46 protein-coding genes and 1 pseudogene are annotated in these 50,347 nt (G+C 66.8%); 29 read left to right on the forward strand and 18 right to left on the reverse strand.

All coding sequences use genetic code 11. The features are described from left to right. Both AC1DIO_RS30095 and AC1DIO_RS30100 read left to right on the forward strand, forming a co-directional pair. Window positions 1–293, forward strand: a pseudogene (locus AC1DIO_RS30095) (outer membrane protein); the annotation flags it as partial. A gap of 260 nt (window positions 294–553) precedes the next feature. Continuing rightward, window positions 554–1,186, forward strand: a complete 633-nt coding sequence (locus AC1DIO_RS30100; protein ID WP_441492301.1) for an HAD-IA family hydrolase — start codon at window positions 554–556, stop codon at window positions 1,184–1,186. A 176-nt stretch (window positions 1,187–1,362) separates the two neighbouring features. On the opposite strand, the gene htpG is transcribed toward AC1DIO_RS30100, so the two are convergent. The 3 genes from htpG to AC1DIO_RS30115 form a co-directional block, all read right to left on the reverse strand. Then, window positions 1,363–3,243: a molecular chaperone HtpG gene (gene htpG, locus AC1DIO_RS30105; RefSeq protein WP_476854519.1), complete on the reverse strand. Its 1,881-nt coding sequence runs from the start codon at window positions 3,241–3,243 to the stop codon at window positions 1,363–1,365. A 201-nt stretch (window positions 3,244–3,444) separates the two neighbouring features. After that, complete coding sequence (gene katG / locus AC1DIO_RS30110; RefSeq protein ID WP_476854520.1) at window positions 3,445–5,622, reverse strand: catalase/peroxidase HPI; 2,178 nt, start codon at window positions 5,620–5,622, stop codon at window positions 3,445–3,447. A gap of 79 nt (window positions 5,623–5,701) precedes the next feature. Further along, on the reverse strand, window positions 5,702–5,836 hold the full coding sequence (locus AC1DIO_RS30115) for a hypothetical protein (RefSeq protein WP_441492304.1): 135 nt from the start codon (window positions 5,834–5,836) through the stop codon (window positions 5,702–5,704). Between the two features lie 91 nt (window positions 5,837–5,927). On the opposite strand from AC1DIO_RS30115, the gene AC1DIO_RS30120 reads away from it, so the two are divergent. The 7 genes from AC1DIO_RS30120 (at window position 5,928) to AC1DIO_RS30150 (ending at window position 13,435) form a co-directional block, all read left to right on the forward strand. Continuing rightward, window positions 5,928–6,833: a hydrogen peroxide-inducible genes activator gene (locus AC1DIO_RS30120; protein WP_441508301.1), complete on the forward strand. Its 906-nt coding sequence runs from the start codon at window positions 5,928–5,930 to the stop codon at window positions 6,831–6,833. 143 nt (window positions 6,834–6,976) lie between these two features. After that, window positions 6,977–7,984, forward strand: coding sequence for a LacI family DNA-binding transcriptional regulator (locus tag AC1DIO_RS30125; protein WP_441508302.1), 1,008 nt, complete (start codon window positions 6,977–6,979; stop codon window positions 7,982–7,984). A 79-nt stretch (window positions 7,985–8,063) separates the two neighbouring features. After that, window positions 8,064–9,347 (forward strand): extracellular solute-binding protein, encoded by a 1,284-nt coding sequence (locus tag AC1DIO_RS30130; protein ID WP_476769885.1) that lies wholly within the window; start codon window positions 8,064–8,066, stop codon window positions 9,345–9,347. Window positions 9,348–9,423: 76 nt separating this feature from the next. Next, on the forward strand, window positions 9,424–10,272 hold the full coding sequence (locus AC1DIO_RS30135) for a carbohydrate ABC transporter permease (protein ID WP_441508338.1): 849 nt from the start codon (window positions 9,424–9,426) through the stop codon (window positions 10,270–10,272). Further along, window positions 10,269–11,075: a carbohydrate ABC transporter permease gene (locus AC1DIO_RS30140; RefSeq protein ID WP_441508304.1), complete on the forward strand. Its 807-nt coding sequence runs from the start codon at window positions 10,269–10,271 to the stop codon at window positions 11,073–11,075. The genes AC1DIO_RS30135 and AC1DIO_RS30140 overlap by 4 nt, the downstream gene beginning before the upstream one ends. 11 nt (window positions 11,076–11,086) lie before the next feature. Beyond that, window positions 11,087–12,133, forward strand: coding sequence for an ABC transporter ATP-binding protein (locus AC1DIO_RS30145; RefSeq protein ID WP_441508305.1), 1,047 nt, complete (start codon window positions 11,087–11,089; stop codon window positions 12,131–12,133). 3 nt (window positions 12,134–12,136) lie between these two features. Continuing rightward, window positions 12,137–13,435, forward strand: a complete 1,299-nt coding sequence (locus tag AC1DIO_RS30150) for an MGH1-like glycoside hydrolase domain-containing protein (protein ID WP_441508306.1) — start codon at window positions 12,137–12,139, stop codon at window positions 13,433–13,435. Between the two features lie 125 nt (window positions 13,436–13,560). On the opposite strand, the gene minE is transcribed toward AC1DIO_RS30150, so the two are convergent. From minE to AC1DIO_RS30175, 5 genes are all read right to left on the reverse strand, one after another. Beyond that, a complete protein-coding gene (gene minE, locus AC1DIO_RS30155) occupies window positions 13,561–13,836 on the reverse strand; it encodes a cell division topological specificity factor MinE (RefSeq protein WP_441508307.1) in 276 nt (91 codons plus the stop codon). Further along, window positions 13,833–14,648, reverse strand: a complete 816-nt coding sequence (gene minD, locus AC1DIO_RS30160; RefSeq protein ID WP_113516688.1) for a septum site-determining protein MinD — start codon at window positions 14,646–14,648, stop codon at window positions 13,833–13,835. Before minD ends, minE begins: the two co-directional genes overlap by 4 nt. A gap of 35 nt (window positions 14,649–14,683) precedes the next feature. Beyond that, complete coding sequence (minC, locus tag AC1DIO_RS30165) at window positions 14,684–15,424, reverse strand: septum site-determining protein MinC (RefSeq protein WP_476854521.1); 741 nt, start codon at window positions 15,422–15,424, stop codon at window positions 14,684–14,686. A 665-nt stretch (window positions 15,425–16,089) separates the two neighbouring features. After that, on the reverse strand, window positions 16,090–17,112 hold the full coding sequence (locus tag AC1DIO_RS30170; protein ID WP_441508309.1) for an amino acid ABC transporter substrate-binding protein: 1,023 nt from the start codon (window positions 17,110–17,112) through the stop codon (window positions 16,090–16,092). A gap of 142 nt (window positions 17,113–17,254) precedes the next feature. Then, window positions 17,255–18,235: a glycosylasparaginase gene (locus AC1DIO_RS30175; protein WP_441508310.1), complete on the reverse strand. Its 981-nt coding sequence runs from the start codon at window positions 18,233–18,235 to the stop codon at window positions 17,255–17,257. Window positions 18,236–18,470: 235 nt separating this feature from the next. Between AC1DIO_RS30175 and AC1DIO_RS30180 the strand changes: the two genes are divergently transcribed. Next, a complete protein-coding gene (locus AC1DIO_RS30180; RefSeq protein WP_441508311.1) occupies window positions 18,471–19,166 on the forward strand; it encodes a GntR family transcriptional regulator in 696 nt (231 codons plus the stop codon). 98 nt (window positions 19,167–19,264) lie between these two features. On the opposite strand, the gene AC1DIO_RS30185 is transcribed toward AC1DIO_RS30180, so the two are convergent. Together AC1DIO_RS30185 and AC1DIO_RS30190 are read right to left on the reverse strand one after the other, a co-directional pair. Next, window positions 19,265–20,275 carry a hypothetical protein gene (locus tag AC1DIO_RS30185; RefSeq protein WP_441508312.1) on the reverse strand — a complete coding sequence of 337 codons (1,011 nt, stop codon included), beginning with the start codon at window positions 20,273–20,275 and terminating at the stop codon, window positions 19,265–19,267. Between the two features lie 45 nt (window positions 20,276–20,320). Next, complete coding sequence (locus AC1DIO_RS30190; protein ID WP_441508313.1) at window positions 20,321–21,307, reverse strand: extracellular solute-binding protein; 987 nt, start codon at window positions 21,305–21,307, stop codon at window positions 20,321–20,323. Window positions 21,308–21,422: 115 nt separating this feature from the next. Here AC1DIO_RS30190 and AC1DIO_RS30195 point away from each other — a divergent pair, with 115 nt between their 5' ends. Together AC1DIO_RS30195 and AC1DIO_RS30200 are read left to right on the forward strand one after the other, a co-directional pair. After that, entirely contained in the window at window positions 21,423–22,478 is a 1,056-nt protein-coding gene (locus tag AC1DIO_RS30195; RefSeq protein WP_441492320.1) for an ABC transporter ATP-binding protein, read from the forward strand. Next, on the forward strand, window positions 22,475–24,148 hold the full coding sequence (locus AC1DIO_RS30200) for an ABC transporter permease (RefSeq protein WP_441508314.1): 1,674 nt from the start codon (window positions 22,475–22,477) through the stop codon (window positions 24,146–24,148). The genes AC1DIO_RS30195 and AC1DIO_RS30200 overlap by 4 nt, the downstream gene beginning before the upstream one ends. Window positions 24,149–24,172: 24 nt before the next feature. Here AC1DIO_RS30200 and AC1DIO_RS30205 read toward each other — a convergent pair whose 3' ends face one another. Beyond that, entirely contained in the window at window positions 24,173–25,249 is a 1,077-nt protein-coding gene (locus tag AC1DIO_RS30205) for a CapA family protein (RefSeq protein ID WP_441508315.1), read from the reverse strand. Between the two features lie 232 nt (window positions 25,250–25,481). On the opposite strand from AC1DIO_RS30205, the gene AC1DIO_RS30210 reads away from it, so the two are divergent. From AC1DIO_RS30210 to AC1DIO_RS30220, 3 genes are all read left to right on the forward strand, one after another. Continuing rightward, window positions 25,482–26,810 carry an MFS transporter gene (locus AC1DIO_RS30210; protein ID WP_441508316.1) on the forward strand — a complete coding sequence of 443 codons (1,329 nt, stop codon included), beginning with the start codon at window positions 25,482–25,484 and terminating at the stop codon, window positions 26,808–26,810. Between the two features lie 89 nt (window positions 26,811–26,899). Continuing rightward, window positions 26,900–27,607 carry a GntR family transcriptional regulator gene (locus AC1DIO_RS30215; RefSeq protein ID WP_441508317.1) on the forward strand — a complete coding sequence of 236 codons (708 nt, stop codon included), beginning with the start codon at window positions 26,900–26,902 and terminating at the stop codon, window positions 27,605–27,607. Window positions 27,608–27,995: 388 nt separating this feature from the next. Then, entirely contained in the window at window positions 27,996–28,601 is a 606-nt protein-coding gene (locus AC1DIO_RS30220) for an RES family NAD+ phosphorylase (RefSeq protein ID WP_441508318.1), read from the forward strand. Window positions 28,602–28,757: 156 nt separating this feature from the next. Here the strand turns inward: AC1DIO_RS30220 and AC1DIO_RS30225 are convergent, their stop codons facing one another. From AC1DIO_RS30225 to AC1DIO_RS30240, 4 genes are all read right to left on the reverse strand, one after another. After that, window positions 28,758–28,958, reverse strand: a complete 201-nt coding sequence (locus AC1DIO_RS30225) for a nucleotidyl cyclase domain-containing protein (protein ID WP_441508319.1) — start codon at window positions 28,956–28,958, stop codon at window positions 28,758–28,760. Window positions 28,959–29,235: 277 nt separating this feature from the next. Continuing rightward, window positions 29,236–30,096, reverse strand: coding sequence for an alpha/beta hydrolase (locus AC1DIO_RS30230; RefSeq protein ID WP_441508320.1), 861 nt, complete (start codon window positions 30,094–30,096; stop codon window positions 29,236–29,238). 11 nt (window positions 30,097–30,107) lie between these two features. Next, a complete protein-coding gene (locus AC1DIO_RS30235; RefSeq protein WP_476854522.1) occupies window positions 30,108–31,799 on the reverse strand; it encodes an amidohydrolase in 1,692 nt (563 codons plus the stop codon). A gap of 101 nt (window positions 31,800–31,900) precedes the next feature. After that, window positions 31,901–32,719: a GntR family transcriptional regulator gene (locus AC1DIO_RS30240; protein WP_476854523.1), complete on the reverse strand. Its 819-nt coding sequence runs from the start codon at window positions 32,717–32,719 to the stop codon at window positions 31,901–31,903. A gap of 71 nt (window positions 32,720–32,790) precedes the next feature. On the opposite strand from AC1DIO_RS30240, the gene kynU reads away from it, so the two are divergent. The 4 genes from kynU (at window position 32,791) to AC1DIO_RS30260 (ending at window position 37,459) form a co-directional block, all read left to right on the forward strand. After that, the gene (gene kynU / locus AC1DIO_RS30245) at window positions 32,791–34,053 is read left to right on the forward strand and encodes a kynureninase (protein WP_476854524.1); all 1,263 of its coding nucleotides are present in this window, start codon (window positions 32,791–32,793) and stop codon (window positions 34,051–34,053) included. 124 nt (window positions 34,054–34,177) lie between these two features. Then, on the forward strand, window positions 34,178–35,239 hold the full coding sequence (locus AC1DIO_RS30250; protein WP_476854525.1) for an amino acid ABC transporter substrate-binding protein: 1,062 nt from the start codon (window positions 34,178–34,180) through the stop codon (window positions 35,237–35,239). A 1-nt stretch (window position 35,240) separates the two neighbouring features. Further along, window positions 35,241–36,416 carry an amino acid ABC transporter permease gene (locus AC1DIO_RS30255; protein WP_476854526.1) on the forward strand — a complete coding sequence of 392 codons (1,176 nt, stop codon included), beginning with the start codon at window positions 35,241–35,243 and terminating at the stop codon, window positions 36,414–36,416. Next, a complete protein-coding gene (locus AC1DIO_RS30260; RefSeq protein ID WP_441508326.1) occupies window positions 36,413–37,459 on the forward strand; it encodes an amino acid ABC transporter permease in 1,047 nt (348 codons plus the stop codon). Before AC1DIO_RS30255 ends, AC1DIO_RS30260 begins: the two co-directional genes overlap by 4 nt. A 150-nt stretch (window positions 37,460–37,609) precedes the next feature. Here AC1DIO_RS30260 and AC1DIO_RS30265 read toward each other — a convergent pair whose 3' ends face one another. Beyond that, window positions 37,610–38,776 carry a GGDEF domain-containing protein gene (locus tag AC1DIO_RS30265; RefSeq protein ID WP_441508327.1) on the reverse strand — a complete coding sequence of 389 codons (1,167 nt, stop codon included), beginning with the start codon at window positions 38,774–38,776 and terminating at the stop codon, window positions 37,610–37,612. A gap of 248 nt (window positions 38,777–39,024) precedes the next feature. Between AC1DIO_RS30265 and AC1DIO_RS30270 the strand changes: the two genes are divergently transcribed. From AC1DIO_RS30270 to AC1DIO_RS30300, 7 genes are all read left to right on the forward strand, one after another. Further along, window positions 39,025–39,522 carry an RNA polymerase sigma factor gene (locus tag AC1DIO_RS30270; protein ID WP_441508339.1) on the forward strand — a complete coding sequence of 166 codons (498 nt, stop codon included), beginning with the start codon at window positions 39,025–39,027 and terminating at the stop codon, window positions 39,520–39,522. A gap of 1 nt (window position 39,523) precedes the next feature. Beyond that, window positions 39,524–40,321: an anti-sigma factor family protein gene (locus tag AC1DIO_RS30275; protein WP_441508328.1), complete on the forward strand. Its 798-nt coding sequence runs from the start codon at window positions 39,524–39,526 to the stop codon at window positions 40,319–40,321. A gap of 101 nt (window positions 40,322–40,422) precedes the next feature. Next, on the forward strand, window positions 40,423–41,751 hold the full coding sequence (locus AC1DIO_RS30280; protein WP_476854527.1) for a sulfite oxidase: 1,329 nt from the start codon (window positions 40,423–40,425) through the stop codon (window positions 41,749–41,751). Window positions 41,752–41,753: 2 nt separating this feature from the next. Further along, entirely contained in the window at window positions 41,754–42,101 is a 348-nt protein-coding gene (locus AC1DIO_RS30285) for a hypothetical protein (RefSeq protein WP_441508330.1), read from the forward strand. A 12-nt stretch (window positions 42,102–42,113) separates the two neighbouring features. Continuing rightward, window positions 42,114–42,503: a c-type cytochrome gene (locus AC1DIO_RS30290; protein WP_441508331.1), complete on the forward strand. Its 390-nt coding sequence runs from the start codon at window positions 42,114–42,116 to the stop codon at window positions 42,501–42,503. Window positions 42,504–42,817: 314 nt separating this feature from the next. Continuing rightward, window positions 42,818–43,345: a 2'-5' RNA ligase family protein gene (locus AC1DIO_RS30295; protein WP_441508332.1), complete on the forward strand. Its 528-nt coding sequence runs from the start codon at window positions 42,818–42,820 to the stop codon at window positions 43,343–43,345. A gap of 168 nt (window positions 43,346–43,513) precedes the next feature. After that, the gene (locus AC1DIO_RS30300; RefSeq protein WP_441508333.1) at window positions 43,514–44,440 is read left to right on the forward strand and encodes a LysR family transcriptional regulator; all 927 of its coding nucleotides are present in this window, start codon (window positions 43,514–43,516) and stop codon (window positions 44,438–44,440) included. On the opposite strand, the gene AC1DIO_RS30305 is transcribed toward AC1DIO_RS30300, so the two are convergent. After that, complete coding sequence (locus AC1DIO_RS30305) at window positions 44,391–45,125, reverse strand: SDR family oxidoreductase (protein ID WP_476854528.1); 735 nt, start codon at window positions 45,123–45,125, stop codon at window positions 44,391–44,393. The two genes, AC1DIO_RS30300 and AC1DIO_RS30305, sit on opposite strands and share 50 nt — an antisense overlap. A 535-nt stretch (window positions 45,126–45,660) precedes the next feature. Between AC1DIO_RS30305 and AC1DIO_RS30310 the strand changes: the two genes are divergently transcribed. From AC1DIO_RS30310 to AC1DIO_RS30320, 3 genes are read left to right on the forward strand one after another with little or no spacing between them, the layout of a single operon-like run. Next, a complete protein-coding gene (locus AC1DIO_RS30310) occupies window positions 45,661–47,256 on the forward strand; it encodes a DUF4153 domain-containing protein (RefSeq protein ID WP_476854529.1) in 1,596 nt (531 codons plus the stop codon). 13 nt (window positions 47,257–47,269) lie between these two features. Continuing rightward, window positions 47,270–47,974, forward strand: coding sequence for a response regulator (locus tag AC1DIO_RS30315; protein WP_476768738.1), 705 nt, complete (start codon window positions 47,270–47,272; stop codon window positions 47,972–47,974). Then, window positions 47,971–50,025 carry a DUF2809 domain-containing protein gene (locus tag AC1DIO_RS30320; protein WP_476854530.1) on the forward strand — a complete coding sequence of 685 codons (2,055 nt, stop codon included), beginning with the start codon at window positions 47,971–47,973 and terminating at the stop codon, window positions 50,023–50,025. Before AC1DIO_RS30315 ends, AC1DIO_RS30320 begins: the two co-directional genes overlap by 4 nt. Here the strand turns inward: AC1DIO_RS30320 and ccoS are convergent. Continuing rightward, window positions 50,022–50,258 (reverse strand): cbb3-type cytochrome oxidase assembly protein CcoS, encoded by a 237-nt coding sequence (gene ccoS, locus AC1DIO_RS30325; protein WP_441508337.1) that lies wholly within the window; start codon window positions 50,256–50,258, stop codon window positions 50,022–50,024. The genes AC1DIO_RS30320 and ccoS overlap by 4 nt on opposite strands. Between the last annotated feature and the right edge of the window lie 89 nt (window positions 50,259–50,347).

A 50,347-nucleotide genomic window follows, 5' to 3' on the forward strand; every position in this document is an offset into this window, starting at 1 on the left:
TCGCGGGCAAGAGCAACCGCAGCGCGGTCAACGCGATGACGCTGCAGCCCTTCGTGAACTACAATTTCCACGGCGGCTGGTACCTGACCTCGTMCCCGATCATCACCGCCGACTGGGAGGCCGGCCATGGCGACCGCTGGACGGTGCCGGTCGGCGGCGGCTTCGGACGGGTGTTCAAGATCGGCCATCAGCCGGTCAACGCGCAGCTCGCAGCCTATTACAACGTCGCAAAGCCCAGCGGCGGCGCCGACTGGCAGCTCAGGGCCCAGCTCCAGTTCCTGTTCCCGAAATAGCCCGGCGCCAGAAAGCCACGTCTCGCCTCCCGCCGCCGCCGGTTCGCGGCGGAGAAGTGAGTTCGCTCCGCTCTGCCGCGGGGCTCCGGATCGGACCCGCAACAGCGATGGGCCATGCACAGAACCCGGACATTGCGATAATGCCTCTGTCATCCACGACCACGAAGCGATACCGGACAAGCGGCGTCTCATTCGAATGAATGTCCTCCGCCGCCGCAGTTCGGGTTATCCCCGCAAACCTCTCACACTCCACTCCGGCCATGCCTCGCTACGCGCTCGCCATCTTCGATTTCGACGGAACGCTGGCCGATAGCTTTCCATGGTTCTGTTCGGTGCTGAACGAGACCGCCCGGCGATTTGGCTTTCGCGAGGTCCTGGAGCAGGAGAGGGACGATCTGCGTGCGCTTGGTAGCCGCGAGATTGTGGCCCATCTCGGTGTTCCCCTGTGGAAGATCCCCGCGATCGCCGCGCATATGCGCCAACTCAATGCGCAGAGCCAGGGCGAGGTTCGCCTCTTCGACGGTGTCGAACAGGCGCTCGCAAACCTCGCCCGTCACGGCATCAGGATCGCCGTCGTCAGCTCCAATGCGGAGGAGACGATCCGGCGAACACTGGGCCGGGCTGCGGAGCATGTCAGCGCCTTCGACTGCGGCGCCTCGCTCTGGGGAAAGAGCGCCAAGTTCAAGGCTGTTGCGAAGCGGCTGGGCGTCCCGCGGGAGCGCGCAATTGCGATCGGCGATGAGCTTCGCGACATCGAGGCCGCCCGCAAGGCCGGAATGGCCTGCGGGGCGGTGACCTTCGGCTACAACGCCCCTGCCGCCTTGCTCGCCCAATGGCCGGATCTGGTGTTCACGGATTTCGCCGATCTGCAGGCGCAGCTCACCAGCGCCTGAGGCTCATGCCTCCCGTGAGAGGCAGGTCAATCCAGGCGATTCAAAGTCGCAGAATTCGCTAGCAACGCCTTGGTTTTGCGCCCAAAAATCGCCTGACGCGGAAGCGTCGCCGGCGCCTTTCGCCTGGAGCCGAGAGGGCGTGCGCGCCGAACCGGCACGCACGCTGCATCCGGTTCCTACGAGGCCGCAAGGCCAAGCGCGACCAGCCGGCTCAGGCGCTCGGAGAACGCCTTGGCATCGGTGGGGCGCTCGCCGTCGAGCACGCGGGCTGTATCGAGCAGGAGGTTTGCGACATCCCTGCGCACGGCCTCGTTCTGCACGCCGGCCAGTCCCTGGATCATCGCGTGCCGCGGATTGACCTCGAGGATCGGCTTGCTTGCGCGCTCGATGCGCCCGCCCGCGGTCAAGAGCCGCTCGAACTGGCGATCCGGCCCGTCTTCCGCCGCGACCAGGCAGACCGCGCTGTCGGTCAGCCGGTCGGAGGCCCTGACATCGGCGACCTCACCCGCGAGAACCTCCTTCATCGCCGCGAGCAAGGCCTGCACCGCCTCGCTCGTCTCGGCGGAGGGCGGCGTCGCATCGTCGAGCAGGGGGATCAGGCTGAGATCGGCTGCGCCCTGCGTCACCGACTTGAACGGCTTGCCCTCGAATTCCGGCGCTCCCGAGACCCAGAAGCTGTCAACGGGGTCGCTGAGCAGCAGCACCTCGATGCCGCGCGCCCTAAAACCTTCGAGCTGCGGGGAGTTCGCGATCCGGTCTGCGTCGTCGCCGGCGATATAGTAGATCGCCGTCTGGTTCTCCCTGAGCGCTGCGACATAGTCCTTCAGGCTGCGTCGGCCGTCGCTTGCGGCTGTCGTCTTGAAGCGGGCGAGGCCGAGCAATTGGGCGCGACGCTCGAAATCCTCGTAGATCCCCTCCTTGATGACCGCGCCGAAATTCTCCCAGATCTTGGCGAAGCTATCGCCGTCCTGTTCGGCGAGCTTCGACAACTCGGAGAGGACGCGGCTGGTCACGCCCTTCTTGATCGCGCTCAGCAGCGGGCTGTCCTGGATCATCTCGCGCGAGACGTTCAGCGGCAGATCGGCGGTGTCGACGATGCCGCGCACGAAGCGCAGATAGCGCGGCAGGAACTCCGCCTCGTCGGTGATGAAGACGCGCTTCACATAGAGCTTGATGCGGCCCTTGCGATCGGCGTCGAACAGGTCGAACGGACGCCCGCCCGGCACGAAGAGCAGCGCGGTGTATTCATGGCGGCCCTCGGCCCGGAAATGGACCGTCGTGGCGGGCTCGTCATATTGCGCGGCGGCGCTGCGATAGAAATCCGTGTAGTCCTGCGCGCTGATCTCGTTCTTGGGCTTGGCCCACAGCGCCGCGCCGTCGGCCAGCGTGGTTGCCTCCGCGCCCGGCTTCTCGATCAGCGAGATCGGCACCGGCACATGGCCGGATTGTTCCCTGACGATGCGCTCCAGCGTCCAGCGCTCCGCATAGGATTTGGCATCCTCCATCAGATGCAGCGTCACGCGCGTACCGCGCAGAGGGGCATCATCCAGCCCAACGGGGGCGACGGTGAACTCGCCCTTGCCGTCCGACGACCAGAGCCAGGCCTCGTCGCTGCGGGCGCGGCGGCTGACGACCTCGACCTTGTCGGCGACCATGAAGGCTGAGTAGAAACCGACGCCAAACTGGCCGATGAGCTGTGCGCCTTCCTTGCCCTCGGCGGTCGCGATGCGCTCCATGAAGCCGCGCGTGCCGGAGCGGGCGATGGTGCCGAGCGCCTCGATCATCTCGTTGCGGCTCATGCCGATGCCGTTATCGGCAATGACGAGCGTGCCGGCCTCGGGATCGGCCGCGATCGTGATCGCGAGCTTGAGGTCGTCGCCGAGAAGCTCCGGCCGGGCGATGGCCTCGTAGCGCAGCTTCTCGCTGGCGTCGGCGGCGTTGGAAATCAGCTCCCGCAGGAAGACGTCCCGGTCCGAATAGACCGAGTGCACCATCATATGGAGCAGGCGGGAGACATCGGCTTCGAAGCTTCGGCTTTCGGCGGTCTGGGTTGTCATGGCTGCATGCTGTCTGGCTGGGGAACGCGGCCCATCAGATGGCTGGAATAGCCGGATCTTGCAAGACGGGGCAGGGGCCATCGACGTCAGGGGCGCCGGGCTCTCACTGACCCCTGGCCCGAAGTCGAGCCTKGCTCACGGGCAAGGACAGAGCTTCAGCAGCCGCCCGGGAGCGGCCGCTGAAGGTATTATTCGTCTGGATCAGACCAGATCGAAGCGATCGAGGTTCGTCACCTTGGTCCAGGCCGCAACGAAGTCCTTCACGAACTTCGCCTGCGCGTCCGAGCTGGCATAGACCTCCGCCAGCGCACGCAGCACCGAGTTCGACCCGAACACGAGATCGACGCGGGTGCCGGTCCATTTCGGCGCGCCGCTCTTGCGGTCGGTGCCCTCGAACACGTCCTTGGAGTCAGGCTTCGCCTTCCACTGCGTGCCCATGTCCAGCAGGTTGACGAAGAAGTCGTTCGTCAGCGCGCCGGGACGGTCGGTCAGGACGCCGTGGCTCGTGCCATCGACATTGATGTTGATCGCGCGCAGTCCACCGACCAGCACGGTCATCTCGGGTGCGGTCAGCGTCAGCAGCTGCGCCTTGTCGATCAGGGCCACCTCGGCCGGCACCTTGAGCGCCGCCTTCTGGTAGTTGCGGAAGCCGTCCGCCTGCGGCTCCATGACGTTGAAGGCATGGATGTCCGTCTGTCCCTGCGAGGCATCGGTGCGGCCCGGAGCGAACGGGACGGTGACATTCTGGCCGGCAGCCTTCGCCGCCTGCTCGACGCCGGCATTGCCCGCCAGCACGATCAGATCGGCCAGCGAGACCTCCTTGCCGCCGGTCGCGGCCAGGTTGAACTCCGACTGGATGCCCTTGAGGACCTTGAGCACATTGGCGAGCTGCAGGGGCTGGTTGACCTCCCAGTCCTTCTGCGGCGCGAGGCGAACGCGCGCGCCGTTGGCGCCGCCGCGCTTGTCGCCGCCGCGGAAGGTGGAGGCCGAGGCCCAGGCGGTGCCGACGAGCTCGGAGACGCTCAGGCCCGAGGCCAGGACCTTGGCCTTCAGCGCAGCCGCATCCTCGTCATTGATCAGGGGATGCTCGACGGCCGGCACCGGATCCTGCCAGGTCAGCTCTTCCCGGGGCACTTCCGGTCCGAGATAGCGCGAACGCGGGCCGAGATCGCGATGGGTCAGCTTGAACCAGGCCCGGGCGAAGGCCTCCGCGAAGGCCTGCGGATTCTGCAGGAAGCGGCGCGATATCTTCTCGTAAGCGGGGTCGACGCGCAGCGACAGGTCGGTCGTCAGCATGGTCGGTTTGCGCTTCTTCGACGGATCATGGGCGTCGGGGATGACGTCCTCCGCGTCCTTCGCCTCCCACTGGATGGCGCCGCCGGGGCTGCGGGTCTGCACCCATTCGTATTTGAACAGGTTCTCGAAGAAGTGGTTGCTCCACTGCGCCGGCGTCTGCGTCCAGGTGACCTCGATGCCGCTGCCGACGGCATCCGCGCCAAAGCCGCTGCCATAATTGCTGGCCCAGCCCAGGCCCTGCGCCTCGAGGCCTGCGCCTTCGGGTTCCGGTCCCTTGTGGGATTCGGGCGCTGCGCCATGGGTCTTGCCGAAGGTATGGCCGCCGCCGATCAGCGCGACGGTCTCCTCGTCGTTCATCGCCATGCGGGCGAAGGTCTCACGGATGAAATGGKCCGCCGAGAGCGGGTCGCCATTGGCGCCGGGGCCTTCCGGGTTGACGTAGATCAGGCCCATTTCGGTGGCGCTGAGCGGAGCGTCGAACGCATCGAGCGGGCGATGCGTCAGCCAGGCGGTCTCGGCACCCCAGTTGACGTCGAGATCCGGCTCCCAGGTATCGGCGCGGCCGGCGGCGAAGCCGAAGGTGCGAAAGCCCATCGTCTCCAGCGCGACATTGCCGGTGAGGATCATCAGGTCGGCCCAGGAGATCCGCTGGCCGTATTTCTGCTTGATCGGCCAGAGCAGGCGGCGCGACTTGTCGATATTGACGTTGTCGGGCCAGCTGTTGAGCGGGGCGAAGCGCTGCTGGCCGCGGCCACCACCGCCACGGCCGTCACTCAGGCGATAGGTGCCGGCTGCGTGCCAGGACATGCGGACGAATTGCKGGCCGTAATGGCCGAAATCGGCCGGCCACCAGTCCTGCGAGTCGGTCATCAGCTTGCGCAGGTCGTTCTTCAGCTCTTCATAGTCGAGCTTGCTGAATTCCTGCCGGTAATCGAAGGCCTGGTCCAGCGGATCGGACTTGGACGAGTGCTGGTTCAGCAGGTCGACGCGCAGTTGGTTGGGCCACCAGTCGCGGCTCTGGGTGCCGCTGGTCCCGTGAGCGACCGGGCATTTCCCGGCTCCCCCCTCAGTCTTCGCATTCATGATTCTCTCCAATTCACGTTACGCTGATTGCGCGTTTCTCGATCACAGGCGGGTCGGTGCCGGGGCAGGCGATCCGCTTTCATGGCCTGCCTGGCAGGCCTGCCAGCCGGGCGGCTGGAAACAGGGACATCGACGGGTGCCGGCGGCTGGACTGGGCCAGGTCGGCCACGAGCGGAACGCCACCGGTCTTGATCATGCGGGGCGGTCTCGGCATTGCCTGCTCCTCATCGTCGCAAGGAGCCTCTTAGCAAAAGGGTTTCATTATATTAATTCCGATTTTCTGATTGCGTCGATAAGCTAAGATTATGACGAACCTGACACTGAAACAGCTGCGTTATTTCGAGGCGCTGGCCCGCCAGCGCCACTTCGGACGCGCGGCGGAGAGTTGCGCCATCTCCCAGCCGGCCCTGTCGATGCAGATCAAGGCCTTTGAGGAGGAACTCGGCGCCGAACTCTTCGAAAGGGACCGGCGCCAGGTCCGGCTGACGAGTTTCGGCGAAGAGATCGCGCTGCGCACCAAGGACATCCTGCGCTCGGTCGACGAGCTGGAGGACTATGCGCGCAGCTCGCGCGGCGGGCTCGTCGCCAGGCTGCGCATCGGTGTGATTCCCACGGTCGCGCCCTATCTGCTGCCCGGCCTGATCGCCGACCTGACCGGCCTCCATGACGGGCTGGACCTCCATGTCCGCGAGACGCTGACGCCGAAACTCGTGCAGGAGCTGAATGAAGGCCGGCTCGACATGGCGGTCGTGGCGCTGCCGGTTTCCGAGCCTTCGCTGACCGAGGCCGCGCTCTTCACGGAAAGCTTCGTCCTCGTCCGGTCACGCGAGGACGAGGGGAAGCCAGCCCCCAATCGCGAGGATCTCCACGAAATGCGGTTGCTGTTGCTGGAGGAGGGGCATTGCTTTCGCGAGCAGGCCCTCTCGTTCTGCAACAAGAACCCGCGCACCATGCACCCGCGCGACCTGCTGGATGCAAGCTCGCTCTCGACCCTGGTGCAGATGGTCGATGCCGGCATGGGCGTGACCCTGATTCCGGAGATGGCAGTCGCGGTCGAGACACGCTCGGCCTCGGTCTGCGTGACGCGCTTCAAGGACCCCCAGCCATCGCGCACGATCGGCATGGTCTGGCGCAAGACGAGCCCGCTCGCCAAGCAGTTTGCACAGATTGCCGAGGCCGTGCGCCTCTCGGCCGCAGCCCGCCGGGCCTAGGCGCGAGCAACCTCAAGCCCGAAAGCGCGCCGCGCCGTCGCCGCAAGGCGTGACGCATGCCAAACTTGAATCGACTTCCCAAAACGTTTTGGATCGGGTTATCCTGAACGTGAGGCGCCGATCGTCCAACCATTGAGATGCCGATGAGCTCGTTGCGCGCGCTGGCGCAAACGCTGGGATTGTCGATCACCACCGTCTCGCGGGCGCTCGACGGCTATGACGATGTTGCGCTCGCCACGCGAGACCGCGTGCGGGCAGCGGCGGAGGCGGCCGGTTACCGGCCCAATTCCGCAGCCCGGCGGTTGCGTCGCGGGCTGACCGAGATCGTCACGATGGTGCTTCCGGCCGGGCCGGGCCATTTCAACGAGCCGCTCTATCTAGAGCTGCTGGGCTCGATCGGCGAACGGCTGGCGGAGCAGGGCTATGATCTGACCTTGATCGCCGCGCTGCCCGGCCCCGACGAGCTCAAGACCTATCGCCGCCTTGTCGACGGCCGCCGCACCGACGCCATCATCGTCGTCCGCACCCGCCGCGAGGATGCTCGCCTGCGCTACCTCACAGATGCCGGCTTTCCCTTCGTCGCGATGGGGCGTAGCGATTTTCCAGAGCCCTATGCCTTTGTCGACGGGGATGGCGAGGCCGCGTTCCACGATGCCGTGCTGCGCCTGGCCGCCCTCGGCCACCGCCGGATCGGCCATCTTGCGGCGCCCTCGGCCTTCACCTTCGCGCATCTGCGCCGGAGCGGCTTCGCGCTGGCCCTTCGCCAGGCTGGCATTTTCGGCGCGATCATCGAGGGCAGCGCCGACGAGGCCGGCGGCTATCGTGCGGCGGGGCTGCTTCTGGCGCAGCCGGCGCAGCCCACCGCGCTGCTCTGCGCGACCGACAGCATGGCGCTGGGCGCGATGCGCGCCATCCGCGAGCGCGGTCTCGTCGTCGGGCGCGACATCGCGATCATCGGCCATGACAACATTCCCGCCTCCGCCTTCTCGGACCCCGCGCTCGCGACGATGGAGCTGCCGATCGCCGCGACCGGCCGCCGCCTCGCGGAGATGGCGCTGGCGCGCATCGGCGGAGCCGATCCCCGCGACCTGACCGAGATCAATTCGGTCGAGTTCATTGCACGCGCCTCGCTGGGGGAGGCGCGTCGCTGATCCGATCACGGAAACGGCCAGGCGCTCGCAACCGGCCTTATCCCACGCAAACCAGAACAAGCGAGGCAGGGAGGACGATATGAAGACGCTCAACCATCTGGCATGCGCCGCCGTCGCGGCGGGGGCCATGCTTGTTGCACCCGTTGCGAAGGCGCAGGACCTCGTCTTCCTCTCGACGCAGCTGCGCCCGATCGACGAGGCGCAGAAGGTGCGCGAGGTCCTGCTCAAAGGCGCGCCGAAAACCACCTATGTGGTCGAGGAGCCGCCGCAATTTGCCGTGCGCATGAAAGCGGAACAGGCCGCAGGCAAGCGCACGATCAGCCTGATGGGTGCGCTGCATGGCGAATTGCAGCCGCTCGTGCCGGCAGACTCGCTCGACACGGTCGACGATATCGCGGCGAAACTCGGCGCGAGCGGCATTCCAGCCGGGCTGATGGAACTCGGCAAGCTCGGCACGCCCAATCAGCAATACATCCCCTGGATGCAGGCGACCTATGTCCTCGTCATCAAGAAGGCGGCGCTGCCCTTCCTGCCGGCTGGCGCCGATGTCAACGCGCTGACCTATGAGCAGCTCGCCGCCTGGGGCAAGGCGATCCAGGAGAAGACCGGCCAGCGCCGCATCGGCTTCCCGGCCGGGCCGAAGGGTCTGTTCGCCCGTTTCGTACAGGGCAATCTCGTGCCCTCCTATACCGGCTCGATGGTGACCGAGTTCCGCTCGGCCGCGGCCGAGAAGGGCTGGGCCGATTTCAAGGCGCTCTGGGCGACGGTGAACCCCAACGCCAACAACTATAATTTCATGCAGGAGCCGCTGATGGCCGGCGAGGTCTGGATCGCCTGGGACCATATCGCCCGCGTCAAGGACGCCCTGACTGCCGAGCCTGACCAGTATCTCGTCGTGGCGCCTCCGGCCGGCACCAAGGGCCGCGCCTATATGCCCGTCATTGCCGGGCTCGCCATCGCCAAGGATGCGCCGAACCGGGCCCAGGCCGCAGCCGTGATCGAGCATCTGCTCAAACCTGCGACACAGCTTGCCGCGGCGCAGGAGGTCGGCTTCTTCCCGGTCGTGGATGCGCCCCTGCCGCCCGACTTGCCGGCCGGCGTCAAGCTGCTCGCCGACGGCGTCGCCAAGACGCAAGGGGCGAAGGACGCGATCGTCGCCCTCCTGCCGATCGGCCTCGGCGACAAGGGCGGCGAGTTCAACAAGGTCTATTTCGACACGTTCCAGCGCATCGTGCTGCGCAACGAGCCGATCCGCGCGGTTCTCGACGCGCAGGCCGAGATCCTGCGCAGCCTGATGGTCCAGACCGCCGCGCCCTGCTGGGCTCCGGACAAGCCGAGCCAGGGCGCCTGCCCGGTCACCTGAGCTCAGGGTGAGCTGCGCTCCGGTCATCCCGGCCGAAGCGCAGCCACCCTGGAGCGCCTTGCAGAGGCCTTCGACCATGCTCCAGCCGCGCTGGCTGCCCTATCTGCTGATCGCGCCCTCGGTCGCCTTTCTTGCAGCCTTCTTCCTGGTACCGCTCGGCCAGACCATCCTGCTCTCCTTCGATGGCGGGCAGGGGTTTTCGCTCGCCAACTATGCCCGCATGGCGGGGGACCTCAATTTTCCGACCGCGCTGCGCAACACCTTCGCCCTCGTCGCGGTGGTGATCCCGCTGCAGGTGGCGCTCGCGCTCGTCATGGGGCTGATGCTGCAGAGGATGACGCGCGGGCGCGAGCTCGTACTCTGGATCTGGACGATCCCGCTCGGCGTCTCGGACCTTGCGGCCGGCCTCGTCTGGCTCGCGATCCTGCAGGATTCCGGCTATCTCAACACGCTGCTGTTCCAGATCGGCGTGATCAGCGGCCCGACCGCCTATCTCAACAGCGAGACGCCGGTCGCGCTGTTCTTCGCCGTCGTCCTGGCCGAGATCTGGCGCGCGACCGCGATCGTGCTGATCATTCTCGTCGCCGGCATCCAGCTCATCCCGAAGGAGTTCGGCGAGGCCGCCGACATCTTCGGCGCGAGCCCCTGGACCAAGTTCCGCAAGATCACCCTGCCGCTGCTGAAGCCCAGCCTGCAATCGGCGCTGATCCTGCGCACGGTCCTGGCCTTCGAGGTCTTTGCGGTGGTCTATGCGCTCGGCGGGCGCAATTTCCCGATCATCGTCGGCGAAGCCTATACCTGGCAGAACGAGAACCAGAATTACGGCGTCGCGGCCGCCTATGCCGTGCTCGTGATGGTGATCTCGCTCGCGGCGACGATCATCTATTTGAAGGCGCTGCGCGTCGATCCGGAGACGCAAGCATGAGCGCGCCCCGCAAATGGCTTTATGTCACGGGCGTGCTGGCGCTCTGCGCCTGGGTGCTGGTGCCGATCTACCTGATCGGGCTCGGCGCCATGGGCGGGCGGCTTGCCGTGTTCAAATGGCCGAAATCCTTCGCCCCCGGCGAGGCCGGCTTCGCGGCGCTCGCCACCTTCCTCAGGATCGAAGGCGTCTGGAACGCGGCCCTGAATTCGCTGATCGCCGCATCGCTGACCATGCTGTTCTCGATCCTGCTCGGCGCACCCGCGGGCTATGCCCTGGCGCGCTTCGCCTTCCGGGGACAGAGCGCCTTTCGCCTGCTGGTGCTGCTGACGCGCGCCTTTCCGCTGGCGATCCTTGCCCTGCCGCTGACCGTCATCTTCATCCGGGTCGGGCTCTACGACACGCCCTTCGGCGTCTCGCTGATCCACACGGCGCTGGCGCTGCCCTTCGCCGCGCTCGTGACTTCGTCGCTCTTCATGGGCATTCCCCGCGAATACGAGGAGGCGGCCTGGGTCTTCGGCTGTACGCGCTGGCAGGCCTTCCGCAAGGTGGTGCTGCCGCTGGCGCTGCCCGGCATCGCAGCTGCGGCGATCTTCGCCTTCGTCATCTCCTGGAACGAGGTTTTTGCCGCCTCGGTTCTGACCGTGCGCGAGCGCACGCTCACCGCCTATCTGCTGACGGTCCTCTCCGAGTCGCCGCTGCATTACCGCTTCGCCGGCGGCTTCATTCTCATCATTCCCTCGGTGCTCTTCATCTTCGCGGTCAGGAAATACCTGTTCGCGATGTGGGGCGTCTCGAGCAAATAGGGAGGAGACCGTTGGCCGGGATCCTGATCGATAAGGTCGCCAAGCAGTTCGGTAATGCGGTTGCCCTGCAGGAGATTTCGCTCACCGTCGAGGATGGCGAATTCGTCGCGCTGCTCGGCCCCTCCGGCTGCGGCAAGACCACGCTGCTGCGCATCATCGCCGGGCTGGAGGTGCAGAGCGCCGGCAAGGTCATGATCGGCGAACGCGACGTCTCCTCTCTGAAGCCGGCCCAGCGCGGCCTTGCCATGGTGTTCCAGAACTATGCCGTCTTCCCGCATATGACGGTGTTCGAGAATGTCGCCTTCGGTCTGCGCATGAAGGGCGCCGACCAGGCGCGTGTCGAGGCGAAGGTGCGCAAGGCGGCCGAGCTGCTGCATATCGAGCAGTATCTGGAGCGCTTTCCGGCCAAGCTCTCGGGCGGCCAGCGCCAGCGCGTCGCGGTGGCGCGTGCGCTCGCGGTCGAGCCGGCCGTGCTCCTGATGGACGAGCCGCTCTCCAATCTCGACGCGCTGCTCAGGCTGGAGATGCGGGCGGAGCTGCGCAGCGTCCTGCGCGAGGCCGGAACGACCACGATCTACGTCACGCATGACCAGACCGAGGCCATGGGCCTGGCCGATCGGATCGCGGTGATGCATGGCGGCCATATCGTGCAGATCGGCACGCCGACCGAGGTCTATTCGCGGCCCGCGACCCGCTTCGTCGGTGGCTTCGTCGGCTCGCCGCCGATGAATTTCGTCAACACGGTCGCGACCTCCGGCCAGGCCCGGCTCGGCGGGCTGACATTGGCATCGCCGGCCGACGGGCCGATCGTCCTCGGCTTCCGCGGCGAGGATGCGAAGCTGACCGAGACCGCCGGCGGCGTGCCCTTCACCGTGCGGGTCGCGGAGCCGATGGGTTCGCATCTCCTGCTCACCGGCAGGATCGGCGATGATCTTGCCCGTGTCGTCGCGCCGCCTGCTGCCCGGATCGCAGCGGGCGAAACGCTCGGCCTGGCGCTCGACCCTACCCGCATTGTCTGGATCGACCCGGAAACGGGCCGCACTCATCCCGGAGCCTGAGCCATGCTGTCGACCACACCTCCTTCGGACCGCGATGAGGCCGCGCGCGCCGTGCTGCGCCGCAATGACCGTGGCGGGTTCACCGTCCCCAATGGCCGCGTCTACCCGTTCCAGTGGAACTGGGATTCGGCCTTCGTCGCGCTCGGCTTCGCCACCTTCGATCTCGACCGCGCCTGGCGCGAGCTGGAAACCCTGTTCGAGGGTCAGTGGGACGATGGCATGGTGCCGCATATCGTGTTCCGCGCCCCGGCAGACGGCTACTATCCCGGCCCCGAGGCCTGGGGCATCCAGCGCCAGCCGCTGACGTCGGGAATCTCGCAACCCCCCGTCGCGGCGACTGCGGCGCGGGTGCTGCACGGGCTGTCCGGCCGCGATGCCTCGCGGATCCGGGCTCTCGTCCCCAAACTCTTCGCCTCGCATCGCTGGTGGCACGAGACCCGCGACCCGGACGGCACCGGGCTCGTCACCATGGTCCACCCCTGGGAATCGGGGCGGGACAATTCGCCGGACTGGGACGAGCCGCTCGCCAATGTCGTGCCGCAGGTCGATGTCGCGCATCTGCGCAAGGATCTCGGCCATGTCGATGCGTCCCACCGCCCGACGCATGATTTCTACAACCGGGTCATGACCCTGGTCGAGGAAGCCAAGGCCCTGCGCTGGGATGGCATGGCCGTGGCGCGCGGGCTCTCCTTCCGGGTCTGCGATCTCGGCATCCAGTCGATCCTGCTGCGCGCCGATCGCGATCTTCTGAAACTGGCGGAAGAACTTGGCTTCACCGAAGAGGCGGTTGCCCTACAGGGCTGGATCGCGCGCAGCGATACGGCGATGTCGCGGCTCAAGGGGGGCGACGGGCTGTATCGGTCGCTCGACCTGCGCAGCGGGCGGCTCAGCGAGGCCGTCACCTGCGCCGCCTATCTCCCGCTCTATGCGCGCATGGCGAGCCAGGAGGATGCGCTCGCGCTCAAGCGCCATCTCGCTGCGACCCGTGCCGCGGCCGGTTTCTCCGTCGCCAGCAGCGATCCGCGCGATCGCCGTTTCGATGCGACGCGCTATTGGCGCGGCCCGGTCTGGCTGATGATGAACCGGATGATCGCCGACGGCTTTTCTGCCTATGGTCTGACCGAGGAGGCCGGCCTGCTCCGGCGCGACAGCGGCGATCTCGTCCGGCAGAACGGGTTCTGGGAGTATTTCGACCCGCGCGACGGCACAGGATGCGGCGGCCCGGACTTCTCCTGGACCGCTGCCATGTGGCTCAGCTGGGCCGGATCGCAGGACGATCGTCAGGCCTTGACCGCGCTCTGAGCCGGGCCCGGGCGTGAGCCCTTTCGATGCGTGCAAACGCAAAATGCTGGACTATCTGATCGGATACGAGTTCCGGTCGGATGATCCAGCATGGCTGATGTCCCCGGGAGAGGGCGGGGCGGCCGTCAGGCTGCCTTCTTCGTCTTCTTCTCTGCGTCGAACGGGATCTCGATATCGACGGCGAGCGTCGAGACCTTGGCGCCGCGCTCCATCTTGACGCTGACCCGGTCGTCATCGATCTGCATATGCTTCGAGATCGCACGCAGGATTTCGTCGCGCAGCTTGGTGACGAGGTCGGAATCCCCGACCGAGGCGCGCTCATGGGCGAGCAGCACCTGCAGGCGCTCGCGGGCGGCGGGGGCCGACGACTGGGAGCGGGTGAAAATACGAAGGAACTTCATGCCGCTTTCCTTCCGAAAATCTTGCCGAAGAAGCCCTTCTTTTCACCAGGAATAGTTACCGGCAGGTTTTCGCCCTTGAGGCGGCGCGCAGCCTCGAAATAGGCGATCGCCGGCGCGCTGCGGCCATCGGCCAGGGTGACCGGCGAGCCGACATTGGAGGCGCGCAGCACGTCCATGCTTTCGGGGATGATGCCGAGCAGCGGGATCGACAGGATCTCGAGAACGTCGTCGACCTTCAGCATGTCGCCACGCTCGGCCCGGATCGGGTCGTAGCGGGTCAGCAGCAGGTGTTTCTCCATCCGCTCGCCTTGCTCGGCCTTGAGCGTCTTGGAATCGAGCAGACCGATGATCCGGTCGGAATCGCGCACCGAGGAGACTTCCGGATTGGTCACCACGATCGCGACATCGGCATGGCGCATGGCGAGCGTCGCGCCACGCTCGATGCCGGCCGGGCTGTCGCAGATGACCCAGTCGAAGGCCGATTTCAGGGCGGCGATGACCTTCTCGACGCCTTCAGGCGTGAGATTGTCCTTGTCGCGCGTCTGCGAGGCCGGCAGCAGGTAGAGCGACTCCAGCCGCTTGTCGCGGATCAGCGCCTGCGTCAGCTTCGCTTCGCCCTGGATGACGTTGACGATGTCATAGACCACGCGTCGTTCCGCACCCATGACGAGGTCGAGATTGCGCAGCCCGACGTCGAAATCGACGACCACGACCTTGTCGCCATTATGCGCAAGCGCTGCCCCCAATGCGGCGGACGATGTCGTCTTGCCGACGCCGCCCTTGCCCGATGTGACTACGATGACCTTGCCCATTGCACTCTCCCGCTTTCTGTGGATACGCCGTCGTTTCAGGCGAGTGATCCAACTTTGAATGTTTCGCCTTCGAGCCAGATCTGGACGGCCTTGCCGCGCATGTCGGGTCCGAGGTCCTCGGCCGTCTTGTAGAAGCCGTCGATCGCGAGCAGCTCCGCCTCGAGCTTGCGGCAGAAGATGCGCGCAGAGGCATTGCCCATCGCGCCGGCGATCGCCCGGCCCCTGAGCGTGCCGTAGACATGGATCGAGCCGCCGGCGACGATCTCGGCGCCCGATGCGACCGAGCCGATGACGGTGACGTCGCCTTCGGTGAAGATCAGCGACTGCCCCGAGCGCACCGGCTCGGTCACGATGATCGACGGCGTCGCCTTGACCGGCTGCGGGGCAGGGGCGGGAGGCTGCACGCCCTCGGCGACCTCGGCCTGCGGCGCCTGTTCGGCGGTCGGGGCTTCGATATCCGAGGCCGCGCGCCCGCCCGACATCGCCGGCGGCAGGTCGGCGCCGAGCAGCGAGGGTGGTGCGCCCTCGATGCCCATGATCCGCACATTGCGCTTGCCGAGCTGGCCGACGAGGTCGCGCAGCTGCGGCCGGTCGATATTCAGGCCCTCGACATCGACCACCACCGGCCGCCGCAGGAAAAATCCGGCGGACAGACCAGCCAGTTCGTCGAGCCGCGTCAGCCAATCCTCGAAGGGAAGCTCCGGGGTCAGCGTGAKAGCAAGATAGGAGCGCCCCTTGAGGCGGATTGGCCTAGGTTGAGTTAACACGTCAGTCATCTTGGTAAATTTTCAGTTGCCATGATCTAGGAATGGAATGGTTAACGAGTCGTAAAAATCCGACCCTTCACCTACCGGAATGCGACCCTCGAAAATGGGCTGAAAGGCAGGAAACGCGTTTTCTGCCAACCGGTTGAATGCGGGGGATGATGTGTGTGGAGAGCTGTATGGCTCCCGAGGGCTTGCGTGACCGGCGGCCTCGCGCGGGGGCCGATCCACAAGGCTGCTGGCAGCGGTCCCGCCGGCTGGAGTGCACGCGTTTGCGCCTCGGCTACCCGGTCGCTCCTGAGACGCCAGCGCGTTGCAGCGTATTGCCTCAGGGAGCTCCAGTGCTCGCCATGCGGGACGGGGCGGACAGGGACACGCTGATTCCGTCGATCCGGAGCGGTCAACCTAGCCGCGACGATTCGATCGGCCGGGAATCAGTGCCCGGTGGAGGCTGTGCAAGATGAGGGCCCCAGACGCTCGTGATGGCCCCAGCTATCGCAGCCTGGCCTGTTGCGTCGGCTATGTCGCAGCGCTGGGCCATTGGCGCCCGGCGGGGATGCGCGGCGCCCCGCCGCGCATGATAAAAGCGGCGCCGCGGGAGGACCCACGACGCCGCTTTCAGAGGCTGACCTGACTCCAATCCAGGGAGCTTGCGGCGTTCGCTGGAAAGGCTTGGATCAGCGCACGGGCGGTGCAAACTGGATGCCACCCTTGGACCAGAGATTGTTCAGCCCGCGCGGCAGGCCGATGCGGCTGCCGGTGCCGAGATTGCGCTCGTAGCTTTCGCCGTAATTGCCGACATGCCGGACGATCCGGGCGATCCAGTCGGGCGTCAGGCCCAGCCCCACGCCGAATTTGCCTTCAACGCCGAGCAGCCGGCGGATTTCCGGATTCTCGGATTTCAGCATCTCGGCGAGATTGGCCTGGGTGACGCCGAGTTCCTCGGCATTGATCAGCGCGAAGACCGTCCAGCGCACGATGTCGAACCATTCATCGTCGCCCTGGCGGACATAGGGGCCGATCGGCTCCTTCGAGATCACGTCCGGCAGCAGGACATGCTCGGCCGGGTCCGACATCTTCAGGCGATAGGAGACGAGCTGCGAGATATCGGTCGAGATCGCGTCGCAGCGACCGCTCTCATAGGCCTTCACCGTCTCGTCGATGCCCTGGAAGGCGACGACCTCGTATTTCATCTTGTTGACGCGGAAATAGTCCGCGAGATTCAGCTCATTGGTCGTGCCCTGCACAGTGCAGATCGAGGCCCCATCCAGCTCCTTCACCGACTTGATCCCGGCCTTGGCGCGCACCTGGAAGCCCTGGCCGTCATAATAGTTCACGGCGGTGAAGTTCAGGCCCTGGCCGGCGTCGCGGCTCAGCGTCCAGGTCGTGGTGCGCGGCAGCACGTCGATCTCGCCGCTCTGCAACGCGGTCAGGCGGTCCTTGCTGGCCAGCGGAACGAACTTGATCTTCGAAGGGTCGTCGAAGATCGCGGCTGCKAGCGCCCGGCAGATATCGACATCGAGCCCGCTCCAGCTGCCCTGCGCATCGGCCATGCTGAACCCGGCAATGCCGGTGCTCGTGCCGCAGATCAACTGCCCGCGTTGCTTGATGCGGTCGAGCGTGCCCTCGGCATGGGCGGCGGTGCCGGCGAGCAGCAGGCCTGCCAGCGCTGTCAGAACGATTTTTCCGGAATGGGCCATGGTCATTATCCCTGATGATCGATGGAACTCGCGCATCGGCCCGAAAGGTGGATTGCGGTTTTCGGGGCAAAGCCGATGCAAACACAAAAGGTTGGATCATCGGACCGGATAGGTTTCCGGTCCGATGATCCAGGGCAGGAGGTCAAAGCCCCATCGCCTCATAGCGGCGATGGGCGGTCGGCTTGGGGGCGGGGTCCTCGCTGATCGCGATGATCTCGCAAGGATGGCTCGAAGGCGCTGCCTCGCCGCTGCGCCAGAGCCAGTAGTGGTTTTCCGGCAGGCCGTTCACGGCCACGACCTTGTGGCCGCCCGCTGCGTCGATGGCGTGGATCGTCACCCGGCCGATCAGCCCGCCCTTCAGCGCGCGCATGTCGGCAACGGCCTCGTAGACCGCATCTTCGACGCCCATGCCCATCTTCATGTAGAGCACGACCGCGCGCGAGGTGCCGGCCCGGATGCTCATTTCGCCGACGCCGGTGCAGGCGCAGGCGCCGTAACGCGTATCGGCATAGGAACCGGCGCCGATGATCGGGCTGTCGCCGAGACGCCCCGGATATTTCCAGCCCCAGCCGGAGGTGCTGGTGCCCGCCCCGATATGGGTCTGCGCGTCCTGAGCCAGGAAGACCGTGGTGTCGCGGCCGGTTTCCGGGTCGATCGCCTGGGCGCAGAGCTCCGCCATCGGCACGTCCGGCCAGTTCGCGCGGTCGGCTTCGCTGACCTCGTCCCGGAACCAGCGCTCCCAGGCGGTCCGGGCATGCGGCATCAGGAGTTCGCCGGCCTCCGCGCTGATCTCGGCGGCGAAGCGCCTGGCGCCTTCGCCGACCAATAGCTCATGCGGCAGGCGTTCGAGCACCTGGCGGGCAATGCTGACCGGATGCAGATAGCCGGTCAGTGCGCCCACGGCTCCGCTGCGCAGGCTGGTGCCGTCCATCACGGAGGCATCGAGCTCGACCTCGCCCAGGAGATTGGGCCAGCCGCCGCGGCCGACGGTGCGGACGCTCTCACTGGCTTCGACAAGCCTGATGCCCGCCTCGATCGCGTCGAGAGCCGCTTCGCCCTTGGCGAGTGCGCGGGCGGTCGCGGGAATGCCGCAGGCCCCTTCATTGTTGCTGATCGCGATCACGGGTGTTCTCAACAAGATTGGATATTGGATCCAATTGCCATTACGATGCCGCTTGGCCCGACGCAAGAGGGACGGAATGGCGTGATATGTCGTTTGTGGACGCCTCCAAGCGCGCGCCGGGATTGGATACAAAATCGGTTATCCATCCCAATGGCCGCCGCCCGGATTGAAATGAACCCCGCTCCAGGGCAGGGATTGGGGCTAGGCGCCAGAGTAGGAGACGCGTGAGCAGGCGATGACGGCTTCCATCCTGTCGAACAATCCTCCCGCGCTTCAGCGCAAGACGACGACCGCGCGGGTCGTCGACCTGCTGCGCGACCAGATCCTGTCGGGCGCCTTGCCCGAGGGCATCCAGCTGCGTCAGGAGAAACTGGCGGCCGAGCTTGGCGTCAGCCGGGTGCCGATCCGCGAAGCCCTGCATCAGCTCGAGGCCGAGGGCCTGGTCAGGCAGGAATCCCACAAGGGCGCGGTGGTCTCAGGGCTGTCGATCGACGATCTCGAGGAAACCTACGAGATCCGGGCCCGGCTCGAGACCTGGCTTCTCGAACTCTCGATGCCGCTGATGACGGCGCAGCACTATCAAAGGGCCGAAGAGATCTTGGCGCAGATCGCGGAAGACCAGCAGGATGAGAACTGGTCGAGCCTGAACTGGGCTTTCCATGCCGCGCTCTATGCACCGGCCAACCGCCCGCAGACGCTGGCGCTGATCCGAAAGCTCTATCTGAACGCCTATCGCCATTTCCCGCTGCCGATCCGGCTGACGGGCGGGCGCGAGCGCATGAACCGCGAGCACCAGCTCCTGCTCGATCTCTGCAGAGCGGGCGATATCGAGCGCGCCAAGGACCATCTGGAGCAGCATATCCTGATGGGCGCCCGCCATCTGATCAGCCGGCTGAAGGCGCTCAGGCGGCGCGAGGGCGCGCCCGAATAGGGGCTGGAAGCGCCGCGGCGGCCGGATGATCGCCATCCCGCCGGAAGACGGCGAGGGCGGGACGGCCAGCCCTGCGCCTGCCGCGCCGGCTTACCCGTTCAGCGATCGAACGCGATTCCGAGATAGGTCCGGTCGTCGGTCCAGCCATCGGGGCCGGAGCCCTTCACGCTGGCATAGGGGCCGATCTTGTCGGGGTCGAGCCGCTCGACCTCGGCGAAGCTCGCCTCCCAGGCCGCGACGCCAAAGGCCTCGGGCTCGGCGAAATAGCCGTCGCTGAACAGTTCGAGCCGCGAGACCTCGTCTGCGGCATAGTCGGCGGTGAAGACATGCCGCTCGGCGATGGCGAAGCCGTCGAGCACGCCATAGCCGAGATCGCTGGTCGGGTGATTGGCGAAGACGCGCTGGCCACTGATGCCGCTGTCGAGCAGCCGCTCGATCTCGGTGCGCGCGATCGTCGGCATCTCCTCGCTGCAAAGATGCAGCACATGGGCCCTGACCTCGGCGCTCGCCTCCGCGCTCAAGCCTGCCGGCGGCACGCGCAACCCGTTCCAGACGGCATCGTCCGAGATCGCGCGCTGGTGCAGCGGATCGGCCCGCATCCGGCCGAGATAGGCCCAGCATTCCCGCCGGATCAGCGCGGTCACGCGGTCGAGGGGCTTCGCCTCGACATGGCGGACAGTCCCGAGCGTTTGTCCGCTTAAGCGGATGCCGGAATCGCCGATCGAGACGAGCTGCAGGGCCGGGCCGTCATGGTAGCCCAGCGCCAGCGTGCAGCCGATCCGCGCTGACGCATCACCTTCCACCCGCTCCGCCAGGCCATGCGCCGCGTAGCCGGCGCGCAGCGTGTCGCTGAGCGCCAGGACCAGCCGGCGCACGCGCGCATCGCCGCCGCGCACGCTCAGGTCTTCGCTGAGGAGGAAGCGGGCGACTTCGGTCGCGACCCGGGCCGAGGCGAAGCGCCCCGCCCGCATCGTCCCGAAGCGTCGGCCGCTGCGGTCGGTCACGCCATCGATCACGGCATAGCCGCGGCCGGGCAGGATGACGACGCTGTCTTCGTTCTCCTCAGGGCTGGCGAAGCGCTTGCCGAGGCTGAAGCTTTCAATCTGCATGGTGGATATCGGCGCGAGGCGGCTTCAGCCGGCTCGTTCAAGCCATCACTGGCCGGTCGCCTGCCTCCACTTTTCGATCATCGCCTTGGTGCCGCCGAGTTCCTCGACGGTTTTGAGCTTGACCAGGGTCAGCTCGGCCAGCGGCTTGACATCGCCCGGCGCGGCGACATCCTTGCGCACCGAGCGGCGGCCGGCTTCCTTCACCAGAGCTTCCTGCGTCTTCTTCGACAAGGCCCAGTCGATGAAGCGCTTCGCCGGTTCGGGATTGGGCGCGCCCTTCACCAGCCCCACGCCGTCGGGCGAGGTCGTCGTGCCGTCCGCGATATAGGCGATCTTCACCGGCGCGCCGCCGGCGACATATTCGAGCGCATTGTCCTCGAGCGTCAGGCCGAGCGGCGCCTCGCCATCGGCGACATAGCGCGGCACGGCGCCGGAGCTGTCGGAGAAGATGAAGTTCTTGGCGAGCTTGCCATAGACCTCCCAGCCCTTGTCGCCGCCGGCGGTCAGCACGGTCGTCATCTGCTGGAAGGCCGAGCCGGAATTGTCGACGCGGGCCGAGGCGACCTTGCCCTTCCATTTCGGATCGGACAGCTCGGCCCAGGTCTTCGGGATCTCGGCGTCCTTGACCATCTTGTTGTTGACCATCAGCACGTAGATCACGGTCGTATAGGGCGTCCAGGCCGGGCTCGCGACGAAACGCTCGTCGATMGCCGCCTGTTCCTTGGGCGTATAGGGCGTGAGCAGATCGGCGTTTTCGCTGAGCAGCGAGCCGGTGACGCTCCAGATCACATCGGCCTTGGGCGCGCTGGCCTCGGCGCGGGCGCGGCGGAAGACATCGCCGGACCCAAGCTGCACGACCTCGGCCTTGATTCCGGTCTCGGCCTCGAAGAGCGGGATCATCTTCTGCACGATCGAGGATTTATGGGCGGTGTAGAGCACGACCTTGTTGTCGGCCGCATAGGCTCCGCCGGCCAAGCCGAGAATCCCGGCCGCCAGCACGAGATGACCCACCCAGTTCCTGCTCGACATCATCGCCTGCTCTCCATCCCCGTCACGCCGGTTCGTTCTGTGCCGGCGCAGTTTCTCCATCTTGCCGTCCAATCGCGGCCATGCGCAACTAGGGAAGGGACGGGAGTGCTTTGCCGGCATGGCGTATCTGACTGTCGACGGCGCGATCAAGCGCTATGGGGCCACGACGGCCTTGAACGGTGTGTCCTTCTCGGTCGCGAAGGGCGAGTTCTTCACGCTGCTCGGCCCATCGGGCTGCGGCAAGACCACCTTGCTGCGCTCGATCGCCGGTTTCTCGCAGCTCACCGAGGGCAGGGTGGATCTCGCCGGCCACGACCTGCTTTCGGTGCCGCCGCATAAGCGCGATATCGGCATGGTCTTCCAGGATTATGCGATCTTCCCGCATCTGACGGTCGCCGAGAACGTCGCCTTCGGCCTGAAAGCCCGCAAGGTCGCGGCCTCCGAGATCCGCGAGCGCGTCGCCGAGGCGCTGGCGACCGTCCGGCTGGCGGCGCTTGCCGAGCGCCTGCCGGCCGCACTGTCGGGCGGCCAGCAGCAGCGCATCGGCATTGCCCGGGCGATGGTGGTGAAGCCGCGCCTGCTCCTGATGGACGAGCCGCTCTCCAATCTCGACGCCAAGCTCCGGCTCGACCTGCGCGACGAGATCCGCGCGATCCAGCGCACGATCGGCATCGCCGCGATCTATGTGACGCATGACCAGGAGGAGGCGCTCGCCATTTCCGACCGGATCTGCGTGATGGACCATGGCTGCGTCGAGCAGATCGGCACGCCGCAGCAGATCTACGGGAAGCCGGCGACGCGTTTCGTCGCCTCCTTCGTCGGGACGATGAACCTGCTTGCGCCCGCCGCCTTCGGCTTGCCGGAGGTGAAGGACGTGGCGCAATGGGCGTTGCGGCCGGAGCGCCTGCGCCTCGCCGAGGCGGGGGCTAGCGAAGGGGGAAGTGGAAACGGCGCCGCCAGCATCGCCGGAACGGTCGAGCATTTCTCCTATCTCGGCCGTGAGGCGCATCTCACCGTCCAGGCGCAGGGGCACAGGCTCGTAGCCCAGATCGGCGCGCCGCCGCCCGATCTCGCGATCGAGGCCGGCCGGCAGATCCGCCTGAGCTTCGACCCGGCCGATCTCCATGGCTTCGACGCGAAGGGACGGCGTGTCCCGGCGGAGCTTACGGCATGAGCGCCATCGCCGTTTCAGCCACGCGCCGCAGCTGGCGTCCGGATTTCTGGACGCTGGTCGCGGTCGGGGCCTGGGCGATCCTGATCGTCCTGCTGCTGATCCCGCTTGGCCTCGTCCTGGTCTCCAGCTTCCGCGACGAGAGCGGGGTGCTGACGCTCGCCAACTGGCAAAGGCTGTTCGGCAGCACGCGCTATTTCAACGCCTTCATCAACACCTTGATCATCGGTTTCGGCGGCTTGGCGGGTGCATTGCTGCTCGGCTCGGTCATGGCCTTCTGCATGGCGCGCATCGAGATCGCGGGCGGCCGCTTCGTCTCGATGCTGGCGATCTTGGCCTTGGTCTCGCCGCCCTTTATCGGCGCCTATTCCTGGATCGTGCTGTTCGGCTCGGGCGGCATCGTACGCCAGACGCTGATGTCCTGGGGCGTCTTCATGCCGCCGATCTACGGCGTCTGGGGCATCCTCATCGTCTTCGCCTTCAAGTTCTATCCCTATGTCTACCTGCTGACCTCTGGCGCGCTCGCCAATGTCAACCGCTCGCTGGAGGAGGCGGCGGAGAATCTCGGGCTGACGCCGTTCCAGCGCGTGCTGAAGATCTCGTTCCCGCTGGTCCTGCCGGCGCTCTCGGCCGGCGGGCTCTTGGCGCTGATCCATGCCATCGCCGATTTCGGCACGCCGCGGCTGCTCGGGCGTGGCTTCAATGTGCTGGCGACCGAGGCCTATACCGCCTATTCCGCCGAGATCGGCTCCAATCTCGGCATGGCGACGACGCTCAGCCTGGCGCTGATCCTGATGTCGATGGTCTTCGTCTTCATCCAGCGCTTCATGTCGCGGAAAAACGTCTATCACAGCAACCTGATCAACCGGCCCGAGAAGATCAGGCTGAGCGGCTTTGCCAATGTCGCGGCCCATGCCGCGGTCTATTTCATCGCGCTCGGCGGCGCGATGCCGGCGATCATTGCGGCGATCTATTCGGTCAGGAAGACGAACGGGCCGGTGTTCCAGCCGGGCTTCGGCCTCGACAGCTACCGCCGCATCGTTGCCACGCTCGGTGATGTCGTGTGGAATTCGCTGCTGTTCTCCGGCGCCTCCGTGCTGCTGATCGTGGTCATCGGCACCCTGATCGGCTGCCTGGTCGCGCGGCGCAACACCGCCCAGACCTCGCTGCTCGATGCCACCTTGATGGTGCCCTATGTCATGCCCGGCATCGTCGTCGGCGTCGCCTTCATCGCCGCCTTCAACACGCCGCCGCTGGTGATGACCGGCACGGCGGCGATCATCATCCTCTCCGTCTTCATCCGGCGCTTGCCCTATGCGGTGCGCTCCTCGGCCGCCGCGCTGCGGCAGGTCGGGCCGAGCATGGAGGAGGCGGCGATCTCGCTCGGCTACAGCCCGGTCCAGGCATTTTTGCGCGTCACCATCCCTCTGATCCTGCCCGGCATCATCGCAGGCGCGATGCTCTCCTTCGTCACGGCGGTGAACGAACTCTCCTCGTCGCTCGTGCTCTATGTCGGCGGCACCATCACCATGCCGGTCAAGATCTACATCGCGATCAATGATGGCGATTACGGCACGGCCGCCTCGCTCTCGACGATCCTGCTCGTGCTCAGCGCCGGGGCGATCTATCTCGCCTTCCGCCTGTTGGGGCGCGACGAGCGCGCCTTGCTGTAAGCCAAGGCGCACTCGGGGGCGCGTTCACCCACCGAACCGGACGGTCAGGTTCAGGCCGTCGATCTCGGCTTGCGTGCCCATGCCGCGTGAGAGCCGGTCGAAGCGCTCGAGTACGGGCAGGGCGCGGGCCGGCTCCTGGATCAGCACCGGCATCCCGCTTCTGTTGCACTCGGTCGCGCGGAATTCGATCGTCTCGACGCCGCCCTGGCCGATGCCGATGCGGCAGACCAGCGACCAGGGATCGATCTGCGAGAAGATCATCTTCTGGTCGGGCGTGGCATTGTCCCAATCCTGCTGGGCGATGTGGTTGCCGAGGCTGTAGAGGATCGGCTTGCCCCGATAGGTCTCGACGCCGGCGGGGCTGTGGGCGTGGTTGCCGAGAATCATGTCGGCGCCGGCATCGATCAGCGCCTGTCCCAGCGGGCGCTGGTATTCGGCCAGCGGGTCGCCGCGGCCATAGCCCCAATGCACGCTGACGATCAGCACGTCGACTTCAGGGCGCAAGCTGGCGATCTGCCCGCGTAGCCGCGCGAGATCGCCCTCGCGGACCCGGCTGCGCATCCGCATCGGTGCGCCGGGTTCGGTCGCGAGCAGGACCGGGTGGATTTCCGGCCATTGCTCGATCGCGAGCGGCGCGATGCCCGGCCGGGTCTCCGTTGCCGCATAATCCGGCGGCAACAGGCAGGAGACCGCGATGGTGCCGAGCCTGCAGCCATTGATCACGCGCCGGTCCGGCACGAGCGAGGCCGCGAGGTCCTTGCCGCCGCCGACCGTCTCGACGCCGGCCGCTTGCAGGTGGCGCAGTGTCTCCAGGAAGGCCTGGGGTCCGAAATCGCAGGTGTGATTCGTCGCGACCGTCATCAGGCCAAACCCGGCCCGGCCGAGATCGTCGGCCACCGTCGGGTCGACGAGATAGGCGATCGGTGCATCGCTGCGATAGCCCTGGCGGGCGAACTGCACCTCGCAGGAACCCCAGACCAGATCGCTCTGCCGGAGATAGGCGAGCGTCTCGCCATAACCCTCGTCGATCAGCGCATCGCCGGCATAAAGCCGCTCGCGGACTACGATATCTCCGGCAGCGCCGAGCGTCAGAATGGACATGGTCATCCCTTAGATGTTTTTTTGATGTGTCAATTACTGCTCGCAGTTTGCGCTGGCGGTCAAGAGGTCCGTGCTGGGATCGCGGGGGAGGGTACGTTCAACTGATCGGCGTCGCATGGCCTCAGGGGTGCCTGTTGACAGTCGCGATTTGTTTATGATGTTTTATTGATGCATCACAAATCCGGCCACGACATCGCTCATGCTGGTCGAAGGCCGCCGAGGGGATTCTGACATGACCGACACATCGCTACCGGGCGCGGCCGCCCCCGCGACTGCTACACTGCTCGACACCGCTTATCGCCGGATCTTCTGGCGCCTGATCCCGATCCTGATGGTTCTCTGGGTGCTGGCCTGGGTCGACCGCGTGAATATCAGCTTCGCCAAGCTGCAGATGGCCGACGAGCTGCGGTTCTCCGAGGCCGTCTACGGGCTCGGCGCCGGCATCTTCTATATCGGCTATCTCCTGTTCGAAGTGCCGAGCAACCTGCTGCTGCAACGCATCGGCGCACGCAAGACCATCGCCCGCATCGCCATCGGCTGGGGCACGATCTGCGCGCTGATGTCCTATGCGACGACGCCCGCGACCTTCTACATCCTGCGCTTCCTGCTCGGCGCCTTCGAGGCCGGGTTCTTTCCGGGCGTCATCCTGTTCCTGACGCAATGGTTTCCGAGCGAGCGACGGGCCAAGGTCTTTGGCATCTTCATGTCGTCGGTCGCGCTGTCCGGCGTCATCGGCGGCCCGCTTGCCGGGCAGATCATGACCGGGATGCAGGGCATGGGCGGCCTGTCGGGCTGGCAATGGCTGTTCATCGTCGAGGGCATTCCGACAGTTCTGATCGGGCTTTTTGCGCTGGCCTGGCTCACCGACCGACTGGAACAGGCGCATTGGCTCTCGGATGCTGAGCGCAGCGCGGTCCGCGATGATCTCGAGCGCGATGCAAGGGCACTCGGCCCGCGCGAGCATGGCCTGTCGACGGTGCTGCGCGATCCGCGGCTCTGGATCTTCACGCTGGTCTATTTCTGCATCATCATTGCCAACGCCACCGTCGCCTTCTGGGGCCCGACCATCATGCGCGAGGCCGGATTCGGCCATGTCGCGACCATTGGCTGGCTGGTCTCGGGTGCCTCGCTCGTCGGCTCGGCGGTGATGATCGGCAACGGCCTGATGGCCGACCGGACGGGCCGCCCGCTCCTGCAATGCGTCGGCTCGCTGATCGTCGGCGCGCTCGGCCTGGCCGGCGTCGCCTTCGCCCTGCACGGCTCGCCGCAGATGGTCGTCGTGCTGTTTTCGCTGGCGCTCGCCGGGGCCTATGGCGCGATCCCGGTGTTCTGGCAGCTGCCCAACCGGCTCTTCGCCGGCACCGCTGCCGCCGCCGGCATCGCGATCATCAACTCCTTCGGCAATCTCGGCGGCTTCCTCGCCCCCTATGGCCTTGGCCTGCTGAAGGACGCGACGGGCCAGATCGCGCCCGGCCTGATTGCGGTTGCGCTTGTCGAGGCGCTCGCTGCCCTCATCATCCTCGTCGTCGTCCAGCGCTTCTTCGCCGGGCGCCGGGCTTGACGGGGCCTGCCGAACCCGCCGACCAATAGGGCAGGGAGCGGTCGCGGCGCATCAGGCGCCGCGACCCTTTTCACGAAGGGCTAAGAACAATGCCGGCCAAGGCCGAAGCAGGACAGGATGCCAAGCTCTCGCTGGCCGAGCGCGTCTATCAGGAGCTCCGCGCCGCGATCATTTTTGGGGAGATCGCGCAAGGTGCGGTCTTCAACGAATCCGATCTCGTCGCGCGCTTCAAGGTCAGCACCTCGCCCTTGCGCGAGGCCCTGTCGCGGCTCAGGCAGGACGGGCTGGTTCGCGTCATTCCGCGCCGCGGCTACAGCGTCACCGAGCTTTCGCTCCGCGATTTCCACGAGCTGATCCAGATGCGCCTGATCCTCGAATGCGCAGCGGCCGAACTCGCCGCCCCGCGCATCACCGACAGCCATGTCGCGATGATGCGCCGGCTATCTTCCGTCGAGCTGCGCATCGGCGACCAGGCGAGCTACCGCGCCTTCATGCGCGCCAACCAGGATTTTCACGAGGCGATCGCCACCATCGCCGACAACGCCCGCCTCCTGCGCGGCATCGGCCAGACCATGGACGAGATGCAGCGCCTGCTCTTCGCCGATCTCGGCGCGGCCGAAGACGGCGAAGAGGTCCGCCACGACCATGACGAGATCATCGAGGCGCTGGCCCGCCGGGACGCAGCCGCGGCCCGCGAGGCGGTGGCACGCCACATCCGCATCTCGCGCGACCGGGTGGTGGGCCGGATGATGCGGCGGCATACGGGATTTGCGGAGAGGTCGGTGTTTGTGGGGTGAGGGGGCCGAGATTGTGGGGGCCGCGAAGGGGGCGTTTCGACCGGCAGACGCGTCGTCGCGAATGTCTCGGATCAATGGGGATGTCTTACCTTCACATGCGCCACACGTAGTCTGCGGTGCGCCAAGAGGAGACATCAGCTGGTTGCTAGGAAAGCGGACATTGGCGCGCACCCTCCTCTGCGATAGGGCCGCTCTTGAGCGGAGACTCTTTATCACAGGCTACTGTGCAGGGCCGGACTAAACAACAAATCCTTGGCTGCGCAGCCACCAGATCAGTCGCTGCCTCAGGTCCTTGTCGAGGTTAGTGGTGTTGTAAGGGACCGTCTGTGGCCGGTAGTAGACGCCGTGGCGGTCAAGCAGTGACTTCACGCTGTCCGCCACAGGACCGTTGGTCGCCAATCCGCCCTTGCGGCGCAGACGGCAGTCCGCCGACAGTCCCCACGAGACCTGCATCGCCGAGCTTCGTCCGTCCGTTGGCAGCATCGTTGCGGTTGCCAAATTCACGATCACGAAGCCGATCTGCGTCTTGGATATGACGCGGCTCTCTGCCCCTCCGAAGCCACAGAATATTTTCGTACCGAACCGGGTCTCGCGGGTCGCTCAGTGGCTGTTCATGCAGAAATTCATGCAGGAGATATCGCGGCCGATCTCACCGGAAGACCAGTACCTGGACTATCTACCGACGCAGGCCGTCGCTGAATATCTGCTTAACCACCACACCGTCGAAATCAAGAAGCACAAGCGGCGCATCGACGCGATCATCTATCGCTCAGCGCAGAGGCCAAAGGGAAAGAACATCGCGATCTTCGGCGCAGCGGGGGTCGTTGGCGAGGACAAGCCGAAGGTTAAGCCAGCCGAAGATTCCGACGACCTTTTCGACCTGTTGGACTTTGTTAGGCGAATGGAAACGAGAATCGTCGAGGCGCCCGGTCACTTCAAAGCCTACTGCATAAAAGGTGCGGAGTACGATCCGCAGCCACACGACGCGTGCTAAATCAGCCCCAGCGCATGTTCGACAGCGTCAACATGGCGTCGATTCTGGCTGGAGCCAGGCCTCAATTGCCGTGCGCGGCCGAGCATTGGCGCCGCCATGCACCCTGAGGCCACGAGCGCAAGGGAAGGGGCAGCGCCGATATCGTCTGCGTTGAAATCAGTAGGTCGCTTGCACCCATTCGACCCACGCTTCCCGTCGCGCAGTCTCGCAAGCCCCCGTCGCACCGGCGATCTGAATGCGGTTCCTTCCGAGCGCTTTTGCCTTGTGGAGGGCGAGGTCGGCGGCCGAGAGCAGCTCGAAGAGGGCGGTTGCGTTCGATGAGGCTTCGGCCAGCCCGATGCTGACCGTGGCCGTCATCTGCAAGCCATCGCTTCGCGCCGCGCGTTCGGCAAATCCCCAGGCTGTCAAGGCCCAGCAGCAGGATCGCAAACTCTTCGCCACCCAACAGGCCGATGACCCCGTCCGCGCCGGCGATGTCGCGCGACACCGCAGCCGGAGATGATCGACCTCTTGGCCATGCTTGCTGCCGGCCGCAGCGCGCCTCGGTGCGCTCCCGCCAGCAGCCTGCGCAGGGCAAGCCGCTTGACCGGTCCGGTTCGCGCAGGCCGGGAATGCGACCTGGAGACGCAAGACATCAGACGGCTTTCATGACCGCGTCGAAGATCGGGCTATCCTGCGCAGCCAGCATGCGGCTGACCTCGAAATGGTTCTGCCCTTCGGCGCGCAGCAGCTGCGTTGCCTTTCCCGCCTTCTCCAGGCTTGCGTGGAACGTCGTGGCGTGGCGCCGGTACTCGTCGGTTTCAGCCTCGCCATAAGCGACGAGAACGGGGCAGGTCAGCGCTTCGACATGGCGGATCGGGCTGAATGCCGCGATCTCGGCTGCGGTCAGGCCGAGATAGCGCCCCCGCGCGCTGAGCATCGGCCCTTCCAGATCATAGGCGCCGCTGGCGCAAAGCGCCCCGGCGACCATGCCAGGCGCGATGCGATGCGGCGTCTCGGCGGTGAGCGCGGCCGCGACGAGATGCGCCCCCGAGGAGTGGCCGATCACGAACAGGCGTTCGGGGTTATAGCCCAACTCGCTGGCGTGCTGGGCGAGCCAGCCGATGCCGCGCTGGACCTGCATCACCATCTCGGGCAGCCGGACCGCGGGAATGCTGGCGAAGTCGAGCACGGCGAAGTTCATTCCGGCGGCCACGAAGGCTTCCGCCGCAAAGGCGCTGTCCATCCGGTCGAGCATGCGCCAGGCGCCGCCATGGACATAGATGACGAGCGGCGCCCGCTTTGAGGCCGCCGGGAACAGGTCGATCCGCTCGGCCGGCCCCTCGCCATAGGCGAGCGGGCGGCAGGTGAGGTTGCGATGCGCAGCAAGGCTCGCCTCGCGGTACCAGGCGATGATCTCGTCGGCATTGGCGGCCCAGGCGCCCTGATTGTAGTTCAGATCGAGCCGGGCCTGATCATAGTCGAGAAAGACGGCTTTCGTCGGCAGTTCGGTCATGGCGGCCTCCCTCAGCGCCCGCCGCCGGCGTCCGCGCGATAGACGATCTGCCCGTCGACGACGGTCAGCAGCGACTCGATCCGGGCGAGCTCGTCGGGCGCGCAGCGGAGCGGGTCGGCCGAGAGCACGGCCAGATCCGCGAGCTTGCCGATGGCGATGCTGCCCCTCTCGCCCTCCGCGAAGGTCAGCTTCGCGCCGCCGAGCGTCGCGCATTCCAGCGCCTCTTCGCGTGTCAGGGCCTGTTCGGGGGAGATGACGGCGCCGGTCCGGTCGCGTCGGTTGACCGCATGGGCGATCGAGTGGAACAGGCTGAGCGGTGCGTTGTCGCTGCCGAACGAAATCGGCACGCCGGCCTCGCGCAGGGAGCGCAGCGGCACGATCTCGCCAGCCCGCTCGCGCCCGAGCTTTTCGACCAGCTCGCTGCCGCGCTTGTAGATATAGGCGGTCAGATGCGTGGTCACCGCCAGCCCGAGATCGGCAACCCGCTTCACCTGGTCCGGCGTCAGGCTGACGACATGGCCGAGCACCCAGCCCTGGCCGGCGAGCGGGGTGACGTTGTCCACCTCGGCGAAGAGGTCGAGCATATTGGGCAGGATGCCGACCGCCCGGATGCCGTTGCGCGCGGCTTCGATCAGCACCGTCTTCAGGGCATCGCGCGGCAGCGACGAATTATAGTGGAAGCCGGCCCAGCCTGTCTGCGGAAAGGCTGCGCTGCGCAGCTCCCGCTCCACGGAATCGTCGATCTCGCCGTAGAGCCCGTCCATACCGAGCCAGGCGTCGCCTAATCCCCGGCCGGCGAGCCAATGTCCCCAGGACTTGAGCAGGGCCCGGCAATCCTCCGCCGAGGTCGAGGGCCAGGCCGGGCTGAAGATCATCGATGCCCGCACGGTCTGGCGACCCTCGGACCGGACCTGCCGATAGGCGTCCAGCACCTCGGCGGCAATGCCGTGGCCCTCGAACACGCTGGTGGTGCCCGCCCGGTTGTAGAGTTTCATCGATGCCGCGAGCGCGCCGGCCCGCTCGCTGGCGGAGAAATGCGGCGCCCGGCGCATCAGGCTCATCTCGACCACCGGCATCTTGTTGGTCTCGACGAAGATGCCGTTCGGCTCGCCTGCGGCATCGCGGCAGATCTCGATGGACGCGGCCGGCGCCACCGTCGAGGCATCGATGCCGGCCAGCCGCAGGGCGCGGCTGTTGGCGATCGAAACCAGTGGCAGGGTCGAGCGCCAGTAGCCCCAGATCGAGCGGATATAGACCGGGTTGTCAGGCGCGGCGCGGTCAAGGTCCCAGCGGTCGGGGAAGCGATGTTCCGCGATTCCCGCCAGCACGCTCTCATAGCTGGGGGGAATGCCGATCGGCATGGTGATGATCCACTCGCCCGGCTTCTTCGTTCGGGCGACCTCGGCGATGCGCGCGACGATGTCCTCGATCGAACGGCAATCGGCGAGCGAGGGCAGCACGCTCTTCAGGCCTTCGCGGTCGAGATGGGCATGGCCATCGATGAGGCCGGCGGTGACGGTCTTGCCGGCGAGATCGACATGCTCCGTCTCGGCCGAGGCAAGGGCGGCGATCTCGCTGGAGCTCCCAAGTGCGACGATACGGTTTCCCGCGATGGCCAGGGCCTCGCAGGGCCCCGCCTCACTGAGAATCCGGCCATTGACCAGAACGAGCGACGGGCTGGTGCCGGGGAGAACGGACGGCATGGATATCCTCATCAAGGCTTGTCTGGGCCCGGTGTGACCGGCGACGGGCGGGAAGGGCGGGCGGGAAGGACGGGCGGGACGGACGCGAAAGCGCGAAGGCGTCAGGAAGCGGGGCCGGGGGCGCCGTCGAGATCGGAGGCGACGAAGACCTTGCGGGTGAATTCGATATGCTCGTCGAGCAGCCTGACGGCGCGATCGACGTCATGGTCCAGGGCCGCATTCATCAAGGCGGTATGCGGCTCGAGCGCCAGCGCATCGCGCAAGGCTGCGAAGGCGGGGCTGTCCTGCCAGGGCGTGCCCGCCGCGCTGTGCGAAAGCGCGGGCGCGATCGAGAGGATGCGGTGATGCCGGCGCAGCTGATCCTTGATCTGAACGTAGAAGCGCATCAGCCAGCGCGACGTACAGGCGGCCAGCAGGGCGAGATGGAAGGCCTCGTGCCGCTCTTCCCAATCGCTGATGACCAGCTCTTCCGGCTTTTCCACCGGCGGCGTGCAGCGCGAGAGCCGGAAATGGGCGGCGACCAGCGCGGTCTCCCACGCCTCGTCGCCATTGGCGATGGATTCCGCCAGCATCGGCAGCTCGACCAGGCGCCGGGCCCTGGTCAGGTCGCTCAACTCCTCCAGCGAGACGGGCGCGACCGTGTAACCCTTGTTGGCGCTTGAGGTGACCAGGCGCTCGGCCTCGAGGCGCGACAACGCCTCGCGCAACGGGGTCCAGCCGATGCCGTAGGCCTCCCGCATGGCGCCGAGCTTCAGCGGCGCACCCGGCCTTAGCCGCGTTTCGAGGATCTCCTGGCGCAGCGTCCGGTAGGCGGTTTCGGTCTTGGTGGCGACGTCGGTTTCGTCCATGGGATCCTCGCAAGCTGCCGCCAATATATATAATACGACGCAACTGGCCAGATTATATATATCAATTGACATCTTCGATATCCGTCCCAATAGTCCCCGACAGACGGGCCGCGCTGGCGGCATCGGCCATGAGTGGAGGCGAGATGAACCTGGCATCGCTGGACAGGGCAGAGGTGGCGTCCGAGATCGCGCGGCGCGATGGCGCCGATCCGCTGGGGCATCTGCGCGCCCGTTTCCATTTGCCTGCGGGCGCAATCTATCTGGCCGGCAATTCGCTCGGCCCGGCGCCGGTGGCTGCCTTCAGTGACATGGCGGTCGCCATGCGCGAGGAATGGGCGGAAGGGCTGGTGCGCAGCTGGAACGATGCCGGCTGGTTTGCCCTGGTCAATACGCTGGGCAACCGTCTGGGGCGCCTGATCGGCGCGGCGCCAGGGCAGACGGTGGTGTGCGATTCCGTCTCGGTGAATGTCTACAAGGCGCTGCATGCCGCGCTCGCGCTGCGTCCCGACCGCAATGTCATCGTCGCCGAAGGCGGCAGTTTTCCCACCGATCTCTATGTCGCCGAAGGCGTGGCGGCCGGGCGGCCCGATCTCGTCCTGAAGCTCGAGGGCGTCGACGCGCCGCGGATCGAGGATCTGATCGACGAGCGCACCGCGGTCGTGCTGGTCAACCATGTCGACTACAAGACCGGCGAACTGCGCGACATGGCGGCGCTCAACCGGCTGATCCACGCCAAGGGCGCCGTCGCGGTCTGGGACCTCTGCCACAGCGCCGGCGTCGTGCCGGTCGATCTCGACGGCGCGGGAGCCGATCTCGCGATCGGCTGCACCTACAAATACCTGAACTGCGGTCCGGGCGCCCCGGCCTTCATCTATGCGGCGGCACGTCATCACAATGCCCTGTCGCAGCCGCTCTCCGGCTGGTGGGGCCATGCCGCACCCTTCGCCTTCGAGCGCGGCTACCGGCCGGCAGGTGGCATCCAGCGCCTGCTGTGCGGAACGCAGCCGATCCTGTCCATGCGCGTCGTCGACGCCGGCCTCGCCGCGATCGAGGATGTCGAGATGTCCGCGCTGCGGGCCAAGAGCCTCGCGCTGACCGATCTGTTCATGGAGCTGATCGAGCCGGTCTGCCGCGCCCATGGCGCCACCATCGTCACGCCGCGCGCTCATGCGGCGCGCGGCAGCCAGGTCTCGATCACCTTCGACAACGGCTATGCCGCCGTGCAGGCCTTGATCGCGCGCGGCGTCATCGGCGATTTCCGGGCCCCGGACATGATGCGCTTCGGCTTCGCGCCCGCCTATCTCGGCTATGCCGATGTCGAGCGCGCCGCCCAGGCCTTCAACGACGTCATGACCTCGGGGATCTGGCGCGACGAGCGCTTCGCCAAACGGCGCGCCGTGACCTAACGACGTCGCGATCCGGCCAAGATCAAGAGCGCAGCCGGCGAAGCCCGCGCATGCGCCTGTCAAAAAAGAGCGCAAGTCCGCAAGCCGTTTGCAGCGGCGAGCGGCGGTTCCAGGGGAGGGACACGTGAAGATTCTGTTCAAAGCAGGACTCGTCAAGAAAGGCCTCGTCAGATCGGGCCTCGCCGCAGCCGCGCTGGCGGCGGCCGCGACATTTTCCGCCGCGGCCCAGGCCGGGCCGACGCTCGATGCCGTCCGCAAGCGCGGCGAAGTCATCTGCGGGGTCAGCACCGGCATCGGCGGCTTCTCGATTGCCGACAGTTCGGGCCGCTGGACCGGGCTGACGACCGATTTCTGCCGCGCGGTCTCGGCGGCGGTGCTCGGCAACGCCGCACGGGAGAAATTCGTCCCGCTCAGCCCGCAGCAGCGCTTCACGGCCCTGCAATCGGGCGAGATCGACATGCTCACCACCGTCGCGACCTGGACACTGACACGCGACGCCTCGCTCGGCCTGCTCTATGCAGGCGTCTATTTCTACGATGGCCAGGGTTTCCTGGTGCCGAAATCGCTCGGCCTCAAGAGTGCGCTTGAACTGGACGGCGCCAGCATCTGCACCGCCACCGGCACGACGAGCGAGCTCAATCTCGCCGATTATTTCCGGGCCAACGGCAAGAAATTCACGCCGGTCGTGTTCGAGGCCCAGAACGAGGCGCGGGCCGCCTTTTTCAGTGGCCGCTGCCAGGCCTTCTCTGCCGACATGTCCTATCTGTCCTCGGTCAGGGCTTCCGACGCACCCAATCCCGATGAATGGCAGATCCTTCCGGACATGATCTCGAAGGAGCCGCTCGGCCCGGTCGTCGGCCGCAACGACCTGGAATGGTTCACCGCCGTCAAATGGGTCCTGATGGCGCTGATCGAGGCGGAGGAGAAGGGCATCACCGCCGCCAATGTCGACCAGATGAAGGAGAGCGCGAACCCGGAGATCAAGCGCCTGCTCGGCGTCACCGGCGACATGGGCCAGAGACTCGGCCTCGACCCGGGCTGGGCCTATCGCGCGATCAAGCGGGGCGGCAATTACGGCGAGATCTTCGAACGCAATGTCGGCCCCAGGACGGCTCTGCGCATGGAGCGCGGTACCAACGCGCTCTGGACAAAGGGCGGGCAGATGTACGCCATGCCGACGCGCTGAGATGAGCGCCGTCGCGATCGCGCCGACGCGCCTGGCGAAGGGCTGCAACGATCCGTCCTTTCGGGCCCTGGCGACGCAGGTGATCGTGCTGGCCGTGCTGGCCGGCACCATCGCCTTCCTCGCCACGAACCTCGTCGGCAATCTCGAGGCGCGCTCGATCCGGACGGGCTTCGGCTTCATCTGGCAGGCGGCCGGCTTCGAGATCGGCCAGAGCTTCATCGCCTACAGCGCCAGCGCGAGTTTCGGCCGGGCGCTGTTGGTCGGTCTGCTCAATACGCTGGTGGTCGCCGTGCTCGGGATCGTGCTGTCGACGCTTGCCGGCTTCGTCGTCGGCATCGCCAGCCTGTCGCGCAATCCCCTCGTCAGCCCGCTGGCCAGGCTCTATGTCGAGCTCGTCCGCAACACGCCGCTGCTGCTGCAGCTCTATCTCTGGTATGCGGTGCTGACCCAGATGCTGCCGGCCGCATCGGCTGCGCCGCAACTGCTTCCCGGGGTCTATCTCGCCAAGAGCGGCCTGCATTTCCCGGTGCTTCAGCATGGCGCCGACGTCATCCTGGCGGCGGTGATCGTCGGCCTCGTCGCCTTCGCCGGCCATGGCCTGTGGGCGCGGCGCCGGGCGGAGCTGACGGGCGCGCCGGCGAAGCTCTGGCCCGGATTGCTGCTGCTCCTGCTGCCGCTTGCCACCGTGGCGCTCGATCTCGCCGCGACGACCTCCTTCGACATGCCGCGGCCGACCCGCTTCGGCTTCTCCGGCGGCGGCATGATCACGCCGGAACTGACGGCGCTCCTGATCGGGCTGTCGCTCTATAACGCCGCCTTCATCGGCGAGATCCTGCGTGCCGGGATCTTGTCGGTCAGCCGCGGCCAGCGCGAGGCCGCTGCTGCGCTGGGGCTGACGCAGGGCCAGGCGCTGCGCCTGGTGGTGATCCCGCAGGCGATGAAGGTCGCCGTGCCGCCGCTCGCCAGCCAGTATCTCAATCTGGCCAAGAACACCTCGCTCGCCATCGCGATCGGCTATCCCGACCTGATGTCGATCGGGAACACGATCATCAACCAGACCGGCCAGGCGGTCGAGGTCATCGCGATCCTGATGAGCGTGTACCTCGCGCTCAGCCTCGCGATCTCGGGCTTCATGAACTGGTACAATAGCCGCGTCGCGCTCAAGGGGGCGTCATGAGCGCCGCCGCCCCTTCAGTGCGGGAACGCCTGTTCGGCAGCGTCGGCAACACGCTGCTGACGGTCGTGATGCTCGGCCTCTTCGTCACCTACGTCCCGTCGCTGCTGCGCTGGGCCGTGTTCGATGCAACCTGGTGGGCGGCGTCTCCGGCGACCTGCCGCGCCATGGGCGGGGCCTGCTGGGCCTTCGTCCACGAGAAATTGCGGCTGATCCTGTTCGGCCGCTACCCGTTCGAAGAGCAGTGGCGACCTTTCGCTGCCTTGCTGCTGACCATCGCGCTGGTGCTGGCGAGCTGCTCGCTGCGCTTTGGGGGGCGGGCCGTCATCGCGGGCTGGCTGCTGGGGATCCCCGCCGTGATCGTCCTGATGCGCGGCGGCGTGCTCGGCCTGTCCTTTGTGGCGACCGATCTATGGGGCGGGCTGCCGCTGACGGTTTTCCTCGCGGTCGGCGGCATCCTCGGCGCATTCCCGCTCGCCATTGCGCTGGCACTCGGACGGCGCTCGCAGCTCGGCATCATCAGGGGCGTCTGCGTCATGTTCATCGAGATGGTCCGCGGCGTCCCGCTGGTCAGCGTGCTGTTCATGGCCTCGTTCATGATTCCGCTCTTCCTGCCGGGAAAGCTGCAGGTMGATGCTCTGCTGCGTGCCCTCATCGCCATCACGCTGTTCAGCGCGGCCTATCTGGCGGAAGCCATCCGCGGCGGCCTGCAGGCCGTGCCCGCCGGGCAGGAGCAGGCGGCCAAGGCGCTCGGGCTCGGCTATTGGCAGACATCGTTGCTGGTTGTCGTGCCGCAGGCGCTGCGCCTTGCCGTTCCGGCGATCGCCAACCTGTTCATCGGCCTGTTCAAGGATACGTCCCTCGTCGGCATCGTCGGCCTGACCGACCTCCTGCTCGCAACCAAGCAGGCGCTGGGCGATCCGCAATGGCGCAGCTTCTCGCTCGAAGGCTATCTCTTCGTCGCTCTGCTCTATGTCGCGTTCTGCTCCTTCATCTCGCATTACAGCCGCGCGTTGGAGAGGCGCCTGCAACGCCAGGCTGTGTGAGTTCCAGCAAGCCGCGGCAAAGCGGACGGAGMGGCCATTCGAGGCTGCTTCTGCGACGGCAGCCGCCGTCCGCTCAGGTCATGTCTCGCCCTTCCGCCTGGCCATCCGGAGGGCGGTGGGGCTTGTCGCGATCGGGGCATTCGATCGGCGTCAGGCCGCTTCGGAGACGCCCTTCGCCGCAGCGATCTGGATGCGGTTCCTTCCGAGCGCTTTTGCCTTGTAGAGCGCGAGGTCGGCGGCCGAGAGCAGTTCGGCGAGGGCGGTTGCGTTCGATGCGGCTTCGGCCAGCCCGATGCTGACGGTTGCCGTCATCTGCAAGCCATCGCTTCTCGCGGCACGTTCGGCAAATTCCCTGGCCACAGTCTCGCCGATCCGGCTGGCTGCCATGCTGTCCAGGCCCGGCAGCAGGATCGCGAACTCTTCCCCGCCCAGGCGGCCGATGACCCCGTTCGCGCCGGCGATGTCGCGCGACACGGCGGCGAAGAGCCTTAGCACCGCATCGCCGGCGTCATGCCCGTAGCGGTCATTGATCGCCTTGAAGTGATCGAGGTCGAAGGCGAGCATTGAGACCGGCCGCTGCGCCGCCCCATCCCGCAGCGCCCTCGCGCCATGTTCGAAAAAGCCCTGGCGGTTGCGCAGCCCGGTGAGGAAATCGGTGCGGGAATCGGCCAGGAGCTGCGCCTGATATTCCTCGCGGATCAGAGCCATCAAGGCCATCGGCATCGCGACAGTGAAGAGCACAGCCTCGTACATCGTGACCTTGGCGAGAACCGGCAGCAGGCTCTCCCCGTAGGTTGTGACGAGCACAGGCGCGACAGTCGCGCGCAGGAAATAGAACAGGCCGTGGCAGACGAAGACCCCGACCGCGATCGGCCGGGATCGCAGGGGCTTCACAGCGCGGCTGCGCAACAGGACAAGCGCCGTCAGGCCGCAGATCGCGGCGATCGGCAGCGAGCCGACATAGGTCCAGAAGAACACCGGAAACTCTTCGCCGCCGATGGCCCAGGCAGCGGCCAGGACAATGAGCACTGCGGCGCAGCGGCCGATGCGTACGCGCTCGTCGAGGCATCTGACGCCCTGGAGAACCAGGAGGTAGCCGAGAACCATGACGATATTGGTGAGGGCTGGGCCGGTGATGCCGGGAAACGCCTCGCGCCTCATGGCCAGCAGGCAGCCAATGGCGAAAGCGACATAGCCGGCGGCCCATATTCCGAGTGGGCGCGAGCGCTGGGCATGCGCCTTGCGCTCCCAGAGCGTCATCGCTGCGGCGACCAGCGATGTTCCAACGGTCAAGTACCAGAGGGTCGGAAGGTCCATGTTCATCGCGTCATTGGGACCTGGCCTCAGGCACGTCAGGCGAGGTCGGGAGGGTCCTTTATGGCAGCGTCACTCCTTTCATGTGCGAGAAAGGAATTAACATTTGTTGAGCTTGACGGCGCACCTCGCGTCATCGTCCGAGCCGGAAACCTGCCCGAGCCTTGAGAAGCCCGGGAGCCTCTGCGATAGGATGAGGCCTGAAAGCCATCGCGGAGGGGCTCATCCTGCGTATCGTCGTCGAGCGTGCCCTGCGCCGGAACTGGGACCGCCTGTTCTTCTATGCGCTGCGGCTGAGCGGCAGCCGGGACGCGGCGGCCGATCTGCTGCAATCCTGCGCGATGAAGGCGCTGGCCGCGTCGCCCCCCGAGGAGGACGAGCGTCTCCGGCCCTGGCTCTTCACGATCCTGCGCAATCTCTGGATCGACGAGCATCGCCGCGGGCAGGCCTCTGTGCTTGCCGCCACCGAGGCGGAAGCGCCCGAGGGCGCATTTTGGCGCCATCATGACAGCCTGATCGCCGAGATCACCGTGCGCCAGGCGCTCGAACGTCTCGATCCGTCGCATCGCGACATCCTCGAGCTGATCGATCTCGCCGGGTTTCGCTATGGCGAGGCGGCCGAGATTCTCGGCATTCCCACGGGGACCGTGATGAGCCGGATCAGCCGGGCGCGGGCAGCGCTGCTGGAGGCGATCGAGGGCGGCAATCTCCGCGTCCTGCCCGCACGGCGCCGCCAGGCGGGTGGCTGACATGACCGGGCGCGAAACCATCTCCTGGGATCTGCTCAACGCCTATGTCGATGGCGAGCTGGAGCCGGGCGAGGCGGCCAAGGTCGCAGCTGCGATCGCGGCCGATCGCGAGATCGCCGCCAAGGTCGCGACGCTGACGCATCTGCGCGCCACCATGCGCGCGCTGCCGCCGCAGGAAGAGGCGCCGCCCTTCGCCTTGCCGGAACCCCCGCCGCCAACGCGACTGAAGCCCCGGCCATGGCTGCAGGTGGCGGCCGCGCTGCTCATCGCCTGCGGGCTCGGCGTCGCCTGGTTCGGCCTGTATCGCACGGACCCCGCAGAATCACCGCTGACCGCGGCCGTTGCCGCGCATCGGCTCTGGCTCGCCCAGGTGCCCGCCGCCCAGGCACAGCGTCTCGGCGTCGAGTTGGCAGGCGCCGATGTCGACGCCCTGCCGGATCTGTCGCTCGCTTCGCTGCGCCTCGTGCATCTCTCGCTCGACCCCGCCGTGCGGCGCGGCGGCGGCGTGCTTGCCGGCTATGTCGGACCCAATGGCTGTCGCGTCGGCCTGTGGATCGCGCCGATCGACGACAGCCTGCCGGCGCGGCCAGCCGTACAGGATCGCGAGGGTTTTGCGATCCGCGCCTGGCACGGCCACCACGCGAGCTACGCCCTGATCGGGCAGGGCATCGATCCCGCCCGCCTCGACGGCATTGCCGCCCTCGTCGCGAGGCTGACCGAGGATGAACGCAGCATCCCGCGCGAACAGATCGCGGCGCTGGCCGAGGCGCGCAGCCTCCGGCCCGCTTGCGTCGGCTGACGGATTTTTTCGCTCCGCCAGAATATTTTTCTCGACCTGGAATAAATCGCATCGGCCCGGCGTCGTCTCCAGCGAGGAACATGTCCTCGGGAGAAAACACCATGTTGGAAGACGTCCAGGCGCGGGATGCCGCCGCCGAACCGCATCACGATTCAGTCTCCGAACGCTCCACCGCCCCACGCGCATCGCGACGCCTCCTGCTCGGCGGCAGCCTGGCAGCGCTCGGCGCCTCGCTTGGCGGCCTGCCGCGCCTCTCGATCGTATCGTCGGCTGCCGCGCAGGGCGCTCCTGCTGCCGCGCCCGCAGCCGCCCCGCCAAAGGGGCCGCAGCCCTTCGATTTTCCGGGCAAGGACAAGGGCCTGGTGCTTCTGGGCGATCGGCCACTCGTCGCCGAGACGCCGGAAAGCCTGCTCAATGACGACACCACGCCGATCTCAAAATTCTTCATTCGCAATAACGGTCAGATCCCCGAGCCGGTGGCGAATGCCGAGACCTGGCAGCTCAAGATCGAGGGCGAGGTCGAGGAGCCGCTGACCCTGACTCTGGCCGAGCTGAAATCTCGCTTCGCGGCACAGACCTTCCGGATGGTGCTGGAATGCGGCGGCAATGGCCGTTCCTTCTACCAGCCAGCCGGGCGCGGCAACCAATGGACCAATGGCGGCGCCGGTTGCGCCGAATGGACCGGGGTGCGCCTCGCCGATGTGCTGAAGGCCGCGGGTCTCAAAGCCGGCGCCAGGTTCACCGGCCATTTCGGCGCMGATCCGCATCTCTCCGGCGACACCACCCGCGATGCGATCTCGCGCGGCATGCCGATCGAGAAGGCGCTCGAGCCGCATTCGCTGATCGTCTGGGCCATGAACGGAGAGCCGCTGCCGMATATCCATGGCGGCCCGTTGCGCCTGCTCGTCCCGGGCTGGCCGGCCTCACTCTCGTCGAAATGGCTGAACCGCATCCTGGTGCGCGCAACCCCGCATGACGGGCAGGGCATGGGCGGAACCTCCTACCGCATCCCGACCGTGCCGCTCATTCCCGGGTCGAATGCCGACGGCAAGACCAATTTCACCGACATGACCTCGATGCCGGTGCGCTCGATCATCACCGCGCCCGCCAATGGCACGCGCCTGCCGGCTACTACCCGCGAGGTCGCCCTGCGCGGTGCCGCCTGGGCCGGCGATCACGATGTCGCCAAGGTCGAGGTCTCCTTCGATGCCGGCCAGCGCTGGCAGGCCATGACGCTGGCGAAGCCGAAGAACCGCTATGACTGGGTGCGCTGGACCGGCGCGGTGACCCTGCCGAGCGAGGGCTATTTCGAGCTCTGGGTCCGCGCCACGGATTCCCGCGGGGTTGCCCAGCCGCATGTCGCGACCAACTGGAACCCGCAGGGCTACGGCTCCAACCCGTTCCACCGCACCGCGATCCTGGTCGGTTGACGATGGCCGCGCTTCACTCGCTCCGGATGGCCGCTCTTGCGGCCATCCTCCTCGCCCCCGCCGGCAGTTTTGCCCAGGAGGAGACGCCCGAGTCGCTGCCGGATTTCCGCGGCCGCGACGAAACCTTTGGCTACTGCATCGGCTGCCATTCGATGAAGGTCGTCGGCCGCCAGGGCATGGATCGCGTCCGCTGGGACGAAACCCTGAACTGGATGACCGAGAAGCACAGCATGTCGGCGCCCGATCCGGAGATGCGCGCGATCCTGCTCGACTATCTCGCCCAGGCTTTTCCGCCGAAGGCTCCGGCCCAGAGCGGCGGTTGGGTCAGTCCCTTCGCGCCCAAACCATAGGACTCCAACGATATGAAGCTTGCCTCACTGCTGGGGGCCGCGCTGCTCGCGGCCGCCGCCCAGCCCGCMCGTGCCCAGGATGCCGCCGCCGGCGAGAAGGTCTATGCCCAGTGCCGCGCCTGCCATCAGCTCGGCGAGACCGCCAAGAACACGGTCGGGCCGATCCTCAACGGCGTGATCGGCCAGAAGGCCGGAACCCGCGAAGGCTATGGCTACAGCGCCGCGATGAAGGATTCCGGGCTGACCTGGGACGACGCCACCTTCGCCAACTACATCCAGAACCCGCGCACAAAGGTGCCGGGCACCAAGATGATCTATGCCGGACTGAAGGACGAGAAGCGCATCGCCGATCTGCTGGCTTTCCTCAAGCAGTTCGATGCGAGCGGAAAGAAGGGTGGGTGACGGAGCGCGCCCCGGTGCCCTCTAAAGCATCGGCCCGAAACGTGGATTGCGGTTTTCGGGACAGAGCCGGCGCAAATACAAAGGGTTAGATCATCTGACCGGATAGGATTTCCTGTCCTATGATCTAGCCCGGCCGCGCAGGTTGCAGCGCTTCGTGACGATGACGGCTGGATCGGCGCGCGCCTCGGGCTGGCCGGGGTAGGGCAAGGCACGGTCGCCGGGCCGTGGCGGGCATGACGCTCGAAGCCTTGCGGTCTCTCCGTCCCGCTTCTGCAGTTGCAGGAAGGGGCGAGGCGGGGCACACAGGCTGCAGCATGTTCGGCATCACCCTGCGCACGCAGGACCCTGCAAAGCCCTTCTGGGCGCTGGTCGACAAGGCCTCGGCCTTCGAGACCGCGCCCTCGATCCGCGCGCTCGGCTATTTCCCCCACATCACGCTGGCGCGCTGCCCGGCGATCGGGACATCCAGCCTCGCCGCCGCCGCGGAGGCGCTCGCGGGCGAACCGGCCTTCGCGCTGACCTTCGAGCGGATTGAATTCTTCGATACCGAGCCGCTGGTGCTCTGGCTGAATCCCAGCCTCGATCAGCGCCTGATCGAGGCTCACGCAAGGTTGCATGCACGTGTCGATCCCGCACTCTGCGACCCGCATTACCTCGCGGAGCACTGGAGGCCGCATCTGACGATCGCGATGGCGATCGGTGGGACACAGCGGGAGTCTGCTTTCGACTTCGCCAAGCGGCCGTTTGCGCCGTTCACGCTGACCTTCGATGTCGCGGATTGCCTGTCCTGGCCGCCGGTCAGCATCCTGCAGACGCGAACGCTGGACCAAGAGCCGGCTTAGCAATCGCGTGGATTGAATCGGATGCTCGGGCCCGCCTGCGGCGGTCCTCGCTGCACGGGGAAGAGCGGTGCAGCCTGCCCGTTTGCGGGTGATCGGAAGGGCGCKGCGGGTGGTCAGCAGGCGGCCGGCCGCGTAGCATATCGATGCACAATCGCGGACTGCATCGCCATGCTCTCAAGATCGCTCAAGACCTTCCTGACCGTGGCGCGAACGCTGAATTTCACCCGCGCCGCCGAAGAGGTTCATCTCGCGCAGTCGAGCGTGAGCGACCAGATCCAGGCCCTGGAAACTGAACTCGGGGTTGGCCTTTTCACGCGTTCGAGGCTCGGTCTGGAGCTGACGCCTGCCGGAAAAGTTCTCCAGCCCTATGCCGAGGAGCTGACGCAACTGGCGGATGAAGCGCGGGCGGCGATGAGCGCGATCGCGGCGCACCCTGCCGGATCCGTCACCATCGGCGCGTTGGAGACCATCGCGTCGGCGAAGCTCCCGCAATGGCTTGCAGGCTTTTCGCGCAAGCATCCCGAGATCACGCTCACGATCAAGATCGGGAGCAGCGGAGAACTATTGAGGCAACTGGTGGATGGAGACATCGATGTCGCCTTCCGTTTCGACCAGCCGGATCTCGATGAACGTCTGGCCAGGCGTGCGATAGCGACGGCGCCCCTCGTCATCATCGGGTCCCCCGACAATCGCAGCGCGCTCCCCGGGGATCTTGCTGCATTCGCCGGCGCGCGCTTCATCGTCACCGAAGTTGGATGCGTCTATCGGCGGCTGTTCGACGAGGCTTTCGCTCAGGCGGGCCTCGCACGCCCGAGCCCCGCAGCCGAGGTCGGCAGCATCGCCATGATCGTGCGCCTGGTCGCGAGCGGGGCGGGCCTCGGCCTCGTCCCGCGCTTCGCCGTCACCGAGGCCCTGGAGCGCGGCGAGGTCGCGGACGCACCATGGCCCGGACCGCCGCCCTCGCTCTCGATGATATGGCGGCGCCGCCGCATCCAGCCCGCGGCGCTCAAGCATGTGCTGGCCGCCAGCGACAGTTTCGAACCGGTCAGATCAGCCGGTGTCCGCCCTCGACATGCAATACCGTCCCCGTCGTGAACCCGTTGCCCATCAGGAACCGAACAGCGTCCGCAATGTCATCGGGCTGACCGATCCGCCCAACCGGCAGGCGCTCGGCCATGGCGCCCAGCACCTCGTCCTTGCGGTCTCCGGCGACGAAAACCCAGATCGGCGTGTCGACCCAGCCCGGCGACACCGCATTGACGCGGATCGGCGCCAGTTCGACCGCAAGCGCCCGGACCAGCCCTTCCAGCGCCGCGTTCACGGCCGCCACCGCAGCCCCGCGGGCCGAGGGCCTGTAGGCGGCGATACCGGAGGTGAAGGTGAGCGAGCCATCGCGACCGATCTTCGAGACGCCATGCTTGGCCAGCAGCAGTGGCGCATAGATCTTGCTGTCCACGGCTCTCTGGACGGCCTTCAGGTCGAGTGCGGGCAGGAGTTCGTAAGCGCCCTCGATGTCAGCCACCGTGCAGACGACATGGTCGAGCGCGCCGACGCGCTCGAAGAGCGTCACCATCTGCTCTTCGCGGGAGACATCGGCAACGACGGCGGCGAGCGCCGCGGGAAAGCGGAGAGCCTCTTCGGCAGCCCGCAACCGGGCTTCATTGCGTCCGACGATGATGACTTCGGCGCCGGCGTCGAGGCAGTGCCGCGCCAGGGCCAGACCCATCCCGGATGCGCCTCCGGCGATGAGAACCTTCTTATGCGCGAGCGCCTTATCCATGATGATCGATCCCTTCGGGTTTTGAAACGTCGTCGGCAGACGTCGCAGGCCGGGCGGAGCMTTTGAAGCGGAATAAACCGATCGTGGTATCGGAAGCACCGATGCTTGGCCCTGCTAGATCACCGGACCGGATATCGTATCCAGTCCGGTGATCTAACCCTTTGTCTTTGCATCGGCTTTCCCGAAAACCGCAATCCACTTTTCGGGCCGATGCTTTAGGCGACACTGCCGGTCATCAGGGTCGACGAACGGCCGCTTCCCGCGGAGGGGCCGTTTCCTGCACGAAAACTGCACAACAATCCTGAGATCCTGAGCATTCTCAGGACCGGCGCTGCAATCGGCTGCGGCATCTCTGCGGCATGGCAGAGATCGTCGCTCCCCGTTCCCTCACATCAAGGCTGCCGCGCCGGCTGGCCCGCGATGGCTGGTGGCTCGTGGCCGGACCGCTCCCTGCCGAGACCGCCATCCTGGCCTTTCCCGCTCCGCCGCGCGGCCCCCGCGCGCCCGAATCCTCGATCAGCGAAGCCCCATGCCCATGTCCTCCCTTTCAGCAGAACCCCTAGAGCCGATATCCTCCCTGCCAGCGGAGCTGACGGCATCGCCGTTCGCGAGCCGCGCGACGCGCTGGCTCGCGACCCGGCTCGGGCTCGCCGCCGGCCTGGTGCTGCTCGCCGATTTCCTGTTCTACGGCCATTGGCTCGGCATCTCGCTCGCCTATTTCCTGGCGGCGCTTGCCATCGCTTCGCTCTGGGCGAACCCAATCCGCGCCGGCGCCGGCAGGCGCATCCTGGCGCTCGCGGTGCTGGGGGCGGGGCTGCTCGCCATCGCCGAGGAGGTCAGCCTGCTGTCTTCCTTCGTTGCGATCCTCTGCACGGCGGCCTTTGCCGTCATTCTCAGCCAGCAGCAGGCGCGCTGGCAGGAGCTGCTGCGGCAGGCGAGGCTGATGCTGCTGTCCGGCGCCGGCGGGCTAAGGCGGGATATCGGCCGTGTCGGCCGCCTCTCGGCACGGCGTCGGCGCGCATCCTCCGGCAGCGCCTGGCTCATCGGCTGGGTCGTGCCGCTGGTCCTCGTCGGCGTGTTCGCAACCCTGTTTGCCTCCGCCAATCCGCTCGTCGAGATCTGGCTGAACCGCATCGACCTCAGGCTGTTGCTTGATCTGCTCTCGCCCTGGCGCGCCGCCTTCTGGCTGATGATGCTTTGCCTGGTCTGGCCGATGCTGCATGTCCGGCTCGCCCGCAAGCGCCAGGCGAAGGCGAACCCTGCGGCGCCCCTCACGCCCGATCGCCACGGGCTCCTCGGCGACACGGCGATCCTGCGTTCGCTCGTCCTGTTCAACGCGCTCTTTGCCGTGCAGACCCTGCTCGACATCGCCTATCTCTGGGGTGGCGTCGCACTGCCGGACGGCATGAGCTATGCCGCTTACGCCCATCGCGGCGCCTATCCGCTCGTCGTCACGGCGCTGCTGGCGGCCGTCTTCGTCTTGGTCGCGATGCGGCCGGCCGGCGCCTCCGAGCGCCACCGCCTCGTCCGGCCGCTGGTTCTCGCCTGGGTCGGCCAGAACATCATGCTGATGGTCTCGACGCTGCTGCGGCTCGATCTCTATGTCGAAGCTTATTCGCTGACCTGGCTCCGGCTCGTCGCCTTCATCTGGATGCTGCTCGTCGCGCTCGGCCTGGTGCTGATCATCGTCCAGATCGTCGGGCGGAAATCGGTCAACTGGCTCGTCTCGGCCAATGCCGCCGCGCTGGCGCTGGCGCTCTACGCCTTCTGCTTCGTCAACACGCCGGCGGTGATCGCCAACTACAATTTCCGCCATTCCCAGGAGCTGCGCGGCACGGGCTCGCGACTCGATGCCGCCTATCTGACATCGCTCGGTCCCCAGGTGATCCCGGCCTTCGATCGCTACACGCCGCGCGTCGCCGCAGTTGGTCGCACAGTCCCCAATTCGACCTGGTCCTGGAACCCCAACAGGCTGCCGGGCAACCGTGGGTACATGGCCGATCGCCACCACAGGGAACAGGCGGATTGGCGGGCCTGGGGCTTTCGCGCGTGGCGCCTGTCGCGCTACTTGGCTAACACTCCCCATGCCCCGCTCGGGGGCAAGAGCAGCCCGGCCCCAGCCGACCAGTGACAGGCACGTGACGATGGCGCCCCGCATTCTTGTGGTCGATGACGACAGTCATATCCGCGAGGTCATCTGTTTCGCACTCGAAAAGGCCGGCATGGCCACGTCAATCGCCCGCGATGGCGTGCAGGCCCTGGAGAGTTTTCGGCGGCAGCCGGCCGATCTCGTCATTCTCGATATCGGCATGCCCGAGATGGACGGGCTCGAGGTCTGCCGCCAGCTGCGCAAATCCTCCGACGCGCCGATCCTCTTCCTCTCGGCGCGGGACGAGGAGATCGACCGGGTACTCGGCCTCGAGATCGGTGGCGACGACTATGTCACCAAGCCGTTCAGCCCGCGCGAACTGGTGGCGCGCGTCACCGTCATCCTCAGGCGCACGCGCACCGGCCGCTCGGTCGGGGCCGCGTCGGTGGAGCCGCTTTCCTGGGGCGCATTGCGGCTCGACCCCGAGTCGCATCTTGCCAGCTTCGCGGGCAGGGCGCTGCCGCTGACGGGGATCGAGTTCGCGATCCTGAAGACCTTTGCGGCCCGTCCCCGCCAGGTCTTCAGCCGCGAGCAGATCCTGGAAAGCGCCTATGGCGGCGCGATCCATGTCGCCGACAGGACGATCGACAGCCATATCCGCAACATCCGCGCCAAGCTCGCGGCATCGGGCTGCGGCAGCGCCATCGACACCGTGCACGGCGTCGGCTTCCGCCTTGGACGCTGCGAGGCCGGGACGTGACGGCCTCTGCCCCGTTCCCGGCCCAGGTCGCCGCGAAATGGCGGCCCAATCTCAGCCTTATCGTCTTCCTGATGCTGACGGCGGTGCTGGCCTTGCCGCTCGTCGGGCTATTCTTCTTCCGGATCTACGAGAACCAGCTCGTCCACCAGACCGAGGCCGAGCTGATCGCCCAGAGCGTGGCCCTCTCAGCCGCCATCCGGCGCGATTTCGAGAGCAACCTGCCGGCCGACGCCGCGCTGGGTGCTCACGTTCCGGCAACGCCGTCCTCGTCGGCGGACGAGCCGTTCAGGCCGATCCTGCCCAGCCTCGACCTGACGCGCGACAACCTGCTGGGCCGCAGGCCGGACGCGAAACCCGCGCCCGAGCCCGCCGGCGCAACCTTCAAGGCTGCCGGCGAGCGGCTTTCGCCGCTGCTCCTGGATACGCAGACAATCACGCTCGCCGGTTTCCGCCTGCTCGACCCCCATGGCGTGGTGATCGCGGGCCGAGACGAGATCGGCCTGTCGCTCGCCCATGTCGAGGAGGTCGCCAAGGCGCTGCAGGGCTCGTTCGCCGCGACCTTGCGGCAGCGCGTCTCGAGCCATGCGCCGCCGCCGCTCTACTCGCTCAGCCGCGGCACCAGCATCCGCATCTTCACGGCGACGCCGATCATCCTGGGGGATCGCGTCGCCGGCGTGCTCTATGCCTCGCGCACGCCGAGCAATGTCTTCCGCCATCTCTATGAGGAGCGCGGCAAGGTCGTGCTGGCCGGCCTCTCCGTCGCAGCGCTCACCCTGCTGATCGGGCTTGCCTTTCACCGCACCATCACCCGGCCGGTGCATGAGCTGATCGCGCGTACGACCGCCATCGGTCATGGCGACCGCAGCGCCATGCGCCCGCTGACGAACCACGGCACCGCCGAGTTCGCGCGCCTGTCGCAGAGCTTCCTGGACATGGCCGGCAGCCTGAACAACCGCTCCGATTTCATCGCGACCTTCGCGGCCCATGTCTCGCATGAGCTGAAATCGCCGCTGACCTCGATCGAGGGCGCGGCCGAGCTGCTGCGTGACGATGGCGCCGGTGACGGCCCTGCGATGAGCGAGGCGAAGCGCCGGCACTTCCTCGGCAACATCATCGCCGACACGCATCGCCTGACCGCGATCACCAACCGCCTGCGGGAACTTGCCCGCGCCGAAAGCACGCCGACCGGCGGCACGACCAGCCTGTCTCCGGCAATCGCCGATCTGCAGCGGGATTTCCCCGGCATCCGGATTCGCGCCGAGGGGGCGCTCGACAGCGCCATCCGCATTTCGGCCGAGAACCTGCGCATCATCCTCAGCCATCTCACCGACAATGCGCTGCGTCATGGCGCGAGCGAGCTCGACATCGTCGCGGCCACGGAGGCGGACCGGCTCTGCCTCACCCTGCGCGACAATGGCAGCGGCGTGTCCCCGAACAACCGGGCGCGGATCTTCGACAGCTTCTTCACCACGCGCCGCGACAGCGGCGGCACCGGCATGGGATTGTCCATCGTCCGCGCCATGCTGAACGCCCATGGCGGCGCGATCGCGCTTCTCGACGACGAGCCCGGCACCACCTTCGCACTGGCCTTTCAACGGGCGCCCGGGGCGGAAACCCATGTCGAGACGAATGTGTCTGAGACAAGCGAGTCCGAGACGGGCCTGCGCTCGCGCGGGATGATGATCGCCCTTTGCCTCGCAACGATCGCCGCGGGGCTGCTCCTGCGCCGTTTCGGGATGGGGCTCGGGCTGCCGTTCGGCGTCGTGAAATATGGCGGCTCGCTGCTCTGGGGGACGATGGTCTACCTTCTGCTGACCATCATCGCTCGGCGTCAGCCGGCATCCCGGCTTGCGATCCTTGCCGCGCTGATCGCGCTCTGCGTCGAGCTCAGCCGCCTCTATCACACGCCCTGGCTCGATGCCTTCAGGCTGACGACGCCCGGCGCGCTGCTGCTCGGGCGCGTCTTCTCGCCCTGGAACCTGGTGGCCTATGGCGCCGGTATCGCGTTGGGCTGGGCGACGGACCGCCTCATTGCACGGGCGCGCCTTTAGCGCCTCGACACCGCCTCATCCCTTCCTTTCATGGGGGGCGCCGAGGGCTCGGGCCGAGCGGCGCCGTCGCGCTCCCCCGTCGCGATCCGGTCGTCCTTGTCATCGAGCAGAATGCGCTCGGCCGCTCCGTCGAGATCCTCATACTGGCCGCTCTTGAGGGACCAGAGGAAAGCGGCGAGCGCTGAGGCGCCGAGCAGGAGGGCCAGGGGCACGAGGAAGACGAGGCTGCTCATTGGCCCGGCTCCGCGGCCAGCCTCGGCTCTGCCGGCATCGCGTCGGCCGGGCGAGGGGATCCGGCCTTATCCACTTTGAGACGCAGCGC

Source organism: Allobosea sp. 05T439, from assembly GCF_056396005.1.

Excerpts from the sequence above, each read along its gene's own strand:
- AC1DIO_RS30100 (WP_441492301.1), top strand. The coding sequence starts at position 554 with ATGCCTCGCTACGCGCTCGCCATCTTCGATTTCGACGGAACGCTGGCC.
- htpG (WP_476854519.1), bottom strand. The coding sequence starts at position 3,243 with ATGACAACCCAGACCGCCGAAAGCCGAAGCTTCGAAGCCGATGTCTCC.
- AC1DIO_RS30115 (WP_441492304.1), bottom strand. The coding sequence starts at position 5,836 with ATGCCGAGACCGCCCCGCATGATCAAGACCGGTGGCGTTCCGCTCGTG.
- AC1DIO_RS30120 (WP_441508301.1), top strand. The coding sequence starts at position 5,928 with ATGACGAACCTGACACTGAAACAGCTGCGTTATTTCGAGGCGCTGGCC.
- AC1DIO_RS30125 (WP_441508302.1), top strand. The coding sequence starts at position 6,977 with ATGAGCTCGTTGCGCGCGCTGGCGCAAACGCTGGGATTGTCGATCACC.
- AC1DIO_RS30130 (WP_476769885.1), top strand. The coding sequence starts at position 8,064 with ATGAAGACGCTCAACCATCTGGCATGCGCCGCCGTCGCGGCGGGGGCC.
- AC1DIO_RS30135 (WP_441508338.1), top strand. The coding sequence starts at position 9,424 with ATGCTCCAGCCGCGCTGGCTGCCCTATCTGCTGATCGCGCCCTCGGTC.
- AC1DIO_RS30140 (WP_441508304.1), top strand. The coding sequence starts at position 10,269 with ATGAGCGCGCCCCGCAAATGGCTTTATGTCACGGGCGTGCTGGCGCTC.
- AC1DIO_RS30150 (WP_441508306.1), top strand. The coding sequence starts at position 12,137 with ATGCTGTCGACCACACCTCCTTCGGACCGCGATGAGGCCGCGCGCGCC.
- minE (WP_441508307.1), bottom strand. The coding sequence starts at position 13,836 with ATGAAGTTCCTTCGTATTTTCACCCGCTCCCAGTCGTCGGCCCCCGCC.
- minD (WP_113516688.1), bottom strand. The coding sequence starts at position 14,648 with ATGGGCAAGGTCATCGTAGTCACATCGGGCAAGGGCGGCGTCGGCAAG.
- AC1DIO_RS30180 (WP_441508311.1), top strand. The coding sequence starts at position 18,471 with ATGACGGCTTCCATCCTGTCGAACAATCCTCCCGCGCTTCAGCGCAAG.
- AC1DIO_RS30185 (WP_441508312.1), bottom strand. The coding sequence starts at position 20,275 with ATGCAGATTGAAAGCTTCAGCCTCGGCAAGCGCTTCGCCAGCCCTGAG.
- AC1DIO_RS30195 (WP_441492320.1), top strand. The coding sequence starts at position 21,423 with ATGGCGTATCTGACTGTCGACGGCGCGATCAAGCGCTATGGGGCCACG.
- AC1DIO_RS30200 (WP_441508314.1), top strand. The coding sequence starts at position 22,475 with ATGAGCGCCATCGCCGTTTCAGCCACGCGCCGCAGCTGGCGTCCGGAT.
- AC1DIO_RS30205 (WP_441508315.1), bottom strand. The coding sequence starts at position 25,249 with ATGTCCATTCTGACGCTCGGCGCTGCCGGAGATATCGTAGTCCGCGAG.
- AC1DIO_RS30210 (WP_441508316.1), top strand. The coding sequence starts at position 25,482 with ATGACCGACACATCGCTACCGGGCGCGGCCGCCCCCGCGACTGCTACA.
- AC1DIO_RS30215 (WP_441508317.1), top strand. The coding sequence starts at position 26,900 with ATGCCGGCCAAGGCCGAAGCAGGACAGGATGCCAAGCTCTCGCTGGCC.
- AC1DIO_RS30225 (WP_441508319.1), bottom strand. The coding sequence starts at position 28,958 with ATGACGGCCACGGTCAGCATCGGGCTGGCCGAAGCCTCATCGAACGCA.
- AC1DIO_RS30230 (WP_441508320.1), bottom strand. The coding sequence starts at position 30,096 with ATGACCGAACTGCCGACGAAAGCCGTCTTTCTCGACTATGATCAGGCC.
- AC1DIO_RS30235 (WP_476854522.1), bottom strand. The coding sequence starts at position 31,799 with ATGCCGTCCGTTCTCCCCGGCACCAGCCCGTCGCTCGTTCTGGTCAAT.
- AC1DIO_RS30240 (WP_476854523.1), bottom strand. The coding sequence starts at position 32,719 with ATGTCAATTGATATATATAATCTGGCCAGTTGCGTCGTATTATATATA.
- kynU (WP_476854524.1), top strand. The coding sequence starts at position 32,791 with ATGAACCTGGCATCGCTGGACAGGGCAGAGGTGGCGTCCGAGATCGCG.
- AC1DIO_RS30255 (WP_476854526.1), top strand. The coding sequence starts at position 35,241 with ATGAGCGCCGTCGCGATCGCGCCGACGCGCCTGGCGAAGGGCTGCAAC.
- AC1DIO_RS30265 (WP_441508327.1), bottom strand. The coding sequence starts at position 38,776 with ATGGACCTTCCGACCCTCTGGTACTTGACCGTTGGAACATCGCTGGTC.
- AC1DIO_RS30275 (WP_441508328.1), top strand. The coding sequence starts at position 39,524 with ATGACCGGGCGCGAAACCATCTCCTGGGATCTGCTCAACGCCTATGTC.
- AC1DIO_RS30285 (WP_441508330.1), top strand. The coding sequence starts at position 41,754 with ATGGCCGCGCTTCACTCGCTCCGGATGGCCGCTCTTGCGGCCATCCTC.
- AC1DIO_RS30295 (WP_441508332.1), top strand. The coding sequence starts at position 42,818 with ATGTTCGGCATCACCCTGCGCACGCAGGACCCTGCAAAGCCCTTCTGG.
- AC1DIO_RS30300 (WP_441508333.1), top strand. The coding sequence starts at position 43,514 with ATGCTCTCAAGATCGCTCAAGACCTTCCTGACCGTGGCGCGAACGCTG.
- AC1DIO_RS30305 (WP_476854528.1), bottom strand. The coding sequence starts at position 45,125 with ATGGATAAGGCGCTCGCGCATAAGAAGGTTCTCATCGCCGGAGGCGCA.
- AC1DIO_RS30310 (WP_476854529.1), top strand. The coding sequence starts at position 45,661 with ATGTCCTCCCTTTCAGCAGAACCCCTAGAGCCGATATCCTCCCTGCCA.
- AC1DIO_RS30315 (WP_476768738.1), top strand. The coding sequence starts at position 47,270 with ATGGCGCCCCGCATTCTTGTGGTCGATGACGACAGTCATATCCGCGAG.
- ccoS (WP_441508337.1), bottom strand. The coding sequence starts at position 50,258 with ATGAGCAGCCTCGTCTTCCTCGTGCCCCTGGCCCTCCTGCTCGGCGCC.